Origin of the sequence: Azohydromonas caseinilytica (assembly GCF_012927045.1) — a bacterium.
GTDB classification, from domain to species: domain Bacteria; phylum Pseudomonadota; class Gammaproteobacteria; order Burkholderiales; family Burkholderiaceae_C; genus Azohydromonas; species Azohydromonas caseinilytica.
This window is the reverse complement of record NZ_JABBFW010000011.1, coordinates 1-57,351: the sequence shown is the minus strand read 5'-3', so window position 1 is coordinate 57,351 and position 57,351 is coordinate 1. Positions and strand designations below refer to the sequence as shown.

Sequence of the window (57,351 nt, the reverse complement as noted above, 5' to 3'; positions counted from 1 at the left end):
CGCTGCCCGGCGGCAGCGGCGCCGCGGCCTCGTCGCTGCCGATCTCGCGCACGTAGGCCGCCAGCCTGGTGATGTCGGCGTCCGTGGCGCTGACGTTGTTGTGGGCGCGGATGGCCGCCTCCAGCGTCGGCGCCGAGCCGTCGTGCAGGTAGGGCGCGGTGGCCCAGGCGTCGCGCAGCGTGGGCACGTCGATGCCGCCAAGCGTGCCGCCCAGGCGCTGGCCGCTCGACGGCTTTAGCGTGCCGATGTTGGCCAGCGTGTTGGCGCCGCTGTGGGTGAAGGCCGTGCCGCCGTGGCAGGCCGCGCAGTTGCGGTTGGCGAACAGCGTGCGCCCTTCCGCGGCGGTGGCCGACAGCGTGGCCGCGGCCGGGCGGTGCGGGCTGGGCGCGAAGGCGTTGAGCGAGGCCACGTAGGCCGCCAGCGTATCCAGGTCGGCCGAGACGCCGGCCTTGCGCTCGCCCAGCGGCTGGCTGCGCGTGCCGGTGTTGAAGGCGCTGTCGCTCATCAGCCCGGTGCCGCCGGCCAGGGCGCGGATCTGGCCCTCGAAGTCCTGCACCTCGTCGAAGTTGTTGCTCCAGTGCAGGAAGCCCTGCGCGCCGGCGCGTCCGCGCAGGCTGACGGTGTTGCGCAGGCCCTCGCCCAGGCCGGTGAGGTCCCAGACGCGGCCGTCCCCGCTGCCGTCGGCGTGGCAGACGGCGCAGCTCATGTAGCCGTCGCGGGCCAGCCGCGGGTCGCGCGCGTCGTAGAAGAACTGCTTGCCCCGCAGCACCTGCGCCGCGAGGCGCTCGGTGCCGACGGCCGCGACCTCGGCCAGCGTGGCCAGGCGCAGCTCGCCGAACTGGACCAGACGGGTAAGGTCCAGCACGCCCAGGCTGCGGTCCATGAAGTTGTTGACGAACAGCCGCCGGCCATCGGCCGACACCGCCAGCCCGTCAGGGGCGCGGCCCACGCCGAAGCGCAGGATCTCCCGGCGGCGTACCGGATCGACCAGCGCCACCTCGCGGCTGCTTTGCAGCGCCACGAACAGGTAGGCGCCGCTCGGGTGGAACACCGCGGCGCTGGACAGGCTGGAGTTGTCGTGGTCCACGCGTCCGGGGTAATCCTCGGACCAGCTGCCAAGGTCGATGCGCGAGCTGATGGCGCGCACCGTGTTCTGGAAGTCCAGGTTGGCGCCGCTGCGCAGCGTGCCGCGCTTGACGTTGTCCTGCTTGGACGGCACCCAGGCGCTGCGCCCGTCCGGGGCGATGACGGCCGCGCCCAGGTAGTTGGGCAGCCCGGCACCCTGCAGCGTGGTGTCGGCCTTGTCGCTGTGCCGCAGCACCACGGTGCGCTCGATGGCGGGCGCCGACGTCGCCACCACGACTTCGCCGCCGCGCGGGCTGCCGTCGGCGCCGGTGGTGCTCACCGTGGCCGTGCCTTCGCCGGGCAGCGGCGGCGAGACGAAGCGCGACACCAGCACCCGCGCGCCCGAGGCGGTGACCGAGAGGTGGCGCGGGTTCGGGCCCACGTCCAGCGCGCCCAGCGTGGCGCCGGTGGCGGGGTTGAGCTTGAGCAGCCGCCCAGAGGCCTCCAGCGTCAGCCAGGCGGCACTGCCGTCGGCGGCGAAGGCCAGGCCGAAGGGCGCGCTGCCGCGCGGCAGGCTCAGGGTCTGCACCACCGCCAGCGACGTGGGACTGATCACCGACAGCGTGGCGCTGCCCTTGTTCGCGACCCACACGCGCCCGTCCGGCGCGACGGCGAGGCTGCGCGGCATGCTGCCGACGGCGATCTCCGCCTGCCGCGCCAGCGTGACGGCGTCGAAGACGCTGACGCTGTCGTTGTCCTGGTTCACCAGCCAGACGCGGGCGTTGGCGCCGCTGCGGTTCTCCAGCACCACGTTGGAGGAGTGCGTGGGCCGCGCGCTGCCGGCGGGCGCCTCCACCACCGCCTGCACGAAGCTCAATGTCTTGACCGTGCCGCTCGGGCTGGTGCCCGTGAGCGTGACGGTGTAGAGCCCGGGCGCGGCGAAGACATGGCTGGCGCCGGTGGCCGTGGACGGCGCGGTCGCGGGCGTGCCGTCGCCGAAGTCCCAGGCGTAGCGCGTGCCGCTGCCGCCGTTGGAGCCGGCGCTGTAGCTGGCGCTGGTGCCGGCGGCGACGGGCGGCGCCGCCACCGGATCGAGCGCGAAGGCCGCGGCCGCCACGCTCCAGGTGAAGGACTGGCTGGCGCTGCCGCCGCGGCCGTCGCTGACCTGCACGTTGACGCCGTAGCTGCCCGCGCTGCCCGGCGTGCCGCTGATGGTGCCGGTGCCGGTGTCGAGGCTCAGCCCGGCGGGCAGCCCGGTGGCGGCGTAGCTCAGGCTGTCGCCGTCGGGGTCGGAGGCGCTGAGCCTGAGCGTGTCGGGCTGGCCGACGCTGCCGCTGCGGTCGGCCACCGGCGCCAGCGTGGGCGCGCGGTTGGCGCCGCCCACCGGGGCGAAGGTCACCGTCTTCTCGGCCTCCGGGGGGCCCAGGTCCTTGAAGTTGCCGCTGGCGATCATGGTCCAGTTGTTACCGTCGCTGCTGGTCCAGAAGCGCCAGCCGGCGATGGTGCCGTTGAGCGTGCCGTCGCTGCGCGGCAGCACCTTGAAGCCGCCGATGCTGCGCGCCGTGCCGAGGTTGACGCTGAGCAGGTGCGGGTGCGGCGGCGCGCCGCCGGCCCACTGCGTGTGCCACATCGACGCCGGGTCGCCGTCGATGGCGTTGACCGCCGCGCCGGTGTCCTTGAGCGTGTCGCCGACGCTGTCCGCGCTGTCGGCACTGGCCGTCCAGCCCGTGCGCGGGACCACGGCGCCGCCGGCGTCGAGCAGGTTGAACTCGGCCACCGCGGTCCAGGGGCCGCCGTTGACCTCGCTCAGCGCCTCCAGGCGCACGTGGCGCACGCCGCCGCCGCCGTCGCCCCCGCCGCTGCCGGTGGCGACCGTCCACACCAGCGTGGTGCTGGTGGAGGTGAGAGCGTTGCCGGCGCTGAGCGTGACGGCGTAGCGGCCGGCCTGCGTGGGCGTGCCGCTGATCGCGCCGGTGGCGGCATTGAGGCTCAGCCCCGGCGGCAGCCCGGAAGCGCTCCAGGACGTGGCGCCGGTGCCGCCCAGCGCCAGCGCGACCGGCGTGCCGGTGGCGGAGCTCTGGTCGCCGGGGTTGGTGATGCGCGGCGCGCCGCTGCCGTGCACGCGCAGCATCTTCGCCACCGAGGGCACGCCGTCGGCATTCAGGGCGAACAGCATCCAGTGGCCCGGCAGCAGGATGCCCGGATTGCTGGGCAGCGCCACGCTGTAGCCGTTGGCGCCGTTGCCGGTAAAGCTCAGCGCCACGCGGCGCTGGTCGTTGTTGACGGTGTGCGTGACCGAGGACAGCCGCACCAGCGAGAAGGCGGTGACGGGCACGTCGGTGCTCACGGCGATGCGCGTGCCGTGCACGGCCTCGGCGGGCGCGGACGTGATCACGGGCCGCGTCGCGGCGCTGCCGTCGGGGTTGAGCAGGTAGTGTGGGGTGTAGATCTGCAGGTCGGGATGGTTGGCGTCGCAACCTTGGCCGCACAGGCCGCCGCCGGCCGAGAGCACGCGCGCATCGGGCAGCAGCAGCGCCACGCTGTGGTAGGTGCGCCCCACCGCGATGGGCGGCAGCAGCGTGAAGCTCTCGGTGGCCGGGTCGAACAGTTCGGCGCGCAGCACCGCGGTGTTGTCGGAGAAGTTCTTGGCGAAGGTCATGCCGCCGACGATCAGCACCTGGCCGTTGGGCAGCACCACGCTGTTGTGGTAGGCCCGCGCATAGGCCATGGGCGTGATCTTCCTGAGCTGCACGCCGGCGTTGATGTCGATGACGTAGGAGTTGGCCGTGGCGTCCACGTCCTCGTAGGCCGGGGCGCCGCCGGTCTTGAGCAGCTTGCCGGCCTCGTACATCACCACGTTGCCGTTGACGCTGAACACGTCGTCGCCGCGCGGGCCCACCGGCGTGATGCTGCCGGCGCCCTGGGGGTTGATCCAGTGCATGCGCACGCCCGGGCCGGCATGGAAGACCTGGCCGTTGCCCGCGGGCACCAGCCAGAAGTGGCTGTCGCCGCCGAAGCTGCTGTTGGCGGGCGAGGGGTCCACGGAGAGGAAGGAATCGATGGGCACGCCGGGCAGGCGCTTCCAGCCGCCGGCCTCGGTCCAGAGCTCGCCGTGCTTGCCGCCGGTGCCGCCGGACCAGGAGCCGCCCAGCGTGAACACCGAGCCGTCCTCCAGCACGCAGTTGGCCTGGTAGCCGCGCGGGATGTTCATGCGCGGGCCCACGCTCCAGGTGTTGGTGGCGGCGTCGTAGAGGCTGGTCTTCTCGGAGTCGATGCCGCCGCTGACCAGCAGCCGCCCGTCGGCGAGGTTGCTGGTGCCGGGGCAGAACATGTTGTGGCTGGTGCTGGACACCAGCGTCTCCGTCGCGGTCTGCGTGGCCGGATCGAAAATCGTGGTGTAGGTGCGCCCGGTGGCGGAGAAGGAGAAGCGCGTCTCGGCGGACCACAGCAGCACCTTGCCGTTGGGCAGGTTCGCCGCGGCCGCGGGCACCAGCGACAGCGGGACCAGCGGCGACCAGCGCCCCTGCGCCGGCGCCGCGATGGCCTGCGCCGACTCCCGCAGCGCCGCCTGGCCGGTGGAGCGTGGCGCATCGCCGCCGCCACAGGCCGCCACGGCCAGCAGCGCCAGCAGCACCCACGCCCGCCGCGGCGCCGAGGGCCGCGCGGCGCCGCACGCCATGGCGTGCGACACGCAGGGTGGCAGGCTCGACCTCGTCCCGTGGCCTCGGCACATGGCGGTTCTCCCCAGCAGCGAACGAAATTTCTGGACTCGCGTACTTCCCCTGGGCGGCCGCGCATGCGGACGCGGGCCGTGCCATGGAAAGGAACGGCCTTGCTTCTCAACGGGTCCCGAACACCGCAAGCCTCGGGGCCGCAATGCCGGCTGCGCAGCGCCCGGGCTCGTGGCCGGGGCAGGGCGCAGGCATGCCACGCCAGGAGCTGGCGGTGTCGTGTTTCAGTCTAGGCCCGGGAAAATGCCGCATCGGGACTTGGAAGAGAGCGAAACGGTAACTGTCGCAACCGTCCTCACGCCGGTCCCGGACAAGGCACACTGCTGCCCATGCCGCTGCCGGTCCCATCCCTCTTGCGCAGCCAGCGCCCGCGTTCCAGGCTGCCGCGCGCAGCGGCCTGCGCGCTGCTGTTGTGGGCGCTCACCAACGGCATGCCGGCGCCCGATCGGGCCCGTGGGCAAAGGCTTTTTCAAGGTGAGGAGCCGCTGGCGGCGCGCATCGCGGGGCAGGACTTCGCGCTGCCGGCCGGCGCCAGCCGCTGCGGCAACTGCCATGGCGGCGCGGCGGCGCAGCGCATCGCGCCGCTGCTGACGACCGTGTCGTTGACGAGCGCAACCAGCCGGCGCGGCGGGCCGCCGTCGCGCTATGACGCGGCATCCTTCTGCCGGCTGCTGCGCAGCGGGGTCGATCCGGCCCATGTCATCGTGCCGCGCACCATGCCGCGCTACGAGCTGTCGGATGCCGACTGCGCGGACCTGTGGAGCCACCTGAGCCGCCGCGAGCCATGAACACCCTGCCCTCCTTACTGCAGCGGCGCCGGGCGCTGGGCTGGATCGCCGCCCTGTGCGCCGGCGGCGCGCGGGCGCAGGCCGTGCCCGCTCACGGCAGCATGGGCCCGGTCAACCCGCCGCAGCCCGCGCTGGAGCTGCCGCTGGTGGGCGAGGCAGGCGAGCGTTTCGAGCTGCGGCAGCGGCTGCGCGGGCGCGTCAGCGCGGTGCAGCTGATGTTCACCGGCTGCAGCGCCACCTGCCCGATCCAGGGCGCGCTGTTCGCGGCGGTGGCGCCGCTGCTGCCACCCGCAGGCGCACAGCTGCTGTCGCTGAGCATCGACCCGCTGGGCGACACGCCGGCGGCGCTGCAGGCTTGGCGCGCGCGCTTCGGCGCGCACCCGGCGTGGCAGGCCGCGCTGCCGCGGGTGCAGGACGTGGACCGGCTGCTGGACTTCCTGCGCGGGCGCGCGCGCGGCGCCGACCGCCACACGGCGCAGGTCTACCTGTTCGACGGCGAGGCGCGCCTGGCCTGGCGCACGGTGGAGATGCCGCCGGCGGCGCATGTGGCGGCGCTGCTGCGGCAGCTGGCGGGGCGCTGAAGCCGGGCCGTCCCTGCCGCCGCCGGGGGCGCGCCGGGCCAGCGGCGACAATCGGGCCGTGATCAAGCCTGAAATCTCCCCGTCCCAGCCCGCGGCCGTGCCCGTCGTGACCGAGCTCGACAACGGCGTGCGCGTCGTCACCGTGCCCATGCCGCACCTGCGCAGCGCCAGCGTCGCGGTGTTCGTGCGCACCGGCTCGCGCAACGAGAGCGCCCGGCTCAACGGCATCTCCCACTTCCTGGAGCACATGGCCTTCAAGGGCACGGCCACGCGCGACGTGCAGGCCATCAACCTCGACGCCGAGCGCATCGGCGCCGACATGAACGCCTACACCTCCAAGGACACCACCGTCTACTACCTCAACGGCCTGGGCCGCGACGCGCCGCGCATGCTGGAGATGCTGGCCGACGTGGTGCTGGAGAGCACCTTTCCCGAGGCCGAGATCGAGCGCGAGCGCGAGGTGCTGCTGCAGGAGCTGGTCGAGTACGAGGAGGACCCGCAGTCCGTGGTGTCGCAGCTGCTGGACGTGGCGGCCTACGGCAAGCAGCCGCTGGCGCGGCCCATCATCGGCACGCGGCGCCACATCGAGCGCATCACGCGCGAGGACCTGGTGGGCTACGTGAAGCGCCACTACGCCGGCGCCAACCTCGTCATCGCCGCCGGCGGCGACGTGCAGCCCGCGCGCATCGACGCGCTGGCGCGGCAGCTGTTCGGCCATGTGCCGCGCGGCGAGGGCTCCGCCGCCGAGGCGGTGGCGCATGTGGGCGGGCTGCAGTCGCGCCGCCGTGCGGGCATCTCGCAGGTCTACAGCTCCATCGGGCTGCCGCTGCCCAGCATGCGCCAGGGGCACCACGCCGGCCTGGTGGCGGCCACGCTGTTCGGCGGCGGCATGAGCGCGCCGCTGGTGGACGAGGTGCGCGAGCGCCGCGGCTTGGCCTACCACGTGGCTAGCGAGGCTGAGGTCAGCGACGTGCACGGGCTGCTGGTCATCGACGCCATCACCCAGCCGCAGAAGCTGCTGGAGTACGTGGCCACGGTGGGGCGGCTGCTCAAGGAGCAGGCCGAGGGCATCGACGCGCAGCACCTGGAACGCGCGCGCAACCAGCTGCTGGTGCAGGCCGTGCACAAGCAGGAGCGTCCTTTCAGCGCCATCGAGGCCGCGGCGGAGCAGCTGTTCGTGCACGGCCGGCTCATCGGCGCGGACGAGGCGGTGCGCCAGATCGAGGCCGTGACGGCCGAGCAGGTGCGCGCGGTGTTCGAGGCCATGCTGCAGGCCACGCCGGCCGTGGGCCTGGCCAGCCGCGGCGCGGTGGGCGAGGTGCTGCAGGCGCTGCAGGCGGCGATGGCCTGATACGCATCGCGCCAAGTCTTCGAACCCCAACCCGTTCGTACTGACCCTTCGGTACCTCAGGGCAGGGTGCGCCTTACGGCGCATCGAAGCACGAATCCGGCAGGCTGCGATGGCAGCACGATGGTGAGGGCCGTTCATCCTTCGATACCTCGGAACGAACGGAATACGGGTCCATGGATTCCTTGGGACTCGTATGAGGCCGCATTCCTCAGCTCGTTGGCCCTGCGACAACTGTCGCGTGGGCAACAGCCGCGGCAGCGACAGCTGTAGCACCACACGCGCCGCTGCGCAGGCGGCCGCGGCACCGCCTGCCCGGTGCTGAGGTTCCATGGCCCGCGTGGCATGGAAGCTGCGAAGTTCTTCACGGCGACCGCGGTCGCCCGCGATCCCTGAGACAACGACTTTCCAGGAGACATGTCCGTGAAGAACACGTTCGGCAGCATCAAGGGGTGGAGTTCGGTGGGCGCGCTGTGCGCCCTGGGCCTGCTGGCCGGCCCACCGGCCGGCGCAGCCGGCAGCGGCCCGGGTTTCGACGACCCGGACAACTGGCCGCAGTACCACCGCAGCCACAACGCCTGGCGCTTCAGCCCGCTCACGCAGATCGACAAGCGCAACGTCGGCCGGCTGCGCGTGGCCTGGGTCCACCAGCCCGGCGTGATCACGCACGGCCTGCAGGCCACGCCCATCGTGGTGGACGGGGTGCTCTACAGCATCGCTGCCGACAACAACGTCTTCGCGCTCGATGCCGCCACCGGCCGCATCCTGTGGCGCTACACGCCCAAGCTGGACCCGATTGTCAAGGAGGTGTTCTACGGCTCGGCCAGCCGCGGCGTGACCGTGGGCCGCGGCAAGGTGTTCATCGGCACGCTGGACGGGCGCTTCGTCGCGCTGGACCAGAAGACGGGCAAGCAGCTCTGGTCCACGCAGCTCAGCGACCTCAAGAACGAGTACGGCGCGCTGTTCTCCTCGCCGCCGCAGCTCGCCGGCGACATCCTCTTCGGCGGCACCACCGGCGGCGACCAGCCCACCATCGGCAAGATCTTCGCCGTCAGGGCCGACACCGGCGAGCGCGCCTGGACCTTCGAGGTGCCGCGCGACGACCCCAAGAGCTGGCCCGGCAACAGCCGCAAGAAGGGCGGCGGCTCGGCCTGGCTGCCCGGCACCTACGACCCGGGCAGCGACACCATCTACATCGGCACCAGCAACGCCGCGCCGGACTTCAACCGCGAAGACCGCCTGGGCGACAACCTCTACACCGCCACGCTGCTGGCGCTGGACCCCAGGACCGGCAAGGTGAAGTGGCACCGCCAGGAGGTGCCCAACGACACCTGGGACTTCGACGCCGCCTACGAGGCGCTGCTGGTGCCCGACGGCCGGGGCGGGACGTCGCTGGTGCACCTCAACAAGAACGGCTTCGTCTACGTGATGAACCCGGCCGACGGCGCGATCCGCAACGTCTGGCAGTACACCGAGAACATGAACTGGGCCAAGGGCGTGGACCCCAAGACCGGCCTGCCCATCGACCCGGTGCACCCCGAGACAGGCAAGCAGAAGCTGCACTGCCCGAACCTGCTGGGCGCGCGCAGCTGGAACCACGGCGCCTACAACCCGAACACCAAGCTCTGGTACTCGCACGGCATGGAGGTCTGCAACACCGTCACCAGCGCCAGGCAGGGCGAGGTGCCGGGCATCGGCATGCTGTCGCTGGGGCTGTCGGAGATCACGCTGGTCAACCCGCCGGGAAAAAAGGCCGACGGCTGGCTGGGTGCATTCGACCCGCTCACGGGCAAACAGGCCTGGAAGGTGCGCTTCGAGCTGCCGCCGCTGAGCTCGGCGCTGGCCACCGCCGGCGGGCTGGTGTTCACCGGCGACATGCGCGGCCAGCTCTACGCCTTCGACGCCGACAACGGCAAGGAGCTGTGGCGCTTCAACGCCGGGTCGGGCGTGCGCGGCGGCCCCATCAGTTACGCCGTCAACGGCAAGCAGTACATCGTCATCCCCACGGGGCTGGGCTCGCACGCGCCGGGCTTCCTCACCGGCGCCTTCCCGCAGATTCGCGATCTGCCCGGCGGTGCCGCGCTGATCGCCTTCACCGTCGATTGAGCCTTGCGCTTGCGCATGGCGGCGGCCGGGTGGCCGCCGCTTGGGGAGGGCGGCCGTGCCGCGGCCGTCCTCCGTTTTTTGCCGATCCCGTGAGAGCTTTACGATGAACAAGCCCGAATTCGCGTTGCGTTCCCTGCGTGCCGGCCTGGCCGGCATGGCCGCTGTTGTTGCCCTGGCCGCTCAAGCGGCCGATGAGGTCAAGCCGCCTTTCCCATTGACCGACCCGGCCCGCGTCGAGGCCGGCAAGGGCCGCTTCGGCGCCACCTGCGCCGCCTACTGCCACGGCAGCGGCGGCGTGGGCGGGCGCGCGCCCAGCTTCACCGGCCGCAGCGACTTCGTGCCGGCCGAGGCCTTCAAGGTCATCAGCGAGGGCCGCCGCGGCACGGACATCATGCCGCCCTGGGGCAAGACCTTTACCCAGGAACAGATCTGGGAGCTGGTGGCGTACCTGAACTGGCTGGCGGGGCAGCCGGCAGCGCAGTGAGCCGGGCACCGCGCCTTCAACAACGAAGCGGGCCGGGGATCACCCGGCCCGCTTTTGCATTGGGGGAAATGTCGGTGCCTCAGCACAAGGCCGCGCTGCCGTCCACCACCTGCGCCAGCCGCTGGGCAAAGCTCGCCGCCGTGAGGCCCGGGCGCGGCCCGTCCACCGGCACCCGGTCCAGCCCCGACACCAGGTTTGCCACCGCCTCCACCCGGTACTGCTTGTCACTGCCGAGCTGCGCCTCGAAGGCGTTGGCCCGCCCCACCAGCAAGGGCAGGTCCGCATCCACCAGCACGCAGGCATGCGCCAGCACCACATGCTCCTCGGCGTTCGCCCGCTTCCAGTACTGGGCCGTGCCCACCACCTTGCGCCCGTCCAGCGCGAGGTTGAAGCGGCCGTCGCAGAAGGAGCCTTCCACCGGCTGCGCCAGCGCCTCCAGGCCGAAAGCCTCGAAGGCCTCCTGCAGCAGCCCGCACAGCCCGCGGTAGACCGGCTCCATCGCCTCGGCCATGCGGCAGCGCGTGCGCCAGGCCAGGCTGAGGTTGACCATGCCCGGCCCCTGCGGCACCAGCCCGCCGCCGGAGCGGCGCACCGACACCGGCCAGCCCTGCAAGGCAGAACGCTCGCACAGCAGCTCGAAACGCTCGAAGCGCCGGTAGGTGGCGGGCACCACCAGCGCGGGCCGGCATTCCCAGATCGCGGCGAAGGCGCCGCCCCCGGCGGCGCGCTCCAGCAGCAGCTGCTCCAGCGCCAGCCCGTCCTGCGGCCGGTCACCCGCCGGCAGCAGGACGAAGCGCGGCGGCACCGGGGCCGCCGCGGCGGGGCGCTGCTCCTCAGCCGCCCACATGCCGGCGCAGCAGCCGGTTGACGTCACTGGCGCGCTCCATCTGCACCATGTGGCCCGCGCCCTCGAAGCGCTCCACCGTGGCGCCGGGCGGCGCGTTGGTGATGTGGGCCGCGGGCACCACGCGGTCCTCCGCGCCCCACACCACCAGCACCGGCTTGCCCGTGGAGGCGAGCTCCAGCCCCGGCCGCTCGGCCTGCCGGCCGTCGCCGAACAGCGCCTGGCCCAGCGACAGCAGCAGCGGCTCCACGCCGTCGAGCCGCTTGTACTTGAGCACGTCGTCCACCATCTGCCGGCTCACCAGCGCAGGGTCGTTGAACAGTTGCTCCAGCACCGGCTTGAGCTCGCGCCGCGACGCGGCCTTGGCAAAGCCCTCCGTGTAGCCGGCGTTGATGTCCTCGCCCAGGCCGGCCGGCGCGATCAGCGCCAGCGAGGCCACGCGCAGCGGGTGCGCCAGCGCCAGCTGCGAGGCGATGGCGCCGCCCATGGAGTGCCCCACCACATGCACCTGCTCCACGTCGAGCTGGTCCAGGAAGCGGGCCACGAAGTCCGCCAGCGCGCCCAGGCTGGTGCCGGGCAGCTGGACGGCGGACTGGCCGTGCCCCGGCAGGTCCAGCGCGATCACGGGCGCGGCCTCGGCCAGCGCGTCGATGTTGAACAGCCAGTTGTCCAGGTCGCCGCCGTAGCCGTGGATGAACAGCACCGGCGTGCCGCTGGCGGCGCCGCGGCGCGCGTAGCGCACGCGGAGGCCGTCCACCTCGGTCCAGAGGTAGGCCGGCGCGGCATCGGCATCCTCGCCCGCGTCGGCCGAGGGTGTCTCGTAGGCGGCGATGTAGGCGTCGACGTCGGCGTCGGACACCGACGCGTCCGCCATCACGCCCAGCAGCGCCTTGACCGGCAGCAGCTCGCCGACCTGCGCCACCTTGCGGCGCAGCACGCCGGGGTCGGCTGCCTCCACGGCGTTGGCGATCTTGTCGGTCTCGACCTCCAGGATCGGCATGCCCACCGTGATCTCCGTGCCTTCCTCCACCAGCCAGGACATGACGGTGCCTTCCTGCATCGACAGGCCCCACTTGGGCATGACGATGGGGGTGATGCCTTGAGCCATTACTGCTTTCCTCCTTTGACCGTGCGGCGCACCGCGTCGGCGATCTGCTGGGCGCTGGGGATGTAGAGATCTTCCAGCGTGGGTGAGAAGGGAACGGGCACGTGCGGCGGCGAGACGATCTCGATCTGCGCCTTGAGGGCCTTGAACGCGTGCATCGCCACCTGGGCCGAGATGTCGGTGGCGAGGTTGCAGCGCGGGCTGGCCTCGTCCACGCACACCAGGCGCCCGGTGCGCTCCACGCTGTCGAACACGGTGTCCATGTCCAGCGGCGAGAGCGTGCGCAGGTCGATGACCTCGGCCTCGATGCCTTCCTTGGCCAGCGCCGCGGCGGCTTCCAGCGAGCGGTGCACCATCAGCCCGTAGGTGACGATGGAGACATGCTCGCCCTCGCGCACCACGTTGGCCTCGCCGAAGGGAATGGCGTAGGAGCCCTCGGGCACCTCGCCTTCGAGCCCGTACAGGTTCTTGTGCTCGCAGAAGATGACCGGGTCGTTGTCGCGGATCGACTGGATCAGCAGGCCCTTGGTGTCATAGGGCGTGCTGGGGCACACCACCTTCAGGCCGGGAATGTGCGTGAACACCGGCGTGAGCATCTGCGAGTGCTGCGCCGCGGCGCGGAAGCCCGCGCCCACCATGGCGCGGATCACCACCGGCGTCTCGGCCTTGCCGCCGAACATGTACCGGAACTTGGCCGCCTGGTTGAAGATCTGGTCGAAGCACACGCCCATGAAGTCGATGAACATGAGCTCGGCGATGGGCCGCATGCCGCAGGCCGCCGCACCGATCGCGGCGCCCACATAGGCGCTTTCCGACAGCGGCGTGTCCAGCAAGCGGTCGCCGTACTTGGCATACAGGCCCTTGGTGACGCCCAGCACGCCGCCCCAGGCGTCCTTCTCGCCTTCGGCCCCGGTGCCGCCGACGATGTCCTCGCCCATCATGATCACGGAGGGGTCGCGCGCCATTTCCTGGTCGATGGCTTCGTTGACCGCCTGCTTGAATGAAATCTTTCTGGCCATGTCCTGTCTCCTGGCTGGATGGCTGAGTGAATGTGAATGCGTGGCGACGGGGTGCGTCAGTACTTGACGTACACGTCGGTGAGCAGGTCCGCGGCGCTGGGCAGCGGCGCGGCCTTGGCCTGCTTGACGGCGTCCTCGATCAGGCCCAGCACCTCGTGGTCAACGGCCTGCAGCTCCTCGCTGGTGACAAGCCCAGCGCCCGTGACCTGGGCCGCGAACTTCTTCAGGCAGTCCTGGTTGTTGCGGATGTCATCGAGCTCACCCGGGGCACGGTAGGTCTGGGCGTCGCCCTCGAAGTGGCCGTAGAAGCGCACCATGCGGCATTCCAGCAGCGCCGGGCCGCCGCCCTCGCGGGCGCGCTTGATGATCTCGCCGGCGGCCTCGTGCACGGCGAAGAAGTCGGTGCCGTCCACGGCGACGCCGGGCATGCCGAAGCCCGAGGCACGGTCCACGAAGCTGTTCACCGCGGTGGCGTAGTCGCGCGAGGTGGCCTCGGCGTAACCGTTGTTCTCGATGACGAAGAGCACCGGCAGGTTCCACACCGCCGCCAGGTTCAGGCTCTCCAGGAAGGTGCCCTGGTTGGAGGCACCGTCGCCCGCGAAGCACACGGCCACCTCGCCGCTCTTGCGGTACTTGGCCGCCAGCGCCGCGCCGCACACCAGCGGCGCGCCCGCGCCCAGGATGCCGTTGGCGCCCATCATGCCCTTGGAGAGGTCCGCGATGTGCATGGAGCCGCCCTTGCCGTTGCAGGAGCCGCCCTTGCGCCCGTAGATCTCCTTCATCATCGCCGCCACGTCCACACCCTTGGCAATGCAGTGGCCGTGGCCGCGGTGCGTGCTGGCGATGCGGTCGCCGTCGCCCAGGTGGCTCATGATGCCCACGGCGGTCGCCTCCTCGCCGGCGTAGAGGTGCACGAAGCCCGGGATGTCGCCGCGGGCGAAGTCCACGTGCAGCCGCTCCTCGAACTCGCGGATGGTGCGCATGGTCCGGTAGCACTGCAGCAGCGCCTGCCGCTCCAGAGGGAAGGGGTTTACGGTCATGGTTTGTCTCCGTTCAGTGGTTGCCAAGGGAACAATGGAACAGTCCCCGCTGCGCAGCGAGTTGCAGGCAGCGGGTGACGTCCACCGTGGGAAAGGCGTTCGGGCGCAGCGTCAGCTGCACGCGCTCGCCGGGTTCGAAGGGCAGCTCGCGCTCGCCGTCGAGCGCGACGATGCCGCCGGCATGCCGAACCTCGAAGGCCCGGCCCGGCGGCATGGGTTCCCAGCCCGCGACCGGCACCTCGGCCAGCAGCCCGGGCGCGATGGGCGCGCGCACGGCCAGCTTCCGCGCGGCCTCGTCCGGGGCCAGCGTCACGGCCAGGCCGTGCGGGTCGCGCCGGCCCACCGGCTGCAGCAGGGCGCCGATGGCCGACAGGCCGATGCAGCTCGGGTCGGCGAAGGTCAGGTAGGCGGCGCTGAGCTGCTGCGTCTTCCACAGCGCGCGCGCGCCGATGCAGCGCTCGGTGCTGATCACGGCGTCCACCAGCGCGATGTCGCGGCGGCGCTCGCCGATGCTCACGTCCAGCACCTTGTTCCAGGCCAGCGCCTCGTCCGCGGCGATGCGGCCGGTGGCGTGCAGCGCCACCGCCATGGCCACCAGCGTGGGCTCGCGCAGTTCCGGGAAGGCGTTGTTGGTGCCGGTGGACAGGCCGGCGATGGGCACATCGCTGCACTCGCGCACCACGGCGCGATGCGTGCCGTCGCCGCCCAGCACGATGAGCGCGCGCACGCCGGCGGCGCGCATGCGGCGCGCGGCCTCGAAGGTGTCCTCCACCGTGGACGTGACGTCCATGTCCAGGAACTCGACGGCGGGAAGGCCCCCGCTCTCGGGCTGGTCGCGGCGCAGATGCCGGTTGAGCAGGGCGCGGATGCCGGCCTTGTCGGGCATCACCAGCACGCGCGGCACGCCCAGCGCGCGCAGCGTGGTCAGCAGCCGCAGCACGATGCTCACGCGCTCGGCGATCTGCAGGCTGCCGGCGTTGACGACGACGCGGCGGATGTCGCGCGCGGACACCGGGTTGGCGATGATCCCCACGCACACATCCGCTTCCGTCGATCGCTGGCTCATTCGGTGGCTCCGCAACTTTGGCGAGAGGACCAACCGCAAGGGCTGTGCCAATGCGAGAAATGCACGCTGCGGCGGCCGGGACTGGCGCGTGGGGCTCCGGGCGAGCCGGGGTGCAGCGCCGTCAGCCGCGAAGCCGTGTCCTCGGCCTGCGCTGTCGCACGCCAAGCGGGTCGCGCCGGCCTTCGCCTGTCGCATTCACCCGCGACAGCTGCGACATCTGTCGCATCCACCTGTCGCACCGCGCGCCGGGCGCTTCGGGGTAATTGCTGTTCCGGGTTTGCCCGGGGAATTCCATGATGCGGGCCCGGCGCCAGCCCGAGCGCCGGCCTGACACACAACAACCGGCCCATGCACTTGCAGCACGGCCGCTTCCCGTCGCACCGGGTGGCGGCCGGCATGAGGAGACCCCCGATGCCCGATGCATTGACCCGTCATATCGACACCGTGATCGCCGTGGGCTCCGGCGCCCTGGCGGTGCGGGCGCCCGAGCCCGAATCGCTGTTTCACAAGTCCTGGGCGCGCTGCATGACCCAGCATGGCCTGGACCCGACGCGGCCCACGCCGGCGCGCATCCTGCCCTCGGCGGCGGTGCGCGAGCACCGCCAGCGCATGGAGGGCTTCCTGCGCGTGGCGCGCTCCGGGATGGAGGACATGTACCGGCGCGTGGCCGACCTGGGCTACATGCTGCTGCTCACCGACGCCGACGGCATCGCCGTGGACTACATCGGCAATCCCGCCATGGAGCCGCAGCTCAAGCGCGCCGGGCTCTACATCGGCGCCGACTGGAACGAGGCCCATGCCGGCACCTGCGGCGTGGGCACCTGCCTGATCGAGCGCACCACCATCACCTGCCACCGCGAGGAGCATTTCGACGCCACGCACATCTCGCTGACCTGCACCTCCTCGCCGCTGTACGCGCCCGACGGCGAGCTGCTGGGCGTGCTGGACGTGTCGGCGCTCAAATCGCCCGACGCGCGCGACAGCCAGCACCTGGTGTGGCACCTGACCACCATGTACGCGCAGATGATCGAGGACGCCAACTTCCTGCGCAGCTTCGGCCACTGCTGGATCTTGCGCCTGGGGCGCACGCGCGGGATGGTCGAGGTCTCGGGCGAGCTGATGCTGGCCTTCGACGAGGACGGCATCGTCGTCGGCGCCAACACCGGCGCGCGGCGCCAGTTCTGGCAGACGCTGCAGGGCGGGCGCGACGCGGCCGGGCTGATCGGCACGCCGCTCACCGAGCTGCTCGACATCAGCCCGAACGTGCTGTGGGGCCTGGCGCGCGGTCACAGCGCGCCGGAGGTAGCCACGCGCTTCCCGCACCACGGGCACCGCTTCTTCCCCAGCGTCATTGCGCCGCGCACCCGGGCCGGCTCGGTGCTGCGCATGCCGCCGCCGCATTCGGTCATGGTCGAGGAAGCCCGGCCCGTGCTGGGCGCGCTGGACCGGCTGGCCGAGGACGATCCGCTGATGCAGCAGCTCATCCACCAGGCCAAGCGCCTGGTGGACAGCGGCGTGGCGCTGCTGATCCAGGGCGAGACCGGCGCGGGCAAGGAGGTGCTGGCCAAGGCGCTGCACGAACACAGCCGCCGCGCGAGCAAGCCCTTCGTGGCGGTGAACTGCGCCTCCATCCCGGAGTCGCTGATCGAGAGCGAGCTGTTCGGCTACACGCCGGGCACCTTCACCGGCGGGCGCAGCAAGGGCATGAAGGGGCTGATCGCGCAGTCCGACGGCGGCACGCTGTTCCTGGACGAGATCGGCGACATGCCGCTGCACCTGCAGACGCGGCTGCTGCGCGTGCTGTCGGAGTCCGAGGTGCTGCCGCTGGGCGCGGACAAGCCGGTGCCGGTGACGCTCAACGTCATCGCCGCCACGCACCGCGACCTGCGCGAGGCCATCGAGCGCGGCGCGTTCCGCGAGGACCTGTACTACCGGCTGTGCGGGGCGGCGCTGCGGCTGCCGCCGCTGCGCGAGCGCCGCGACCTGGGCTACCTGGTGCGCACGCTGTTCCAAGAGGAAGCGCGACGCCTGGACCTGCAGGCCGCCGGCCTCACCAGCGAGGCCCTGGCGCTGCTGCAGGCGCACCGCTGGCCGGGCAACGTGCGTGAGCTGCGCAACGTGTTGCGCTACGCGCTGGCGCTCAGCGGCGGGCAGCCCGTCACGCCGGCGGAGCTGCCGGCGGAGATCGTCCACGCCGCCGCGGCGCCCAGGGCCGTGACGGTGGCGCCGGCCGCCGCGGCCACCGGGCCGGAAACCGCGTGCGACGACCAGGGGCAGCGGCTGCTGCAGGCGCTGCGCCGCCACAAATGGAGCATCACCGCGGCGGCGCAGGAGCTGGGGCTCTGCCGCGCCACCGTCTACCGGCAGATGAAGCGCTACGGCATCACGCCGCCGAACCAGCTTTGAAACAAGAGGTCGGTGGGATGCACCTTCCCCCCGATACAGGCTCGTTTGGGGGAAATGTCCATCCCCCTACCGGCTGAGAAGAGGCGAAAGTCACGTCGTCGCCGGTTTTTCATCCCCAATGAGGATGCGTCCCTTGGCCAGATGGCGGAAATATCGCGCCTGTAGACAATGAATCCAGCCTGTTGAGGTTTCTTGCGCAGGCGCTGATGCCTGCGGCTCGACCTCGAAACCCTGACAGCGGATTGCCTTTCCCGATTTTTCTGTAGGGGGAAGATATGCACTGCGCTACTGATCTGCATCCAGCCCGTCATGCGGCCGGTTATTCACCCTTGTCCCTGGAGCAAACCGAGGTGCCCACCCGGCGCGTGCTGCTGGTGGACGACCATGAATTGATCCGCTGCGGCGTGCGCTCGCTGTACGCGGATATCGACGGCGTGGCCATCGATTGGTTTGAGGCCGATTCGCTGGAGCAGGGCCTGGAGGTCTACGCGCGCAATGCGCCCATCGACGCGGTGCTGCTCGATTTGAACCTCAACGACTGCAAGGGCCTGCAGGGGCTGCGCCGCTTCGTGCAATGCCATCCGGACGCGCGGGTGGCGGTTTTCAGCGGCACGCAGGACGAATTCGTGGTGCGCCAGGCGCGCGCCCTGGGCGCCGTGGCTTACGTGCACAAGGGCGCGCTGATGGAGGACATGCGCCGCACCCTGGGCGCGTTCCTCAAATCCCAGCCCGGAAAACGCGAGCCGGGAGTGCCCGCGTCGGCGGCGTTGTTTCCCAAATTCGCGGCGTCCGGCGTGTATGACCGAATTTCCGAGCTGGGACCGCGCCACCTTGAAATTCTGGAGCTGGTGCTGTCGGGCTGCGCCAATCAGGAAATCAGCCAGTCCATGTCGCTGTCGCTGGGCACGGTCAAGAATTACGTGTCGGCGCTGCTGCTGGCGCTGGACGTCAAATCCCGTTCGCACCTGATCAGCCTGTTCCGTTAGCGGCGGCGAGGTTGCCATGGACGTTGCCGCCACCCTGCCGGCCCGGTCGGGGCGCCGTGTCCATGTCGCGGTGGGGGGGCAGGACGTCGCCATCGGCGCCGTGCCGCCGCCGTGGACCGAGCGCCGCGCGCGCCGGCGCCGGCTGCAGGACCTGGCGGTGGCCGAGGCGCGGCAGGCGGCGGCGGGCGCCACCTTGTGCGCGCTGTGCGCGCTGGGCGTGGCGCTGCTGCTGGTGCCGACCCGTGCCGCCGTGCTGCTGTGGGTGGCGGTCACCGCGGTCCTGTGGATCGCCTGGGCCGTGCGGCCGCCCCGGATGCTCGGCCCGGCGCAGCAGCCGTGCCGCGGCGCGGGTCATCGGGCCTTCGTGGTCCTCACGACGCTGTGCCTGCTGCTGCTGAGCGTGATGGCGTGGCTGCCGATGGCCGAGGCGCAGCGCCGGCTGCTGGGGCTGGTGCTGGCGCTGGTGGCCGTTTCGGTGGCCGGGGCGCTGGCCCCGCTGGGGGTGATGGCGCTGCTGGCGCTGCTGCTGCCGGTGTCGGCGGCGCTGGGGCAGGTGTGGCATGCGCAGGGCCATCCCGGGCGGATCGCGGGCGCGCTGACGCTGGCCGTGTTGTGGAGCGGCGCGCTGGGCTGGCTGGCCGCGCGCCGCCGCCGCCACTGGCGCGCCGAGGCCGCGGCGCGGCTGGAGCACGAGGACCGGCTGCGCACCCTGGCCGCTGAGCGCGACGAGGCGCTGCGCGCCGATGCCGACAAGACGCGCTTCCTGGCCAACGCCAGCCACGACCTGCGCCAGCCGGTGCATGCCATCGGGCTCTTTGCCGCCACGCTGGAGAAGCGCCTGCGCGGTACCGGCGACGAGCCCTACGTGCGCAACCTCATCCACTCCATCGACGCGCTGGAGCGCTCCTTCAGCGCCATGCTGGACCTGACGCGGCTGGACGCCGGCAGCATCGAGCCCAACGTCCAGCATTTCCCGCTGCGCGACCTGTTCCGGCGGCTGCACATGCAGTTCGCCGGGCAGGCCGAGCTCAGCGGCCTGAACCTGCGCTTCGCGCCCGGCGGCAAGTGGGTGTACAGCGACCCGCAGCTGCTGGAGCGGCTGCTGGCCAACCTGATCCAGAACGCGCTCAAGTACACCGAGCGCGGCGGCGTGGTGGTGGTGGCGCGCAGCACCGCCACGCGCATCAACATCGAGGTCTGGGACACCGGCGTGGGCATCGGCGCCGCCGAGCTGCCGCGCGTGTTCGACGAGTTCTACCAGGTGGGCCGCAACGACCGCACCCGGGCGCAGGGCCTGGGCATGGGGCTGGCGATCGTCAAGCGGCTGGCGCAGCTGCTGGGGCATGAGCTCAGCGTGGCCTCGCAGCCGGGGCGCGGCACGATGTTCCGCGTCGGCGTGGCGCGCGGTGCCCTGGACGCGGTGGCGCAGGCCACCCTGGCCGCCGACACGCTGCCCATGCCCGAGGCCGTCTCGCGCACGGTGCTGGTGATCGAGGACGAGGCGCCCATCCGCGAGGGCCTGCGCGAGCTGCTGCAGGCCTGGGGCCACACGGCGGTGGTGGCGGCCTCGGCGCGGGAGGCCGAGGTGGCGCAGGCGGCACTGCGCCAGCCGCCGGACCTGATCCTGTCCGACCTGCACCTGGGCGAGGGCCCCGACGGCATCGCCGCCATCGCGGCCGTGCGGCGCCACTGGCGCTGCGACGTGCCCGCGCTGCTGGTCACCGGCGACACCACCCACCAGGAGCTGCGCCGCGCCACCGACGGCGGCTTCCAGGTGCTGGTGAAGCCGGTGTCGGCGCGCAAGCTGATGGGGGTGCTGAGCGGGCTGGGCCCGTAGGCCGGCCGGGCAGTTGAAGCTGCCACGGCGTCATATGGTGGCGAAGACTTGTTGCGGTCCGGGGGAAGTAACCGGTCCTGAGGTAGTCCGAAGGCAGGGGCATCACGCCTTCTGCTTCGTCATTCCCGCGAAGGCGGGAACCCAGGCGGTCCCTACGCTGCCCGAGAGCGGTTTGGCTGGCGAAACAAGCGTCTGTGTCGCAGCGCCTGCATGGGCCCTTGCGCTCTGACGTGGGGCCGCCTGGGTCCCCGCCTGCGCGGGGATGACGAAGTGGTGTGCGGTGCGCGTCGGCTTCAAGCTGCGCCCCAACAGCTCTGGCCGGACAGAAATGACTTTCGCCACTGTGCCCCCGCCACCACCTCGCTGACAGTGGCTCCCAACGCCACCACCGCGCCGGGACCGTCGCATGGCCGACATCGATCTGGAAAGCCTCACGTCGCCGCTGGCCGGTGACGCGCCCTGCGGCGCCAACCTCGAATACGAGCCGGCTTTCCTGTCGCTGCTGACCGCCGCCGCGGGGCGCCCCGAGCAGCAGTACGGCGACACCGTCATCCCCGGGCGCGAGCCCGACTGGCCGGTGGTGCGCGAGCAGGCGCTGGCGCTGTGCCGTGCCACGCGCGACCTGCGGCTGGCCGTGTGGCTCACGCGCAGCGGCGCCCGGCTCGAAGGTTTTGCGGCCGCCGTGCGCGGGCTGGAGCTGGCGCGGCTGCTGCTGGAGCGGCATTGGGAGCATGTGCATCCGCAACTGGATGCCAGTGACGGCAACGACCCCACGGCGCGGCTCAATGCGCTGATGCCGCTGCTGCATCCGGGCGAGGGCCTGGCGGACCTGCGCGCCGCGCGCCTGGGCGGCGGACGCGCCGCGGTGACGGTGCGCGACATCGAGCTGGCGCTGGGCCGCGCCGAAGCGCTGCCCGGCGAGGCCGTGCCCACGGAAGAGGGCGTGCTGCAGGGCGTCGCGACGGCCCTGGCCGCCACGCCCGCGCTGCGCGAGCGCATGCAGGCTGGCGTGGAGGCGGTGCAGGGCATGGCCCGCGCCCTGGACGCGCAGCTGGGTGCGGGCCGCGGGCCGGACTTCACGCCGCTGCTGCGGCTGCTGCAGCGCGTGGCCGAGGCGGCGCGGCGCGTGCAGCCCGCCGCGGAGGCCGCCGCGCCCGACGCGAGCCAAGCCGCAGTGCCGCAGGCACCGGCACCGGCTGCCGCGGCGGTGGGTGGCGTCATCGCCTCGCGCGAGGACGCCATGCGCGCATTGCAGTGCGTGTGCGAGTGGATCGAAACCCACGAGCCCAGCAACCCGGCGCCCTTGCTCATCCGCCGCGCACAGGGGCTCATGAGCAAGAGCTTCATCGACATCATTCGCGACCTGGCGCCCGACGGCCTGGGTCAAGTGCAGAAGCTCGCCGGCATCGGCAAGGAATAGGAGAGCACCGCCATGGCCACCTCCAGCCAGAAGTTCATCGCCCGCAACCGCGCCCCGCGCGTGCAGATCGAGTACGACGTGGAGCTCTACGGAGCGGAGAAGAAGATCCAGCTGCCCTTCGTCATGGGCGTGCTCGCCGATCTTTCGGGCAAGCCCGCCGAGGCGCTGCCGCCGGTGTCGGACCGCAAGTTCGCCGACATCGACGTCGATTGCTTCGACGCCACCATGAAGTCCATGAAGCCGCGCGTGGCCTTCATGGTGCCCAACACCCTTACCGGCGAGGGCAACCTGGCGGTGGACCTGACCTTCGAGAGCATGGACGACTTCACGCCCGCAGCCGTGGCGCGCAAGGTCGAGGGCTTGAAGCAGCTGCTCGAAGCGCGCCAGCAGCTCGCCAGCCTCATGACCTACATGGACGGCAAGGCCGGCGCCGAGGCGCTGATGTCCAAGGTGATCAAGGACGAGGCGCTGCTGAAGTCGCTGGCCGCCGTCGCCAAGCCCGCCGATGAACAGGCGCAATGACCAGGAGCACCGACATGGCTGAAGAAAGCGTTGCCCAGGTTCCCTTGCTGCAGGGCGTCGAGTACGGCGGCGGCGAGTTCGCCGCGCTGCTCGACAAGGAGTTCAAGCCCAAGTCCGACGATGCGCGCTCGGCGGTGGAAAGCGCCGTGCTCACCCTGGCGCAGCAGGCGCTGGCGAACACCGCGCTCATCGGCTCGGACGTGATCATGTCGCTCGAGGCCATGATCGCCGAGCTCGACCGCAAGCTCTCGCAGCAGGTCAACGCCATCCTGCACCACTCCGACTTCCAGCAGCTGGAGAGCGCCTGGCGCGGGCTGCATTACCTGGTCAACAACACCGAGACCGACGAGATGCTGAAGATCCGCGTCTTCAACATCACCAAGCAGGAGCTGGGCAAGACGCTCAAGCGCTACAAGGGCACCGCCTGGGACCAGAGCCCGCTGTTCAAGCGCGTGTACGAGGAGGAGTATGGCCAGTTCGGCGGCGAGCCCTTCGGCTGCATGGTGGGCGACTACTACTTCGACCACAGCCCGCCCGACGTGGAGCTGCTGGGCGAGATGAGCAAGATCTCGGCGGCGGCGCACATGCCCTTCATCGCGGGGGCGAGTCCCTCGGTGATGCAGATGGGCTCCTGGCAGGAGCTGGCCGACCCGCGCGACCTCAGCAAGAAGTTCACCATGCCCGAGTACGCGCCGTGGCGCTCGCTGCGCGAGTCGGAGGACTCGCGCTACATCGGGCTGGCCATGCCGCGCTTCCTGTCGCGGCTGCCCTACGGGGCCAAGACCTGCCCGGTGGAGGAGTTCGACTTCGAGGAGGAAACCGCCGGCGGCAACCACGCGGCCTACACCTGGGCCAATTCGGCTTATGCCATGGCGGTGAACATCAACCGCTCCTTCAAGCTCTACGGCTGGTGCTCGCGCATCCGCGGCGTGGAGTCCGGCGGCGCGGTCGAGGGCCTGCCCACGCACACCTTCCCCACCGACGAGGGCGGCGTGGCGATGAAGTGCCCCACCGAGATCGCCATCAGCGACCGGCGCGAGGCCGAGCTGGCCAAGAACGGCTTCATGCCGCTGCTGCACCGCAAGAACTCCGACCTCGCGGCCTTCATCGGCGCGCAGTCGCTGCAAAAGCCCTTCGAGTACGACGACCCGGACGCCACCGCCAACGCCAACCTCGCGGCGCGGCTGCCCTACCTGTTCGCCTGCTGCCGCTTCGCGCACTACCTCAAGTGCATCGTGCGCGACAAGATCGGCTCGTTCAAGGAGCGCGACGACATGCAGCGCTGGCTGAACAAGTGGATCATGAACTACGTGGACGGCGACCCGGCCAACTCCTCCGAGGAGGTCAAGGCGCGCAAGCCGCTGGCCGCCGCGCAGGTCGTGGTCGAGGAGGTGGCGGGCAACCCGGGCTACTACACCTCCAAGTTCTTCCTGCGGCCGCACTACCAGCTCGAAGGGCTGACGGTGTCGCTGCGGCTCGTCTCCAAGCTGCCGTCGCAGAAGGCGGCTTGATCCGACGGGGGGAGGCTTCCCTGGTTCCGAACTGACCCGTTCGTACTGAGGTATCGAAGTACGAATCCGCCAGGCTGCGATGGCGGACCCATGATGAGCGCCGTTCATCCTTCGATACCTCAGGACGAACGGACCATCTTTCAGCTTTAGTTGAGCAGGCAAACGAAGCCGCGTTGCGTCGCGCGGGCTTCCTCCGACAGCCTCGGAGCCGGGGACGACGCGCAACCCACGACGGGAGACCGTGACCATGGCCAGTGTGGACTACTTCCTCAAGATCGAGGGCGTCGACGGCGAATCGACCGACGACAAGCACAAGGGCGAGATCGAGCTCGAATCCTGGAGCTTCGGCAGCACCAACGTCGGCTCCTTCAGCAGTGGTGGCGCCGGCGGGGGCGGCTCGGGCAAGGTGACGATGCAGGACTTCAACTTCGTCAAGCGCGTGGACAAGTCCTCGCCCAAGCTCTTCGCCGCCTGCTGCACCGGCGAGCACCTGAAGTCCGCGACGCTGGTGTGCCGCAGGGCCGGCGGCGACCAGCAGGAGTTCCTCACCATCGTGCTCAGCCCGGTGCTGGTGAGCTCGTTCCAGAGCGGCGGGGCGGCCGGCTCGGACGTGATCCCGATGGACCAGGTGGCGCTGGACTTCGGCAAGATCGAGGTCAAGTACAAGGAGCAGAAGCCCGACGGCTCGCTGGGCGGCGAGGTCATCGGCGGCTGGGACGTGACGACCAACAAGAAGGTCTGACATGGCCGCCGCGCCCGGCTCGCGCTCCGACATGTTCCTGCATGTGCAGGCCAAGCGTGCCGGCAAGATCAAGGGCGAGAGCACCACCGCGGGCCACGAGGGCGACATCGAGGTGCTGGCGTGGGACTGGGGCGTGAGCGCCAGTGCCGCGCTGGGCGCCCTGGGCACGGCCGAGCGCCGCGCCTACCGGCACCTGGTGCTGCGCAAGCACATCGATGCGTCCTCCACCGGGCTGCTCAGCGCCCTGGTGAGCAACGACGAGGTGCGCGAGGCGGTGCTGACCCTGCGCAAGGCCGGCGGCGAGGCGCTGGACTACTTCACCATGAAGCTGGGCAACGCACGCGTCGTGGCCGTGGACATCGAGGTCGATGCGCAGGGCCTGACGCTGGAGCGCGTGACGCTGGCCTTCACGCGCATCGACATCGAGTACCAGCCCCAGGCCGCCTCGGGCCAGGGCAGCGGCACTTGCGTGTTCAGCGACGAGATCCTGGGAGGCTGAGATGGCCCACATGAGCGCTACCGCGCAGGAGCTTTTGCAGGCCGGCGATCCGCGCTCCGCGCTCAAGGCGCTGGAGCAGGACGTGCGCCGGCAGGCCGGCGACCCGAAGCTGCGCGTGTTCCTGTTCCAGCTGCTGTGCGTGCTGTCGCAGTGGCCGCGCGCGCTGGCGCAGCTGGCGGTGTGCGGCGAGCTCGATGCCGCCACGCTGGCCATGGTCAACACCTACCGCGAGGCGGTGAAGTGCGAGCTGGTGCGCGAGGCGGTGTTCGCCGGCCGCACCACGCCGATGCTGCTGGCCCAGCCCCGGCCGTGGATGGCGCGGCTGGTGCAGGCCCTGCGCCTGGATGCCGAGGGCGACCCGGCCGGCGCCGCCCGGTTGCGCGCGCAAGCGCTGGACGAGGCCGAGCCCGCGGCCGGCAGCCTCGACGGCCAGCCCTTCGAGTGGATCGCCGATGCCGACTCGCGCCTGGGCCCGGTGCTGGAGGTCATCGTCAACGGGCGCTATGCCTGGGTGCCCTTCGCCGACCTGCGCCTGGTCCGGACCGAGGCGCCGGCCGACCTGCGCGACCTGGTGTGGCTGCCGGCGCACCTGGACTTTCCCAACGGCGGCGATGCGGTGGCGCTGATCCCGGCGCGCTATCCGGCCACGCCGGACCAGGCGCCCGCGGCGCTGCTGTCGCGCAGTACCGAGTGGCTGGAGCTGGGCGAGGGCCAGTACGCCGGGGTGGGCCAGCGCGTGCTGTGCACCGACGCCGGCGAGCACGACCTGCTGCAGTTGCGCCGCATCGAGATCGGGCCGGAGGCCGGCGCATGAACGCCAACCTGCGCGACCGGCTGCAGCCGGCCTTGCTGGACCGGCTGGTGGACGACGAGCGCGAGCACCGCAGCGAGCCCGAGGAGCGGCGCGTGATGAGCCGCGCCCAGCTGCGCCAGGCGGTGCTGCGCGACCTGGGCTGGCTGCTCAACGCGGTGCAGCCGCTGGGCCACGCGGCCGTGCAGTCGCATCCGGCGCTGACCGACAGCGTGCTCAACTTCGGGCTGCCGCCGTTGTCGGGGCAGCTGGCCTCGCGCATCGATGTCGCCTCGCTGGAGCGCGAGATCCGGCAGGCCATCCTGCGCTACGAGCCGCGCATCCTGGCCGACACGCTGCAGGTGCGCGCGCTGGAGGCCACCAGCGTGCTGGACACGCACAACGTCATCGAGTTCGAGATCCGCGGCCACCTGTGGTCGCAGCCCATGCCGCTGGAGATCCTGCTGCGCACGCAGATCGATTTGGAGGCGGGGCAGGTGGAGGTCAAGGAAATGATGGGTGGCGCGGCAGCGGCGCGCCGATGAATCCGCTGCGCATCGGTGCGCGGCCTGCATGGAGGAGACGACCATGAGCATCACCGCAGCCCAGCTTGAAAGCCATGTCGGCAAATCCATGGCCGACCTGTGCAGCAATGGCTTCACGTCCACATCGCAGAACCATTGCGCCCACTACGTCAGCCACGCGCTGGGGCTGAGGCTGGGGCTGCTGTGCGGCGACATGGCTTTCGCGACCCGGCGGACCGGGGCCTCCATACGCTGCGACGAGGTCTACAACCGGCTGGAGCAGCGCGGCCCCTGGGCGGAGCGGCCCAGGGCAGACGACGGGCTGCTGATCTTCGTGCTCTCCAGGCGCAACGTCGTTGATGGCGTCATGCAGAACGTGCCGCAGAAGCACGTCGGCATCCACTTCGGCGGCAAGGTGTTCAACTTCTCCAACGGGCAGCACAAGGTGGTGGCAGATCCGACCGTGGAGCAGTTCCACGCCAAGTTCCGGGGTCTTTACGCCGGCGGCGACATCGAGCTGTTCTACGGTGTCGCGCCATGAGGGCAGGCCGCCGCCGGGTCTTGTCGCTCCTGCTGCTGGGGGCGGGGCTCGGGGCAGCGCAGGCGCAGGACGCCGATCCCGAGCACACGCGTGAGGCGCTGGCTTGGTTGCTGGCCGCGTCCCGGGTGGCCATTCCCGGCACCTCGTCCTGCCATGGGGCCTATGGTGAGCGGGGCGTCGCCACGGTGGGGGGCCTGCTGAGCATGCAGCTCGCCTACCTTTATCGCGGCGACAACGTCCTGAGCGGGCAATGCCAGGGTGGGCCCGAACGCCACTGTGTCCTGAACATCACTCACGCGTTCGGCGAAGACCGCTCGTCGGCGCGGATCGAGTTCGCCGTTCGGAGCGGCCGGCTTTCGGCGGGCTCGTTGCGCTGCGTGATCACGCCCTGATTCCCACCTGCCGCACACCGGTGAACCGGCCATGGACCCCCGCCTCCTGCGCCTCTACAGCGACGAGCTCACGCATCTGCGCGAGCTGGGCGCGGAGTTCGCCCGCGAGTTCCCCAAGATCGCCGAGCGGCTGGCGCTGGACGGCGGGGTCCCGGTGCCCGACCCGTACGTGGAGCGGCTGCTCGAAGGCTTTGCCTTCCTGGCCGCGCGCGTGCAGCTCAAGTTGGAGAGCGAGCAGCCGCGCCTGATCGCGCAGCTGCTGGAGGCGCTGTATCCCAACTTCCTGGCACCTTTGCCTTCGATGATGGTGGCGCGGCTGCAGGTGGACCCGACCGACCCGAACCTGGTCCGGGGCTTCGGCGTGCCGCGCGGCAGCGCGCTGAGCTCGATGCACCGGCGCGGCCAGGACACGCGCTGCGAGTTCCGCACCGCGCAGGCCGTGACGCTGTGGCCCATCGAGCTGGTCGAGGCGCGCTACACCCGGCTGGCGCCGGAGCTGGCGGCCGCGCGGCTGCCCGCGGCGCAGGCCTGCCGGGGCGCGCTGCGGCTGCGGCTGCGCACCGGCGCGGGCCTGCCCTGGCGCGCGCTGGGGCTGGACCGGCTCACGCTCTACCTCAGCGCCCCGGACGACGTGGCGTTCAGGCTGCACGAGCTGCTGCTTGGCGCCGCGCTGGGCAGCTGGGTGCCGCCGGGCGAGGGCAGCGCGGTGCCGCCCGCCCTGCAGTGGCGCGACGCCGCCTCGCTGTGCCCGGTGGGCTTCGGTGCCGACGAGGCCCTGCTGCCCGAGACGCCGCGCCAGTTCTCGGGCCACCGCCTGCTGCAGGAGGTGGCCGCCATGCCGCAGCGCCTGCTGTTCGTGGAGCTGGCCGAGCTGGCGCCGCGCCTGGCGCGCGTGGCGGGGGACGAGGTCGAGATCCTGCTGCCCTTCGCGCGCGGCGACGACGCCCTGGAGGCGCTGGTCGATGCCGGCAGCGTGGCGCTGTTCTGCACGCCGGCCATCAACCTGTTCCGCAAGCGGCTGGACCGCATCCAGCTCGGCCCCGGCGCCTGGGAGTACCACGTGGTGCCCGATCGCACCCGGCCCATGGACTTCGAGGTGCATCACCTGGAGTCGGTGCTGGGCTTCGGCACCGGCGAGCTGGCGCAGCAGCGCTTCCTGCCCCTGTACGCCAGCCAGCACGCCGTGGCGGGCGAGGCGCAGGGCTACTACACCGTGCGCCGCGAGCCGCGGCTGCTGTCGCCACGCCAGCGCGAGCAGGGCACGCGCAGCAGCTACGTGGGCGAGGAGCTGTTCATCTCGCTGGTGGACCCGCGCCACGCGCCGTACCGGCAGGACATCCGCCAGCTCTCGGTGTCGGCCTGGGTCACCAACCGCGACCTGCCGCTGCTGCTGCCGCACGAGCCCGAGGGCTGGACGCTGGACGCGCCGGGGCCGGTGCGGGGCGTGACGGCGCTGCAGCGGCCCACGCGCCCGGTGTCGCGGCGTCCGGTGGGCGAGCTGGGCTGGAGCCTGGTGAGCCTGCTCAGCCTCAACCACCTGCCGCTGGTGGACGAGCCGCCGGAGCGTGCCGCCGCCACGCTGTGCCGGCTGCTGGCGCTGTTCGGCCCGCCCGAGGACGGCGCCTGGGCGCGGCAGGTGGCGGGGCTGCAGTCGCTGCAGGCGCGCAACGTGGTGCGGCGGCTGCCTTTCAAGGGGCCGCTGACCTTCGGCAGCGGCGTGGAGCTCACGCTGGAGCTGGACGAGCTGGCCTTCCAGGGCAGCAGCGCCTTCGTGCTGGGCAGCGTGCTGGAGCGCTTCCTGGCCCGGCACGCCGCCCTCAACACCTTCACCCAGCTCACCCTGCGCAGCGTCCAGCGCGGCGAGCTGATGCGCTGGCCGCCGCGGGTGGCGACACGGGCGGCGACATGAGTGAGCCCAGGCAGGTAGCGGCTGACCCGGGCCGCGCGGGCACGGATGAGCGCCATGCCGCTGTGCAGGCCCTGCACGCCCTGCTCGAACAGGTTCGCCGCCAGCCCGACGCCTTCGACTTCTTCGCCCTGCTGCGCCAGGTCGAAAACCTGGCCGGCGGGCCGCGGCTGGGGACGGCCCCGCGCCCGGCGCTGGAGCCGCTGCGCCTGGGCGAGCTGCCGGAGCTGGACTTCGCCCCCGCCGCATTGATGCAGCTGGACACCGCCGCCGCCGTGCCGCGCCTGGGCGTGCGCTTCTTCGGCCTGCTGGGGCCGCAGGGCCCCATGCCGCTGCATTTGACCGAGTTCGTGCGCGAGCGCCTGGTGCAGCGCAACGACCCGACGCTGCTGCGCTTCCTGGACCTGTTCCACCACCGCCTGCTGCTGCTCTTCTACCGCGCCTGGGCCCAGGCCCAGCCCGTGGTGCAGCACGACCGCCCGGACGACGACCGCTTTGCCGTCTGGCTGGGCGCACTGGCCGGCGTGGACGGCGCGGCGCGCGCCCAGGACGCCGTGCCGCAGCAGGCGCGCCTGTTCCAGGCCGGCTGGCTCAGCGAGCGCGCCGGCAGCGCCGAGGGGCTGGAAAAGCTGCTGGCGCAGTACCTGGGCGTGCCGGCGCGCATCGAGCAGTTCGTGCCGCATTGGCTGCGGCTGCCGCGCGAGGAGCGCACGCGGCTGGGTTACGCGCGCAATCGCGTCGAGCGCCTGCAGGCCACCGCCGTGCGCCTGGGCGAGAACGCCAGCGCCGGCAGCAAGGTGTGGGACCGGCAGTACCGCTTCCGCATCGTGCTGGGGCCGCTGACGCTGGCCCAGTACCGCGGCTTCCTGCCCGGCGGCGACGCCTGGGCGCCGCTGCGCGGCTGGGTGCGCGAGTACATCGGCCAGCACCTGCAATGGGAGCTGCGCCTGGTGCTGGCGCGGGAGGAAGTGCCGCCGGCGCGCCCCGGGAGCGGCGTGCAGCTGGGCTTCACCACCTGGCTGGGCCCGGCCCAGCCGCGCGACCGCGGCGAGCTTCGCCTGCGTGACCACGCCTTTTCCGTCCACCGTCCCACTGGAGCCGCACCATGACCGGCATCTCGCGCGCCGCGCTGTTCGGCAAGTTGAATCCGCTGGCCTACAAGGCCATCGAGGGCGCCACCGTGTTCTGCAAGCTGCGCGGCAACCCCTGCGTGGAGCTGCAGCACTGGCTGCAGCAGATCCTCAGCACCCCCGACTCCGACCTGCACCGCATCGCGCGCCACTACGAGCTCGATGCCTCGGCTCTGGCCACCGACCTCACCGCCGCGCTGGAGCGGCTGCCGCGCGGCGCCAGCACGGTGACGGACCTGTCGGCATGGGTGGAGAACGCGGTGGAGCGCGGCTGGGTCTATGGCTCGCTGATGTTCGGCGACACGCAGGTGCGCACCGCCTACTTGCTCATCGGGCTGCTCAAGACGCCGTCGCTGCGCCCGGCGCTGCTGTCGGTGTCGCGCCAGTTCGAGCGCGTGCGCGTGGACGACCTGGCCCGCAGTTTCAACGACATCCTGGCCGGCTCGCCCGAAGCCGGCCTGCGCGCCAGCGACGGCGCCCCCGGCAGCGAGGCCGACGCCGCCGCGCCGGGCGAGGCCAGCGGCGCGCTCGCGCCCGCCGCGCTGGGCAAGCAGGAGGCGCTGCAGCGCTACGCCGTGGACCTGACCGAGAAGGCGCGCAAGGGCGAGCTGGACCCGGTGACGGGGCGCGATACCGAGATCCGGCAGGTCATCGACATCCTGCTGCGCCGGCGCCAGAACAACCCCATCGTCACGGGCGAGGCCGGCGTGGGCAAGACGGCGGTGGTCGAGGGCTTCGCGCAGCGCGTGGCCGCGGGCGACGTGCCGCCCGCGCTCAAGGACGTGTCGGTGCGGGTGCTCGACGTGGGCCTGCTGCAGGCCGGCGCCAGCATGAAAGGCGAGTTCGAGCACCGGCTGCGCGGCGTCATCGACGAGGTGCAGGCCTCGCCCAAGCCGGTGATCCTGTTCATCGACGAGGCCCACACCCTCATCGGCGCCGGCGGCGCGCAGGGCACGGGCGACGCAGCCAATCTGCTCAAACCCGCGCTGGCGCGCGGCACGCTGCGCACCATCGCCGCCACCACCTGGGCCGAGTACAAGAAGTACATCGAGAAGGACCCGGCGCTGACGCGGCGCTTCCAGGTGGTGCAGGTGGGCGAGCCCGACGAGCCGCAGGCCGTGGGCATGCTGCGCGGCGTGGCCGGCCTGCTGGAGAAGCACCACGGCGTGGCGCTGCTGGACGAGGCGGTGGAAGCGGCGGTGCGGCTGTCGCACCGCTACATCCCCGCGCGGCAGCTGCCCGACAAGGCCGTGAGCCTGCTCGACACCGCCTGCGCGCGCGTGGCCGTGAGCCAGCACGCCACGCCGCCGGCGCTGGAAGCGGCGCAGCGCCGGCTGGAGGCGCTGCAGACCGAGCGCGATGCGCTGGCGCGCGAGCAGGCCATCGGGCTGGACCAGTCCGAGCGCCGCCGGGCGGTGGAGGCCGACATCGACGCCGAGCACGCCGCGCTGGCCACGCTGCAAGAGCGTTACGAGCAGGAGAAGGCGCAGGTGGCGCGGCTGCTGGCGTTGCGGGCGCAGCTGCGCGACGCGCAGGACGAGGCGGCGCGCACGCCGCTGATGGCCGAGCTGGAGCCGCTGCAGCTGGAATTGCGAACGCTGCAAGGTGAAACGCCGCTGATCCTGCCCACCGTGGACGCGCAGGCCGTGGCCGGCGTGGTGCAGGACTGGACCGGCATCCCCGTGGGCCGCATGGTGCGCAACGAGCTGCAGGCGGTGCTGGGGCTGGCCGACACGCTGCAGCGCCGGGTGGTGGGGCAGCCGCATGCGCTGGAGGCGATCGCGCGCCGCATCCAGACCTCGCGCGCGCGGCTGGACAACCCCGACAAGCCCATCGGCACCTTCCTGCTGTGCGGTCCCTCGGGCGTGGGCAAGACCGAGACGGCGCTGGCGCTGGCCGAGGCGCTGTACGGTGGCGAGCACAACCTCATCACCATCAACATGAGCGAGTTCCAGGAGGCGCACACCGTCTCCACGCTCAAGGGCGCGCCGCCGGGCTACGTGGGCTATGGCGAAGGCGGCGTGCTCACCGAGGCGGTGCGGCGGCGCCCGTACAGCGTGGTGCTGCTCGACGAGGTGGAAAAAGCGCACCCGGACGTGCACGAGCTGTTCTTCCAGGTCTTCGACAAGGGCTGGATGGACGACGGCGAGGGGCGGCGCATCAACTTCCGCAACACCGTGATCCTGCTCACCAGCAACGTGGGCAGCGAGCTGATCCTCAAGCTCTGCGCCGACCCGGACCTGATGCCCGACGCCGAAACCATCGCTCGTGCGCTGCGCGAGCCGCTGTTGAAGGTATTCCCGGCGGCGCTGCTGGGGCGGCTGGTGGCCATTCCGTACCTGCCGCTGGACGACGCGCGCCTGGGCGCGATCGTGCGGCTGCAACTGGAGCGCATCGCGCGACGCGTGCGCGAGGCGCATGGCGTGCCTTTAGCCTACGACGACGCGGTGGTCCAGTTGGTGGTGAGCCGCTGCCATGAGGTGGAGAGCGGCGGGCGCGTGGTGGACGCGCTGCTCACCAACACCGTGCTGCCGCGCATCAGCCTGGAGGTGCTGGAGCGGGGCGCGGAAGGGCGGGCCTTGACGGGCGTGCGGATTTCGGTGGGGGAGGGGGAGTTTCGGTACGAATTTGAGTGAGGGGAGGAACGGCCCGCGCAGCAGAAAATGCTTTACTCCCTGCTTTGCGCAACGTTGGCGCGCGCCGCTTGCAGCACCTCCAATTCACGCCGTGTATTCTCCAACTCCTGGGCCAGCAGTTTTTCGTCAGGCAGGACGGTCTGGTATTGGGCAGCCAGTATCTTGTTGGGCAGGCCGTCGAGGGCATAGCGGGCTTCGGCGGCGCCTTTCTCGGCGCAGAGAATCAGGCCTACGGGCGGATTTTCGCCAAGCTTCGTCCAGTGCTCGCGGGCGTCATTCAGGTACAGGTGCATTTGCCCCGCGTCGGCATAGCTGAATCTGCCGACCTTGAGGTCGATGATGAGCAGATTAATAGCCCCGCAGCGATGCCGATGCTATTTGCCGAAGCGAGTTCCGACCCGCCTGCCGACGCTGCCCAAGAGCCGCATCGGCGAATTGCTGCCGCATCACTGGATACCGGTCAACTGAGTTGAGGCATCAAGAGTGTGTTCGGCGGGCGCTTACGGTCCGCTGGTTTGTTATTTCTTCTTCTCCTTCTTCGCTTTATCGTAATGCCACTTGATGGCGAAGAACATGCCCGTGCCGAACACGAGAATCTTAAAAGTAAAGAAGACTATAGGGACCCATTCCATAATTTTGAGTATCTCCAGGTTATTGCTTGACGCAATCTGTCGTGAGGAGTGTTGCCTCAAAACGCTGCTTCAGTAGTTTCACTTTTGTTCAACCCATCGCCGAATCCAATTTCAATTATAACATGCTCGGAAAGACCACACACGACTCAAGATGGGTTTGCCGGGTGCTTGCCATCAGGTGGCAACATTAATGCGAATATTCAGAAAGCCAATTGTCTGAGTATTTTGCTGATTGACATCGGTTGTCATTTTCGGGCAAGGGGCAAGTCCATGGCAAATAAGGTCACAACCAAATGTCATTATGTGATGAGAAATATCAACGAATAAATCTCCATATAATCGTTGTCGATGAATATAAGTACCAGAGCCGAGATTTTCGAATAATTGCCGTCTTTTGATTGTGGCTGCCGGCATGTACGGTGAGTTCATCAAACATGCTGTGAGAGCCTTGCCGAAAGATGCGGTTGTTGATAGCTAACTGCCTTAACTACCATGTCAGCTTTGGGCGCCGAGCGATCGTTCAAACAACATCCCCGCCGGTGCGGAGATGACGCAGCAGCGAGCGAGGCAGCCCAACTCACGGCTGGCGATTTTGATGCTTTTCCCGGGCGGCGGTATTTCGCGCCATCATGTCCCGCGCCACTGCGCCGGCCGCCCGAGTCGAATTCATTCGGCTTCTTGCTCGAAGCTGAAATATTTACTCGTCATGCCCGCGCAGGCGGGCATCCACGCTGGCCGGGAAGCCGCCCGGTATTCGTGGACACCCGCCTTCGCAGGTGTGACGAGGTTATTTCAGTGAGAATGGCGAATTGGAATCAGATCGGATAAATGATCGAATTCGGGATCATCTCGCTGTCATAAACCACCAGCCGCGAGGCGAATTTCAGCCCGGCGGGCGTGCGCACCACGGTGTCGATATAGCGCCCGACGTTGAAGACGGTGGAAATCTCGGACAGCTTGGTGCGGAACACCGCGTAATTGGCCTCGCATTCGAAGCGGTCGGCCTCGGCCTGGCGGACCAGCGGCGCGCCCACCACGTGGCGCTGGTAGTACGGGTCGTGGAACAGCGTTTCCTTGATGCCGTAGACCCGGTCCTTGAGCATGCCCTTGCCGCTGAAGGACAGCGTCGCCAGCGGAAAGCCCCGCTCGTGGTTCTCGCGCGGCTGCAGCCGGTAGCTGCCCGCGTCGGTGAAGAACTCGGGCCACAAGTCCCAATTGCCCGAGTCCACCGCCGCGGCGTAATCGGCGTAGAGCTGCGTCAGCGCGTGGTAGGTCTGGAAGTCCATGGCGTTCGTCTCCTGGGGTCGGTCAGGCCGCGCCGTGGCCGCAGCCGTTGGCGGGCACGCGCGCGGCGGCCGGCGCTTCGGATGCCTCGGGGGCTTCCATCACCTCGCGCCAGTAGCGGTACATGCCGCGGATCAGCGTCTCCGTGACCATGTGCGGCGTGTGCTCGTCCACGCCGCGCCCGCCCAGCTCGGCCAGCGCGTGGCCCGAGGGCTTGCTCTCGAAAGCCTGCTGCGAGAACTCGACGACTTCACCGTCGTCGGCCGAGACGAAGCCGGCCGGGCCGAACAGGTTCGCTTGGCGCAGGCGGCGCTGCGTCATCTCCTCGGTGTCGTCCTCGAAGCCGAAGTGCGTCCACACGAAGTCGAAGCTGCCCGAGCCGGTGGGCTGGATGTGGCGCGTGGAGACGCTGTTGACCTGCTGCTGCAGGATGACGCTGGGAAAGATGGTGGTCATCACCGCCGTCGGGCCGCCCCACCAGGGCTCCGGCACGATGTCCAGGAAGCTCGGGTCGTGCAGCTGCATGCTCTGCTTGAAGCTGGACACGCTGGTGACCTGCCCGGCTTCGCCGCCCGAGCCGCGCGTGGAGATCATGGCGGCGTGGCGGTGCTTGGCATCCATCACCAGCTCGGACTTGTTGTCCGCGCGCCAGAGCCCGAAGGTGACGAACCAGGTGTGCAGCAGGCCCGGGTGGTACGGGTCCTTGATGTTCTCCTGCATCAGCTTCCAGTTGCCCGGGATGCGCTGGCGGTTGTAGCCCAGCAGCGTGAGCTTGCGGCCGTTGAAGAGGCGGTCGAAGTAGCGGGTGATGACCGGGCCCAGGTAGTCCTCCAGCGGCTCCACGTCATGGTCGAAGGAGGCGAACACCACGCCGCCGCGCACCGCCACCTTCAGTTTGGTAAGCCCGTGCTCGGCCGGCTTGAAGTCCGCCGGCATGCCGCCCTGGAAGCTGCCGTCGGCCTGCTTGACGCCGCGCCGGAAGGGCACGCCCAGCAGCTCGCCCTTGAGCGTGTAGCTCCACTGGTGATAGGGGCAGGTGAAGCCTTTTCTGTTGCCGTGGCGCTCGCGGCAGAAGCGCATGCCGCGGTGCGCGCACACGTTCTCCAGCACGTGGATCTGGCCGTCGGCGTCGCGGGTCATGAGCACCGAGCGCTCGCCCACCACCGTGCGCTTGAAGTCGCCGGCCCTGGGCACCTCGGCCTCCAGGCCCACGTAGCACCAGTGGCCCCGGTAGAAGAAGCGCTCCAGCTCGCGCCTGTAAAGCTCCTCGCTGGTGTAGGCCAGGAAGGGGATGCGGCCCGTGCCTTCCGGCTCCCAGGCCGGCTCCACGGGGAAAAGGGGCGAGGCTTGCGCGCTCATGCTGGTCTCCTTGGTATGTGTTGCGCTTCGCGTCCATGGCGTCGCGGCGGTCGCGCGGCGTGGCCAAGCGACGGGCCGCATCGTCGCCGCTCTGTAACATTCAGCCAATAAAGAGGGCTGAATACGGTTCATCACTGAAATCCATGGACGGTGCGGCGTGGAGCTGGAAGAGATCGATCTGAACCTGCTGGTGGTCTTCAGGCAACTGCTGGCCGAAAGGCGGGTGTCGAAGGTGGCGGAGAACCTGGGGCTGAGCCAGCCCGCGGTCAGCAACGCCCTGGCGCGGCTGCGCAGGCTGCTGGGCGATGAGCTGTTCACGCGCACACCGCAGGGCATGGCGCCCACGCCCTATGCCGAGCAGCTGGCCCAGCCTCTCACGCAGGCGCTGGGCCTGATCCACGGCGCGCTCAACCAGAAAAGCGGCTTCGACCCCGCCACGGCGCGGCGCGCCTTCACCGTGGGCATGAGCGACATCGGCGAGATCTGGTTCCTGCCCCGGCTGGTCGATGCGCTGGTGCGCGCAGCGCCGGGGGTATCGGTCAGCACCGTGCGCAATGCCTCGGTCAACCTCAAGGACGAGATGGAGGCGGCCAAGGTGGACCTGGCCATCGGGCTGCTGCCGCAGCTGCGGGCCGGCTTCTTCCAGCGCCGCGTGCTGCTCACGCGCTACGTGTGCCTGATGCGCCGGGGCCACCCGCTGGACAAGCCGGGCCTCACGCTGCAGGAGTTCTGTGCCGCCGAGCACGTGGTGGTGGTGGCGCAGGGCACCGGGCATGGCCGGGTGGACGAGGCGCTGCAGCGCGGCGGTGTGCAGCGCCGGGTGCGGCTGACGGTGCCGCACTTCACGGCGGTGGGGCACATCCTCCAGACCACGGCGCTGCTGGCCACCGTGCCGGAGCCGCTGGCGCAGCGCATCGCCGGGCCTTTCGGGCTGGCGTACGTGCCGCCTCCGGTCGAGCTGCCGGCGGTGTCGATCAACCTGTTCTGGCACGCCCGTGTGCACCAGGACCCGGCCAACGTCTGGCTGCGCCAGCTCATCCTGGCGCTGTTCGCAGGCTGATCCCGGGCGGCTGCGGCGTGCCGCGGCAGTGACCTTGGTCGCTTTGCCGCAGACCGGGCGGCTCCTACCGTGTCCGCATGAACCAGGCACGGAAGCTCATTTCTCCGGGCCGGCTGGGTTGGGACCAGGGTGCGCAGTTCGAGTAGCCGCAGCCGCGCGCTGCGGGTCCTGGGCAGCAGCCTGATGCTGGCGGCCTGCTCGACGGCGCCGCTCAGCGACAGCCCGGGTTGCGAGGCCGCCTCGGGGGAGGCGGCCGCCTGGCGCGCCGCCGTGACGCAGGGCCCGCTCTATGCCGTCGCGCTGCGCGGCGCACCGGTGGCGGCCTGCAGCCTGCGGCAGGAGGCGCAGGCCATCGAGCTGGAATTCCGCTTCGCCGACGGCAGCCGGCTGCAGGCCCGGCGCGACGGGGCCATCGAGCTCAGCGAGCAGTCGCTGCGCTGGGCCGGCGCGCGGGGCGGCTTCGATGCGCGCGCGCTGCTGCGCCGGGCCGAGCAGGCGGCCTTCAGCGGCGGTTGCGGCATCGACTGGGCGCAGCCCGAGACGGCGCCCGCGGCTGGGGAGCCCGGTGCCGTGGACAGCGTGTACCGCGGCGAGACCTGCAACTGCCAGGCGCGGGTGCGCCATGACGCCAGCGGCCGTGTGCTGATGCTGGCCTTGCGCAGCGCCTGCTGACTGCGCCGCAACGCCGCGCCGCGGCAGTGACTTTGGTCGCTACCCGCCGCCGCGGCCGCTCCGTACCGTCGCGCCATGACCTCCGCCTTGCCCGCCTCGGTCCTGAGCCCGTGCCGGCTGCACACGCCGCTGGAGCCGGACCTGCTGCTGCTGGGCGGCTGCATCGCGCGCGAGGGCCTGAGCACGCTGGGCGAGGCCGAGCTGACGCTGCGCAGCGAGAAGAAGGACATCGCCCCCGACGCGCTGCTGGGCAAGCCCGTGGGATTGACCATCGACTTCGGCGGCGAGGAGCAGCCGCGGCAGCTGCACGGCATCGCCACCCGCTTCACGCACGGCGGCTTCGAGGGCCGGCACTTCGTCTACCGCATGACGCTGCGGCCCTGGCTGTGGCTGCTCACGCGCACCGTGGACTGCCGCGTGTTCCAGTCGCTCAGCGTCCCCGATATCGTCAAGGCCGTGTTCCAGGACCACCCGGTGGCCAACTTCGAGCTGCGGCTGTTCCGCAGCTACCGGCCCTGGACCTACTGCGTGCAGTACCGGGAGAGCGATTTCAATTTCGTGGCGCGGCTGCTGGAGCACGAGGGCATCTACTGGTGGTTCGAGCATGAGGAAACGGCTCACAAGCTCGTGCTGTGCGATGCCGCCAGCGCGCACGACGCCGCGCCGGGCTGCGAGTCGCTGCCCTTCTACCCCAACGGCGCGCAGGTGCCGCCCGGACTGGAGTACGTGCGCGAGTGGAGCGCCTCGCGCGGCGTGAAGCCGGGCAAGGTGGTCATCACCGACTACGACTTCGAGCGCCCATCGGCCTCGCTGCTCACCGACCAGACGCGCCAGCGCAGCTACGACCTGTCGGACGCCGAGGTCTTCGACTATCCCGGCGGCTACCTCCAGGGCGCCGACGGCGCGCAGTACGCCGAGGACCGGCTCGACGAGATCCAGAGCCGCTTTGAAACCTTCAGCGCCGCCAGCAACGCGCAGGGCCTGCGCGCGGGCCGGCTGCTCACGCTCACGCGCCATCCGCGCGAGGACCAGAACGCCGACTACCTCGTCACCGCCACCACGCTGCGGCTGGAGCTGCCGGCGCACGAGGCCGGCGGCGGCGAGGCGCGGCTGGATTGCCGCTTCGAGGCCATCCCCGCCGCGCAGCAGTTCCGCCCGCCGCGGCGCACGGTAAAACCTTGCGTGCCGGGGCCGCAGACGGCGGTGGTCACCGGGCCCGCGGGCGAGGAGATCTTCACGGACAAGTACGGGCGGGTGAAGGTGCACTTCCCGTGGGACCGGCACGGGCAGCGCAACGAAACGAGCTCCTGCTGGGTCAGCGTCTCGCACCCCTGGGCCGGCGCCAACTTCGGCGGCGTGGCCATTCCGCGCATCGGCCAGGAGGTGATCGTCGGCTTCCTGGAGGGCGACCCAGACCGTCCCATCATCATCGGCCGCGCCTACAACGGCGAGAACATGCCGCCCTGGGAGCTGCCGGCCAATGCCACGCAGAGCGGCATCCTGACCCGCTCCAGCAAGGGCGCAGGCTACGCCAACGCCAACGCCATCCGCTTCGAGGACAAGAAGGGCGCCGAGCAGCTGTGGCTGCACGCCGAGAAGAACCAGGACATCGAGGTCGAGCACGACGAGACGCACTGGGTGGGCAACGACCGGCGCAAGAACATCGACCACGACGAGGTCACCCACGTCAAGCATGACCGCACCGAGACGGTGGACCACAACGAGACCATCACCATCGGCGTGGACCGCAAGGAGAAGGTCGGCAGCAACGAGACCATCAGCATCGGCGCCAACCGCACGGAGGATGTGGGCGCCGACGAGAAGATCCACATCGGCGCGAACCGCACCGAGAGCGTCGTCGCCAACGAAACCATCACCATCGGCGGCAACCGCAGCATCACCGTCAGCGGCAGCGAGACGGCCACGGTGGCGCTGCAGCGCACGCACGCGGTGGGCATCAACGAGACCATCGCCGTCGGCGCGGCGCAGGAGATCGCCGTGGGCGCGGCCCAGGTGGTGGCGGTGGGCGCGATGCAGAGCATCACCGTGGGCGCCAACCAGTCCACCAACGTGGGCGCGAACCAGAGCACGGACGTGGCCGCCAACCAGAGCACCAGCGTCGGCGCCAACCGCAGCGTCAACGTGACGGGGGCGCAGAGCACCAGCGTCGGCAAGGGCCGCGACACCTCGGTGGGCGAGAGCGACGCGCTCAAGGTGGGCAAGAACCTCGTCATCAACGCCGGCGACTCGGTGTCCATCACCACCGGCAGCGCCAGCCTGACCATGAAGAAGGACGGCACCATCGTGCTCAAGGGCAAGGACATCACCATCGAAGGCTCCGGAAAGATCAACGTCAAGGCCGACGGCAATGTCGTGATCAAGGGCGCCAAGATCCTGGAGAACTGAGGAGCGGACCATGGGCAGCAGGGAGCGCTTCGAGGCCTGGGCGCCGGCGGTGCAGCTGGGCGAGCTGGTGGCGCTGGCCGACGACGGGGCCACGGCGCTGGTGATCGACCCGCAGCAGCTCGACGCGCCGGCGCGGCGCGCGCGCAGCGTGGTGGACCTGCACGCCGCGCACATCGGGCGCAGCGTGGTGCTGGCCTTCGAGGGCGGCGATCCGGCACGGCCCATCGTCATGGGCGTGCTGCGCGGCGGCCCGGAACGGCCCGCCGCCATGGCCGTGGAGGCTGACGGCGAACGCATGATCGTCAGCGCCGAGCACCAGCTCGTGCTGCGCTGCGGCAAGGCCAGCATCACGCTGACGCGCGCCGGCAAGGTGCTGATCGAGGGCTCTTACCTGCTGAGCCGCTCCACCGGGGTCAATCGCATCCAGGGTGGCTCGGTGCAGCTCAACTGAGGAGGCGACCATGGCCAGCGCGCAGCAAGCCAACGAGTTTCGCAAGGGCGTGATCAAGCCCACGCTGCTGAAGATCGGCCTGTGGAGCCCCGCGGCCGAGGAGCTGCTGCTGGGCACCGCCCTCAAGGAAAGCCGCCTCAAGTTCCGCCGCCAGATCGGCGGCGGGCCGGCGCGCGGCCTGTTCCAGATGGAGCCGGCCACGCACGACGACATCTGGAAGAACTTCCTGAAGTTCCGCGCCAAGCTGGCCGACCAGGTCATGGGCCTGCGCTCCTCGCCCGGCGCCGACCCCATCCAGGAGCTCACCGACAACGACGCTTACGCCGCCGCCATGGCGCGCGTGCACTACCTGCGCGCGCCCGCGGCGCTGCCGCCGGCCGGCGACGTGCAGGCCATGGCCGCGTACTGGAAGAAGCACTACAACACCGTGTTCGGCGCCGGCACCGCCAAGAGCTACGTCGATGCCTGGAACGAGGTGTTCGGGGCATGAGCCGTGGCGGGACGTGGGCTGCCCTGGCGGGGCTGCTGCTGCCGCTGTGCGCCGCCGCCAGCGCTGATGCCGGGCCGGCCGGCGCGGCGGCCGGGCCCGTGGCGACGCTGACGGCACCGGCCATCGTGAGCGTGGAGCCGGGCGCGGGCCTCACGCGCGAGGCTTTTGCCGAGCGCTGGGGGCAGTTCGAGGTGCGGCTGCGCAAGGACGCCTTTCCGCTGCCGGCGCCGCATTGCCGGCGCCACGTCATCCTGCGCGTGCCGGCCGTGGCGCCCGACGCGCCGGGCCATGAGCAGGCGCTGGAGCGGCGCTGGGCGCTGTACCAGCAGGTGCTCGACGTGCAGGCGCGCCGCGAGGCTTCGGTCACCGTGCCGCTGGACCTCTCGCTCTACACCGAGCGCAGCGCCCGGGGCGTGGCGCTGAGGTACTGCAACGCCTACGTCAGCCTGCGCTGACGCTGCGATTCGCCGCCGCCATGGAACTGCTCAACGCCACCCGCATGGTTGCGGGCTACACCATGGGGCTGGAGCCCAGCGGGCGCGAGCTGCTGGTCGTCGTCGTCAAGGGCACCTTCGTGCTGCCCAAGCCGGGCGAGGCGGTGCGCCTGCACGACACGCAGCTGCCGCTGGTGATGGCCGACACTTTCAGCGGCGAGCCCGGCTTCAGCGCGCCGGTGCAGGAGGTGGACTTCGCTCCGCGCAAGCCCGCCTGCGACGTGCTGCTGAACGGCAGCGCCTACGCGCCCGGCGGGCGGCCGGTGGCGCGCGTGCCGGTGGGGCTGCGCGTGGGCACGATGCACAAGCACTTCGAGGTGGTGGGCGACCGGGTGTGGGAGGCGCGCCTGGCCGAGGTTCGGCCCTCGGCGCCGAAGCCCTTCGTGCGCCAGCCCATTTCCTACGACGTGGCTTTCGGCGGCGCGGACCGCGAGTCGGAGGACCCGGCCGAGCACGACGCCTACCTGCCCAACCCCGTGGGCCGCGGCTGGCGCAAGCACCTGAAGAACGCCTGGGTGGACGGCCGGCCGCTGCCCAGCACCGAGGCCCCCGGCGAGCCCGTGACCTGGCCCGCGGGCCGCTACCGGCCCATGGCCTTCGGCCCGCTGGGCCGCGGCTGGCCGGCGCGCGCCCGTTACGCCGGCACCTACGACGACCACTGGCTGGCCGAGGTGTTCCCGTTCCTGCCGGCCGACTTCGACGAGCGCTATTACCAAGCCGCGCCGGCGGACCAGCAGCTGCCCGTCCCGAAGGCGCCGCTGGACGTGACGCTGGTGAACCTCACACCCGACGGCCTGCGCAGCTTCGTGCTGCCGCATTTCGAGGCGCCGGTGCACGTGTTCCCGCGGCGCGGCGCGCGCGAGGATCTGACGGCCACGCTGGACACCCTCGTGTTCGAGCCGGATCAGGAGCGCTTCACCATGAGCTGGCGCGTGGCCCGGCCGCTGAGGAAGAACATGTTCGAGCTGGCGCAGGTGATGGTGGGCAAGAAGGGGCGGGAGTGGTGGCAACGCCATGACGAGCATCAGATCATGTTGCCTCTTGGGAGTCGGACGTGACCTGGCAGCGCTGCGTTTGCGTTGAAGCGACCGGGCTCGTAACCAGTGTGGGATTGAGCGCCGCATCCACATGTGCCGCGATCCGGGCCAAGCTTTCCAACGCGGCGCAAACTCGCCTCGTGCCCGCCGACGAAGGATGGCTCGTGGCTCACCAGGTGGCGCTGGAACAGCCATGGCGCGGGCTGGACAAGCTGGCCAGCATGGCTGCCATGGCCATCGACGAGTGCCTGGAAGCGGTGTCGTCGTGTGAAAGGCCGGTCATTCCGCTGCTGCTGTGCGTGGCCGAGCCGCAGCGTGCGGGCCGTATCGATGATCTGGATCGACGCCTGTTCGATCGGGTCGGGCAATGGACCGGCCTGGGCAAGAGCGATGGTTCAGGGGTGATTGCCCAGGGGCGCCCAGGACTGATCACGGCGCTGCATCGGGCCCGTGCCCTGCTGCGCTCGGGCCGGGCTTCGCGCGTGTTGTTGGCCGGCACCGACAGTCTCCTGACTTGGCCCGTGTACCGGGCTTACCTGGATCAGCAGCGGCTGCTGACCCCGCTTAACTCCGATGGCCTGATGCTGGGCGAGGCGGCTGGAGCGCTGCTGCTGACCGCCGGGTCCGGGCCGTCGCTGCGGCTGTGCGGTATTGGCACCGGCATCGAGCCTGCCAAGGTGGACAGCGGCATGCCGCTGCGGGCCCAGGGGCTCAAGTCGGCCATCGAGGCAGCCCTGGCGGAGGCCGGTGTCGCCCTGCATCAGATGGACTGGCGTGTCACCGATCTGTCCGGTGAGCACTACTACTTCAAGGAGGCCGCGCTCGCGGTCGGGCGGCTCCTACGGGCGCACAAGGAGTCGTTCGAGCTGTGGCATCCGGCGCAGTCCGTCGGTGAAACCGGCGCGGCGGCAGGCTTTGTCGGCGTGGCCGTGGCGGATGCGGCTTACCGCAAGGCCTACGCTCCCGGGCCGTGGGTACTGGTGCACCTCGGAAACGACGAGGGCCAGCGTGCTGCGGCCGTGTTCGGGTACGGGAGCGTCCGGTGAGTGACCAGGTCTTCGCCAATGGCATGGAGATTTCCTGCAAAGCCGCTTCACAGGGCAAATCCATTTGCGCCTTTCCCGATGTCTGCTTTACCCCGCCGCAGACGCCGGCCACGCCAACCGGTGTGCCCGTGCCCTATCCCAACACCGGCATGGCCTCCGATTGCACGGACGGGTCCACGTCAGTCCAGATTTCCGGCCAGGAGGTGATGCTCAAAGACAAGTCGTACTTCAAGAAGAGCACGGGTGACGAGGCCGGCTCGGCGCCCAAGAAGGGGCTCATCACCGGCACCATTCAGGGCAAGGTCTACTTCGTGTCATGGTCGATGGACGTGCTGGTCGAGCAGGAAAACGTCGTGCGTCACCTTGACTCCACCACGCACAACCACGCCTGCCCGAACGCGAATGAGCAGATCCTGTGGCCCCACATCGTCAGCCAGGCGACCGCGGGCATGCAGACCAAGCCGCTCGACAAGTGTCCCGCTGAGTGCAAGACCAAGAAGACACACAAGACCCGCTACAAGAATCTGCGCAAGGGAACGCCGTCGGACAAGGCTCAGGCGTCGGTGAACCGACGCAGGCCGAAGATCTGTGATGCTTGCAAGCAGCCCGCCGCGACGTTGGCGGCCGACCATGTGGTGCCGCTGAAGAAGATCTGCGAAATGCCGGGCTTCGCCTGCCTGCCCAACGAGAAGCAGGAAGAGATCGCCGACGCGGCCTACAACTACGATGGGCTGTGCGGTTCATGCAATTCATCAAAGTGCGATCGGCTCTGGCACAACTGGAAGCGCGTGAAGGTCAGGAACCTGACGCTGCATCCGTCGACTCGCGCGGCCAAGATCAAAAAGACCGAGGAAGTGGCCAAGCGGATCACCAAGGAAATCCGGGAAACGCCGTGCAAGGAATAGCGCCTGCCGAAGGCATAAGCAGGCAAGGAGCTCACCATGGACTACGACAGCGAAGCCATCGCAGACTTCTTGGAAGAAGTCGAGCACGAAGGCCATCCCAAGGTGTACGTGAGCATGAAGAACGGGCTTGCTGCCATCGGCACTCTGCCCGACTCGTGGCAGGCGCTGCGTGAGCATGAGGATGTGGTCGATGCCGTTCGGCAGCTCTGGCAACCCGTCGCTCACCGGCTGCCCATGACGCTGGCAGCACTGCAACGCAAGCTCGCCGGCCTGGCCTTCCTGGTAACGGACTCGGCCCGTCCGTCCCTGCTCTACCTGTTCGACGAAGGCCGCGACTTGATGGCTCGCCGGGGCTTCTGGCCGTTGGATAAGCTGCCGGCGCCAGGTGACGAACTCGACACCGACTTGAGCAGGCTCTACAGGATTCACGACGGCTGGGTGAACATTTTCGGTGCCATAGGAGGTCCGTTGCCGGCGCAACAATGGACCGTGATCGGCAAGGCCCCAGGCATCAAAGGCTTTTTGCAAGTGTATTCCAACGGCAGCCAGTCTCTGGGCTTCGACCTCGACGAGACGCCGGCCAAGGCTTTCGCCATGGACACCGAGGATGACACGGTGGAGCCCGTGGACGAGTTCTGGGCGGAGCTCGACGACCGGCTCGCCAGGGCGCTCAAGGCTTACCCGGACGCCCGCTGAGCCCGCTCGCCATATTTCCGATTCGGTTCAGGCCCGCTCCCTACCCCCCACACCCCTGCACCTTGAACTCCACCCGCCGATCCAGCGCATCGCTGGCGTCGTCGGTCCCCGTCCCGATCAGGTTTTGCCGAAACCCCACCCCGCCGGCTTTCAGCCGCGGCGCCAGGTCCGACACCTCGGTCACGAGCTTTTGCCGGATCGCCAGCGCGCGCTGCTCGGAGAGCCGGTCGTTGTAGGCCTCGCTGCCGGTGTGGCTGGTGTGGCCCACCACGTTCAGGCAGACCTTGGACGCCGCCACGTGCCGCGCGATCTGGCGCAGCCAGAACGGGTAGGGCCCGCTGATCTTGGGCTCGGGCCAGAAGTCGGTGCTGCCCGGGTTGAACAGGAATTTCACGCCCAGGTTGTTGTTGGCCAGCGCCGTCTCCACCACCTTGCCGAAGGCCGCCTCGGCCTCGGCGTCGCGGCCCAGCTTCCAGTTGGAGAGGTAGATGCCGTTGCGCGTGCGCATCTGCTCGCCCGCGGGCGTGGCCAGCGCCGCACGGTACAGCTCCAGCGCCTGCGGGTACTGCTCGGCGTTGTAGGCCTGCGTGGCGGCCTGGATGGTGGTGCCCACGCTCACGCGCTGGAAGTAGTCGGCATCGGCCGGCGTGCCGGGCCGAGCCTGCGCGGTGCGGATGTAGCCGTCCACCACCTTGTCCTTCACCAGCACCGGGCTGTCGCGGTAGTAGGGCGTAGGCGTGGCGTCGAGGCGGTTGTCCACGGCGCGGGTCGAGGCCTGCGCCACCACGTTGCCGCTCTTGAGCTCCACCAGCGAGAGGTCGATGCGCAGCGGCGGACGCCCGGCCGGGCGGTCCTTCACCTCCTGCAGGTGGTCCAGCGTGCCCACGAGCAGGTAGCGCGCCTTGGAAAGGCTCTCGCCCTGGAACGGCAGCAGCTCGAACTCGCCGGCGCGCAGCCGCTGGGCCACCTTGTCCTCCAGCGCGCGCGTGAGCGCCGACTGCTGGCCGGTGCCGCTTTCGAGCATCGGGTCCACCACCACGCTGCGTGAGCTGAACTGCGCCATCACCCCCATCGACTGCCGCGCCTGCGTGAGCAGGCTGTCGGTGGCGCTGGCCACGGCCTGGTCGAAGCTCACCGCCTCGGTGCTGGCGGTGGGGCCGGTGGGCGTGGCGCAGCCGGCCAGCGCGGCCAGCACCAGGGCCGGGACCAAGGCAGCGAGGGACGGTCCGGCGCCGCGGCGGCCCGCGGGAGATTCCTTCGAAAACGTGTTCATTGCTTGCACTCCTTCTTGAGGACATCGCGCTCTTCGGGCGTCAGGGGCTCGCCCAGCATCACGCGCTGGATGACGTCGGCGCAGCGGGCCGACAGGCCGCGCCGCGCCGGCGGGTTTTCATCGGCCACCGGCGGAGGGGCCGGAACGGCTCGCGCCGGCGGCAGCGCCTGCGGTTTCACGGTCGCCGGGGCCGCGGGGGACGGCAACGCCCGCAGCGGCGGTGGGGCCGGCATCGGCACCGGCGCGCGTGCAGGCGCGGGCGCAGGAGCAGGAGCAGGAGTCGGAACAGGTGCAGGTGCGGGTGCGGGCGCAGGAGCAGGAGTCGGAACAGGTGCAGGTGCAGGTGCAGGTGCGGGTGCGGGTGCAGGCGCGGGCGCGGGCGCGGGCGCGGGCGCAGGAGTCGGAACAGGTGCGGGTGCAGGCGCGGGTGCAGGAGCAGGAGTCGGAACAGGTGCAGGTGCGGGTGCGGGTGCGGGTGCGGGTGCGGGTGCGGGTGCGGGTGCGGCGGAGCGTGGCGGCGCGGCCGGTGTGCGCGTCTCGACGGACGATGGAGTTCCATGCGGGCCGGTGGGTGCCCGCTCGCGTTGCACGAGCAACCAGTAGGCGGCCGCAGCGCCCAGCGCCAGGGCCGTGCCCGCGGCGACGAGGGCGGCGGTGGGGACGCGCTGCCGTGGCGCCGCGCCCCGTGCCGTTGCGGGCGCCGCCGGCGCGGCCTCCAGCAGGGCGCGCAGCTCGGCCGCGCTCTGCGGCCGGTCCTTGGGCAGCACTGCCAGGGACCGGTCCAGCGCCTGCAGGAAGGCGGCGCTGTAGCGCCCGGCGGCCACGCGCGCCAGCGGCTCGTACTTGTCGGCCAGCAGCCGCTGCACGGCGGGCGGCGGCGTCTTGCCGGTGATGGCGAAATGCGCCACCGAGGCCAGCGCGTACAGGTCGGTCCACGGCCCCTGCTGCAGCCCGGCCGTGTCGCCGTACTGCTCCACGGGCGCGTAGCCGGCCTTGAAGATGACGGTCAGCGAGCGCTTGAGGTCGCCGATCACGCGCCGCGCCGCGCCGAAGTCCAGCAGCAGCGGGCGGCCGTCGGGCAGGATCAGGATGTTGTCCGGCGCGATGTCGCGGTGGTAGCAGCGCGCTGCGTGCAGCACCTCCAGCGCCTGCAGCAGCTGCCGCAGCAGCTCGCGCAGCCAGGCCTCCTCGGGCGGGTGGCCCAGCTCCTTGAGATAGCGCGCCAGCGTGGTGCCGGCCACGTAGGGCATGGCCATGTAGGCCGTGCCGTTGGCCTCCCAGAAGCGGTAGACCTTGAGCAGCGAGGGATGGTCGAAGCCCGCCAGCAGCCGCGCCTCGTTGATGAAGCTGCGCAGCCCGGCCTCGAAGGTCTCGGCGTCGCGCTCGGAGCGGATCGACACCGTCAGCGCCTGCGTGCGCTCGGCCAGCGACGCGGGCATGTATTCCTTGATCGCGACCTCGCGCTGCAGCGAATGGTCGCGCGCGAGGTAGACGATGCCGAAGCCGCCCGCGCCCACCACCGACAGCAGCTCGAACTCGCCCAGCCGCGTGCCGGGGGGCAGGGCGTTGGCATGCGGCTGCGCCGGCTCCGCAGCACGGGCCAGCGGCCCGGTGCGCAGCACCGTGCGGTCGTCGTCAGGGGTTCCCATGGCTGGCTGGCTTCGGCGGCCAAGGTAGCCCAGCCGCTGCGCGGCGTGATGTGACCTTGGTCGCTCGTGCAACCGCCGCTTCGTCGCCAGCATGGGCGCCACGCATGGACATGCTGATCAAGCTCTACGCGCTCGGAGAGCTTTTCCCCGTCGCGCCGCCGGGGGTGCTGCTGCGCAAGCCGCTGGGACCGGAGCACGCCTTCGTCACGCAGTGGGTGGCGCAGCGCTTTGGCGCGCTGTGGAGCAGCGAGGCCGGCGTGGCGCTGGCCAACCGCCCGGTGAGCCTGTTCATGGCCCAGCGCCAGGGGCAGCTGCTGGGCTTTGCCTGCTGGGACGCCACCGCGCGCGGCTTCGTCGGACCGCTGGGCGTGGCCCAAATCGCGCGCGGCCAGGGCCTGGGCGCGGCGCTGCTGCGGGCCTGCCTGCACGACATGCGCGCCGCGGGCTACGGTTACGCCGTCGCCGGCCATGTCGCTGCGCCGCGCTTCTTCGAGCGCGCGGCCGGCGCGCTGGAAATCCCCGATTCCTCGCCAGGGCTGTACGCCGGGCTGCTGCGCTGAGGCAGCCCTCATAGCCGGTTCTCCGCGAATTTCAATCCGGGGAAATTGAATGTTTTGCCGGCGGTCGAATTCAAGGCTATTTTTTTTGATGCAAATCAAGTCGTGCCCGGCTCGCGCGTGAATCTCGATTCATGCCAGCCGGCCAGGGGATATTGAAGTCTTCAATCCAATATCCACCGCTGACAGAAAAAATCATCCCGCGCAGTCTTGAATATTCGTCTGCGGTTGAAGGCTTTCAAGGGCAAAGCCATGACGCAGAGGAATCGTCGCAATTTCATGGTCATGGCGCCGGCCGTGGCGCCGGTGGCCGAGCACCATCCGCGCGATCCCTGTTACCGGCTGCCGTGCCAGGGCAGATGCCTGGTGTGGACATGGCGCAGCTGGTTTGCATTACATATCGAGTGTTCTATCGAGTTTTTGTGGCAATTGTGCCGGATATTAATGAGAAGCAATGGCGGCCTCTGCGCCGTTGAAAAAAGCAATCGCATCCAAGACCAAATGAACGATGATGGCGTACCCGTTTGGGTATATGAACGCAACAATCTTGCGCCTTGACACTGGGTGTGCAGTAATGCCCTGCGACGTGTCAGCCTATGGAGGAAATATGAATACTCAATCCCTCCGTGCATTTCCCGTCATCTTGGACGCCAGAAACCGTCCTACCCTCTGTGAGCCGTTCTAGGCACCAAGAAAGTTGGCTATGGCCGGTCTGTGAGGCTCCAGACGGAGAGGCCTGAGGCGTCTTGGCAGCAGCGTTCCCGTACGGCGCCCTGACGTCATGTTCGGCTTGATTCGCCATGCGGCGCAGCTTCGGCGCGCCTGTACACGAGCGTCCATCAACCGTGTTCTGGGGCTCTAAACCAGATCCTTTGGTACCGCGTGGCTGTTGCCCACCAGACCCCCTCTCAGTGGACACGCTGTGCAATTTTTGGGCCCACCAACAGCTGACGGGGCTTGCGTTCGAGGTACCAAGCACTCGCACCGAAAGTGTGAGGAATTGATTGCAATTCAAGGAGAGCAATCATGGCAAATGGTGAAGGCAACATCATCGCCGGCCCGTCGGACCGGCCTTCCATCCTGATGCCGGCGTCGGCGCTGATGCCGCCGCGTCGCCGCTTCCTGCGCTCGGCCGCCGGCTCCGGCTTGGCACTGCTGGGCGGCGGGGTGTTCACCGCCTGCGGTGGCGGGAACAACGGCGGTGCCACCGAAACGGCCCAGGCGCTGGCCGTAGCCGAGCCCACCGGCCACTTGCACAGCGCGCAAGCGAGCTGGGGTGGCTGGGAGTCCTTGGGCGGCGTGTTGACCTCGGGTCCCGCCGTGTGCTCGTGGTCATCGGGACGGCTCGACGTCTTCGTGCGCGGCACCGACAACGCGCTGTGGCACAAGTGGTACAGCGACGGCGGCTGGAGTGGATGGGAATCCTTGGGCGGCGTGCTCACCTCCGATCCTGCGGCCGTCTCATGGGGACCCGATCGCATCGACGTCTTCGTGCGCGGGACCGACAACGCGCTGTGGCACAAGTGGTACAGCGGCAGTTGGAGCGGCTGGGAATCCTTGGGCGGCGTGTTGACCTCGGGTCCCGCCGTGTGCTCGTGGGCGTCGGGACGGCTCGACGTCTTCGTGCGCGGCACCGACAACGCGCTGTGGCACAAGTGGTACAGCGGCGGCTGGAGCGGCTGGGAATCCCTGGGCGGCGTGCTCACCTCCGATCCTGCGGCCGTCTCATGGGGACCTGACCGCATCGACGTCTTCGTGCGCGGCACCGACAACGCGCTGTGGCACAAGTGGTACAGCGGCGGCTGGAGCGGCTGGGAATCCCTGGGCGGCGTGTTGAGATCAGGTCCCGACGTGTCCTCATGGGCGTCGGGACGGCTCGACGTCTTCGTGCGCGGCACCGACAACGCGCTGTGGCACAAGTGGTACAGCGGCGGCTGGAGCGGGTGGGAATCCCTGGGCGGCGTGCTCACCTCCGATCCTGCGGCTGTCTCATGGGGACCCGATCGCATCGATGTCTTCGTGCGCGGCACCGACAACGCGCTGTGGCACAAGCGGTACGGCGGCTGGAGCGGCTGGGAATCCTTGGGCGGCGTGTTGAGATCAGGTCCCGGCGTGTCCTCATGGTCAGCGGAACGGCTCGACGTCTTCGTGCGCGGCACCGACAACGCGCTGTGGCACAAGTGGTACAGCGGCGGCGGCTGGAGTGGCTGGGAATCCTTGGGCGGCGTGCTCACCTCCGATCCTGCGGCCGTCTCATGGGGGCCCGACCGCATCGACGTCTTCGTGCGCGGCACCGACAACGCGCTGTGGCACAAGTGGTACAGCGGCGGCTGGAGCGGCTGGGAATCCTTGGGCGGCGTGTTGACCTCGGGTCCCGCCGTGTGCTCATGGGCGTCGGGACGGCTCGACGTCTTCGTGCGCGGCACCGACAAGGCGCTGTGGCACAAGTGGTACAGCGGCGGCTGGAGCGGGTGGGAATCCCTGGGCGGCGTCCTCACCTCCGATCCTGACGCCGTCTCATGGGGGCCCGATCGCATCGATGTCTTCGTGCGCGGCACCAACGGCGGGCTGTGGCACAAGTGGTACAGCGGCGGTTGGAGCGGCTGGGAGTCCTTGGGCGGCTTCCTGAGATCAGGTCCCGGCGTGTCCTCATGGGCATCGGGACGGCTCGACGTCTTCGTGCGCGGCATCAACAACGCGCTGTGGCACAAGTGGTACAGCGGCGGTTGGAGTGGGTGGGAATCGCTGGGCGGCGTCATTACCTCCGATCCTGCGGCCGTCTCATGGGGACCTGAGCGCATCGACGTCTTCGCGCGCGGCCGCAGCAACGCGCTGTGGCACAAGTGGTGGTCGTAAACAGCACCGTCCTCCATTGAAGACAGTCGAGCTCGGCGGCGTGCATTTGCCGGCCGCAACCCCCGCTGTTCTTCCTGCCGCGCCCGGCAATGCTTGAGCAGTACCTTGTGGCAGTACGAGGCGCCTTACCGCTATCGCTGAGCGGCAGCCGCGGCCGGCCTTCGGGCCGGCCGCATGACTTTGGTCCGTTGCCGGGCTGAGGCGGGCAGCCGAGCATGCGCCAGACGCGCGAGGCGCGACAGGCGAGGCTTGCTGCCATGGCTCAACAGGACGGACCGACCGCACCGACGCCCCCACCGGGCGCCAATGCCCTGGCGGCGACGAGGCCGCCGCAGCCCGCGGCCGACGACGATGCCACGCGCATCGCGCCGGCCGCCGCGCTGGAGCCCACCGGTGCCGGTGCCACGCTGACGCCCGCGCCTGGTCCGCTGCACGACGTGGGCGCCACGCTGCCCGGCAGGGCGCCCGCGGGCGATCCGGAGGTGCGCCAGGTCGGGCGCTACGAGATCCTGGAGCGCCTGGGCCGCGGTGGCATGGCGACCGTGTTCCGCGCCCACGACCCCGGCATCGGGCGTGACGTGGCCGTGAAGTTCCTGCACGCCTCGCTGTCGGAAAACGCCGAGGTGCGCGCGCGCTTCCTGCGCGAGGCCCGCGCCGCGGGGCGGCTGTCGCACCCCAACATCGTCATCGTCTACGACGTGGGCGAGATCGAGGGCCGGCCCTACATGGCCATGGAGCTGCTGGCCGGCCAGCCGCTCAACGAGCTCATGGACAAGGGCGAGCCGCTGCCCGTGCGCGAGGCGCTGGTGATGGGCATCCAGCTCGCGCTGGCGCTGGACTACGCGCATGCCCACGGCATCGTGCACCGCGACATCAAGCCCAGCAACATCGTGCGGCTGGGCGGCACGCAGACCATCAAGGTCACCGACTTCGGCATCGCGCACATGGATTCGGCCCTGGACGAGCAGCGCACGCGCGTGGGCGACATCCTGGGCACGCCGCAGTACATGTCGCCCGAGCAGACGCAGGGCGAGAAGCTCGACGGCCGCTCCGACCTGTTCTCCGCCGGCATCGTGCTCTACCAGATGCTCGCGGGACAGCGCCCCTTCACCGGCGACAGCCTGGTGTCGCTGGCGCTGCAGATCGCCAAGGACGACCCGGTGCCGCTGGAGCGGCTGCGCCCGGACCTGCCGCCGGGCCTGTCGCGCGTGGTGCAGCGCTGCCTGGCCAAGGCGCCGGAGGCGCGCTACCAGAGCGGGCGCGAGCTGGCCGAGGCGCTGGGGCGGGTGCTGTCGGCGCTGGACGAGGCCGAGCGCCGCCGCGAGCAGCCGCGCATCGTGCCGCTGCGCGTGCGCTGGGCGGCGCTGATGGCGCTGGTGGTGGCGGTGGTGATGGGCCTCACCGCCGCCGTGGTCACGCAGCGCCAGGTCGCGGCCATGCGCAGCCAGGCCATCGACGTGGGCGCGGCGCTGGCGCGCTTCATCGCCGTGCAGAACGCCGCGCCGGCGCTGGCCGAGGAGTGGGCCACGGTCGATGTCGCGCTGCAGGAGGTGATGAAGACGCGCGACTTCCACGGCGTCAGCGTGGTGGACCGCAGCGGCGTCGTGCGCGCCTCCAGCCAGCCCGCGCTGGTGGACAAGCCCTACGTGCCGCCCGCGGGCGAGGCGCTGGGGCGGCGCGGCGAGGCGGTGCTGGTCACGCGCCACGAGGCCGGTGGCGAGGCGCTGCTGGGCTTCGAGGCGCCCATCACCTTCCAGGGCAAGCCCGTGGGCCGCGTGGCACTGGCGCTGCCCGAGGCGCCGCTGCTGGGCGTGGCGCGGCTGTCGCTGCTGTGGATGGCGCTGCTGGTGGTGGTGACGGTGGCGGCGGCCGGCGGCGCCATGTATTTGCTGGCCGAACGCCTGGCGCGGCCGATCCAGCGCGTCACCGCCGCGCTGGACGACATCGCCGCCGGCCATTTCGAGCAGCGCATCGGCGAGGAGCGCAAGGACGAATTCGGCCTGCTCTATGCCGCCTTCGACCGCATGGCGCAGGCGCTGCAGGCGCGGCTGGGGCGGGAGACGCCGCCATGAGGCCGGCTTGCGCGGCCAGCGCGGCCCGGGCCGCCGCGCTGGCCGCGGTGCTGGCCGGCTGCGGCACGCTGCCGCCGGGCACAGCGCCAACCCCGTTGCCGGGCGACGTGCCGGCGTCCGCGCCCGCCGTGGCCGGCCGTGGCGAGGTGCTGGCGCGCAGCGAGCGTTTCATCATCTATGTGCCCGCGCCGGGCGAAACGCTGCGCGGCATCGCCGCGCGCTTCCTGGGCAGCGAGGAGGCGTACTGGCGCATCGGCGACTTCAACGCCGTGGCGCGCGCCGAGGCCGGGCAGGCGCTGGTGGTGCCGCTGCAGCCCTTGAACCCGCTGGGCGTGCAGGCCGACGCCTACCAGACCGTGCCCATCCTCTGCTACCACCGCTTCGGGCCGGGCGGCGGCAAGATGGTCGTCTCCGCCGCCAGCTTCGCCGCGCAGCTGGACTGGCTCACGCGCAACGACTACCACGTCATCCGCCTGGAGCAGCTGCTGGACTACCTGGAGGGCCGGCAGGCGCTGCCGCGGCGCTCGGTGGTGCTCACCATCGACGACGGCTACGCCTCGGTGTACCGGCATGCGTTTCCGCTGCTCAAGAAGCACGGGCTGCCGGCCACGCTCTTCGTCTACACCGACTTCATCGGCAGCGGCGGTGAGGCGCTGAGCTGGGCGCAGTTGTCGGAGATGGCGGCCTCGGGGCTGATCGACGTGCAGGCCCATTCCAAGTCGCACCGCAACCTCATCGACCGCATGCCGGGCGAGTCCGAGGAGCGCTACCGCCAGGGGCTGGACGCCGAGGCGCGAGTGCCGCGCGAGCTGCTGGAGAAGCGGCTGCCGGTGCAGGTGCGCCACTACGCCTTGCCCTATGGCGACGCCAACGAGGCGGTGCTCGAGGTGCTCTCGCGCCAGCGCTACCGGCTGGCCGTGACGGTCAATCCCGGCGGCAACGCCTTCTTCGCGCAGCCGATGCTGCTGCGGCGGACCATGATCTTCGGCGACCACGACCTGGAGGACTTCAAGGCCAAGCTGCAGATCAGCCGGCCGCTGGCCGTCTCGGCCGGAGGCGCGCCTTGAGCGCGCGGCACGTCCGCTTCCGGGCCGCGCAGGGCACCGGCGGCGCTGCGCTGAGCGCCTGGCGCCGGATCGCGCTGGCCGCCTGCTGCGCGGCGCTGGCCGGTTGCGCTGGCATCGGGCCGCTGGGCGGAGGGGCGGTGGCGCCGGCGCGCGTGGACACCGCGGCGCGGCCGGACTCGCCCCCGGCGCAGGCCTTCGAGCGGCGCCAGCGCGAAGCGGCACGGCAGGCCGAGCGCCAGGGCCGCCTGGCCGATGCGGCGCTGGCCTGGGAGCTGCTGGCGCTGCTGCGCCCGGAGGAGGCGGAGTACCGCGAGCAGTTGCAGGCCACGCGTCGGCGCATCGACACCACGGCGGCCGAGCGGCTGCAGCGCGCGGCGCAGGCGCGCCAGCGCGGTGAGCTGGACGCCGCCGCCACGCAGTACCTGGCCGCGCTGGCGCTGAAGCCCGACGACGTGCAGGCGGCCGAGGTGCTGCGCGGCATCGAGCGCGAGCGCAACAGGCGGCTGGTGCTGGGGCGGTACTCGCGGCTGACCATCACGCGCCGCGCCGCGCAGGAGGCGGAGATGGCGGGCGCGCGCACCGGCGCCGAGCGCCTGGCCGCGCAGCGGGCGAGCGTCCCGGAGGGCGAGCGTGCGGCCCGCGCCGAGCGGCCGCCGCGCGCGGAGCGGGTGGCGCGCCTGGATCGCGGCGCGCGCAGCGTGGCCGCGGCGGACGTGGCCGACCCCAACGGCATCGAGCATGCGTCGATGCTGATGTCGCAGGGCCAGATCGCCGACGCCATGGCACTGCTGGAAGCACGCCTGGCGGCCGACCCGCGCGACGTGCCCAGCCGGCTGCTGCTGGCCGAGGTGTACTACCAGCAAGGCGAGCGGCTGGCCGCCAGCGACCGTGCCGCAGCCATCGCGGCGCTGGAGAAGAGCGTGAAGGCCGATGCCACGCACCCGCGGGCGCAGGCGCGGCTGCGCGAGCTCAGGGCAGCGCCGGTGATGGCCGGTGCGGCGGAGGACCCGCGGTAGGCGGGCGGGCCGGGCCAAGGCAGCGCCTGGCGTCGGGACCGGATACAGGCCTGCTCGCCCTCAGGCCTGCGTGTACGAGGTCTTCACCGTGGTGAAGAACTCCGCCGCGTAGCGGCCCTGCTCGCGCGGGCCGTGGCTGGAGCCCTTGCGGCCGCCGAAGGGCACGTGGTAGTCCACGCCCGCGGTGGGCAGGTTCACCATGGTCATGCCGGCCTGCGCGTGGCGCTTGAAGTGCGTGGCGTGCTTGAGGCTGGTGGTGCACAGCCCCGAGGCCAGGCCGAAGGGCGTGTCGTTGGCCAGGGCCAGCGCCGCGTCGTAGTCCTTGGCGCGGATGACGCTCACCACCGGGCCGAAGATCTCCTCGGTGTTGATGCGCATCTGCGGCGCCGTGTCGGTGAACAGCGCGGGCGTCATGTAGAAGCCCGGGGCGCCGTCGGCGTTGCGGCCCAGGGCCTCGCCGCCGGCGGCCAGCCGCGCGCCCTCGGCCTTGCCGATGGCCACGTACTCCAGATCCTGCGCCAGCTGCTTCTCATCGACCACGGGGCCGATGTCGGTGCCGGGCTTGCGCGCGTCGCCGACCTTGATGCCCTTCATCTTCTCGGCCATGGCGGCCACGAAGCGGTCGTGAATGCCCTCGGTGACGATGACGCGGCTCGACGCCGTGCAGCGCTGGCCGGTGGAGAAGAAGCCGCTGTTGATGGCGCAACTCACCGCCACGTCCAGGTCGGCGTCGTCCAGCACGATGAACGGGTTCTTGCCGCCCATCTCCAGCTGGAATTTCGCCATGCGCGCCACGCAAGCGGCCGCCACCTGCTTGCCCGTGCCCACGGAGCCGGTGAAGCTGATGGCGTTGACGCGCGCGTCGTCCAGCAGCGCCTGGCCCACCACGGAGCCGCGGCCCATCACCAGGTTGAACGCGCCCGCCGGCAGCCCGGCGCGGTGCAGGATGTCGGCCAGTGCCCAGGCCGAGCCCGGAACCAGCTCCGCCGGCTTGAGCACCACGCTGTTGCCGAAGGCCAGCGCCGGGGCGATCTTCCAGGCGGGAATCGCGATCGGGAAGTTCCAGGGCGTGATCAGGCCCACCACGCCGACGGGCTCGCGCGTCACCTCGACGCCCACACCGGGGCGCACCGAGGCCACCACGTCGCCCGAGGCCCGCAGTGCCTCGCCCGCGAAGAACTTGACTAGCCCTAACTTTATGCGGGCACGGTAGATGCTGGCATGCCGAGTGAGACCGTCTACTGGGCGAGGTTTCACCATGGCAAGACCGTTGATCGACGACGAGCTCTGGGCTGTGATCGAGCCATTGC

At 70.5% G+C, this 57,351-nt stretch carries 47 protein-coding genes and 1 pseudogene (1 of these 48 only partly in view); 36 read left to right on the top strand and 12 right to left on the bottom strand.

Annotation, left to right across the window (positions count from 1 at the left end; genetic code table 11):
- Positions 1–4,798: the 5' portion of a DUF4082 domain-containing protein gene (locus tag HHL10_RS16420; protein WP_169161477.1), read on the bottom strand. It extends 494 nt beyond the left edge of the window; 4,798 of the gene's 5,292 nt are visible here — the first part of the coding sequence; it begins with the start codon at positions 4,796–4,798; its stop codon lies off the left edge, out of view.
- A gap of 327 nt (positions 4,799–5,125) precedes the next feature.
- Between HHL10_RS16420 and HHL10_RS16415 the strand changes: the two genes are divergently transcribed.
- From HHL10_RS16415 to HHL10_RS16395, 5 genes are all read left to right on the top strand, one after another.
- Positions 5,126–5,584, top strand: coding sequence for a c-type cytochrome (locus HHL10_RS16415; protein WP_169161476.1), 459 nt, complete (start codon positions 5,126–5,128; stop codon positions 5,582–5,584).
- Positions 5,581–6,165 (top strand): SCO family protein, encoded by a 585-nt coding sequence (locus HHL10_RS16410; RefSeq protein WP_169161475.1) that lies wholly within the window; start codon positions 5,581–5,583, stop codon positions 6,163–6,165. Before HHL10_RS16415 ends, HHL10_RS16410 begins: the two co-directional genes overlap by 4 nt.
- A gap of 58 nt (positions 6,166–6,223) precedes the next feature.
- Positions 6,224–7,516, top strand: coding sequence for a M16 family metallopeptidase (locus HHL10_RS16405; protein WP_310734611.1), 1,293 nt, complete (start codon positions 6,224–6,226; stop codon positions 7,514–7,516).
- A gap of 420 nt (positions 7,517–7,936) precedes the next feature.
- On the top strand, positions 7,937–9,619 hold the full coding sequence (locus tag HHL10_RS16400) for a pyrroloquinoline quinone-dependent dehydrogenase (protein WP_310734610.1): 1,683 nt from the start codon (positions 7,937–7,939) through the stop codon (positions 9,617–9,619).
- A gap of 103 nt (positions 9,620–9,722) precedes the next feature.
- Entirely contained in the window at positions 9,723–10,103 is a 381-nt protein-coding gene (locus tag HHL10_RS16395) for a c-type cytochrome (RefSeq protein WP_169161472.1), read from the top strand.
- 79 nt (positions 10,104–10,182) lie between these two features.
- On the opposite strand, the gene HHL10_RS16390 is transcribed toward HHL10_RS16395, so the two are convergent.
- The 5 genes from HHL10_RS16390 to HHL10_RS16370 are packed head-to-tail and all read right to left on the bottom strand — an operon-like array spanning position 10,183 to position 15,177.
- Positions 10,183–10,950, bottom strand: coding sequence for a lipoyl protein ligase domain-containing protein (locus tag HHL10_RS16390; protein ID WP_169161471.1), 768 nt, complete (start codon positions 10,948–10,950; stop codon positions 10,183–10,185).
- A complete protein-coding gene (locus tag HHL10_RS16385) occupies positions 10,937–12,055 on the bottom strand; it encodes an acetoin dehydrogenase dihydrolipoyllysine-residue acetyltransferase subunit (protein WP_169161470.1) in 1,119 nt (372 codons plus the stop codon). Before HHL10_RS16385 ends, HHL10_RS16390 begins: the two co-directional genes overlap by 14 nt.
- Entirely contained in the window at positions 12,055–13,071 is a 1,017-nt protein-coding gene (locus HHL10_RS16380) for an alpha-ketoacid dehydrogenase subunit beta (protein ID WP_169161469.1), read from the bottom strand. Before HHL10_RS16380 ends, HHL10_RS16385 begins: the two co-directional genes overlap by 1 nt.
- Positions 13,072–13,127: 56 nt before the next feature.
- Entirely contained in the window at positions 13,128–14,111 is a 984-nt protein-coding gene (locus HHL10_RS16375) for a thiamine pyrophosphate-dependent dehydrogenase E1 component subunit alpha (RefSeq protein WP_169161468.1), read from the bottom strand.
- A gap of 13 nt (positions 14,112–14,124) precedes the next feature.
- The gene (locus HHL10_RS16370) at positions 14,125–15,177 is read right to left on the bottom strand and encodes an ATP-NAD kinase family protein (RefSeq protein WP_169161467.1); all 1,053 of its coding nucleotides are present in this window, start codon (positions 15,175–15,177) and stop codon (positions 14,125–14,127) included.
- 411 nt (positions 15,178–15,588) lie between these two features.
- On the opposite strand from HHL10_RS16370, the gene HHL10_RS16365 reads away from it, so the two are divergent.
- The 15 genes from HHL10_RS16365 (at position 15,589) to tssH (ending at position 33,019) form a co-directional block, all read left to right on the top strand.
- Positions 15,589–17,583 (top strand): sigma-54-dependent Fis family transcriptional regulator, encoded by a 1,995-nt coding sequence (locus HHL10_RS16365; protein ID WP_169161466.1) that lies wholly within the window; start codon positions 15,589–15,591, stop codon positions 17,581–17,583.
- Positions 17,584–17,912: 329 nt separating this feature from the next.
- Entirely contained in the window at positions 17,913–18,569 is a 657-nt protein-coding gene (locus HHL10_RS16360; protein WP_169161465.1) for a response regulator, read from the top strand.
- A 16-nt stretch (positions 18,570–18,585) separates the two neighbouring features.
- The gene (locus tag HHL10_RS16355) at positions 18,586–20,406 is read left to right on the top strand and encodes a hybrid sensor histidine kinase/response regulator (protein WP_169161464.1); all 1,821 of its coding nucleotides are present in this window, start codon (positions 18,586–18,588) and stop codon (positions 20,404–20,406) included.
- 406 nt (positions 20,407–20,812) lie between these two features.
- Complete coding sequence (gene tssA / locus HHL10_RS16350; RefSeq protein WP_169161463.1) at positions 20,813–21,826, top strand: type VI secretion system protein TssA; 1,014 nt, start codon at positions 20,813–20,815, stop codon at positions 21,824–21,826.
- Positions 21,827–21,838: 12 nt separating this feature from the next.
- Positions 21,839–22,348, top strand: coding sequence for a type VI secretion system contractile sheath small subunit (tssB, locus tag HHL10_RS16345; protein ID WP_169161462.1), 510 nt, complete (start codon positions 21,839–21,841; stop codon positions 22,346–22,348).
- Between the two features lie 14 nt (positions 22,349–22,362).
- Complete coding sequence (tssC, locus tag HHL10_RS16340; protein ID WP_169161461.1) at positions 22,363–23,859, top strand: type VI secretion system contractile sheath large subunit; 1,497 nt, start codon at positions 22,363–22,365, stop codon at positions 23,857–23,859.
- 247 nt (positions 23,860–24,106) lie between these two features.
- On the top strand, positions 24,107–24,601 hold the full coding sequence (locus HHL10_RS16335; RefSeq protein WP_169161460.1) for an Hcp family type VI secretion system effector: 495 nt from the start codon (positions 24,107–24,109) through the stop codon (positions 24,599–24,601).
- Between the two features lies 1 nt (position 24,602).
- The gene (locus HHL10_RS16330; RefSeq protein ID WP_169161459.1) at positions 24,603–25,100 is read left to right on the top strand and encodes an Hcp family type VI secretion system effector; all 498 of its coding nucleotides are present in this window, start codon (positions 24,603–24,605) and stop codon (positions 25,098–25,100) included.
- A gap of 10 nt (positions 25,101–25,110) precedes the next feature.
- Positions 25,111–25,914 (top strand): type VI secretion system accessory protein TagJ, encoded by an 804-nt coding sequence (locus HHL10_RS16325; RefSeq protein ID WP_169161458.1) that lies wholly within the window; start codon positions 25,111–25,113, stop codon positions 25,912–25,914.
- Complete coding sequence (gene tssE / locus HHL10_RS16320) at positions 25,911–26,435, top strand: type VI secretion system baseplate subunit TssE (RefSeq protein WP_169161457.1); 525 nt, start codon at positions 25,911–25,913, stop codon at positions 26,433–26,435. Before HHL10_RS16325 ends, tssE begins: the two co-directional genes overlap by 4 nt.
- A gap of 43 nt (positions 26,436–26,478) precedes the next feature.
- Positions 26,479–26,955, top strand: a complete 477-nt coding sequence (locus HHL10_RS16315) for a hypothetical protein (RefSeq protein WP_169161456.1) — start codon at positions 26,479–26,481, stop codon at positions 26,953–26,955.
- Positions 26,956–26,975: 20 nt separating this feature from the next.
- The gene (locus tag HHL10_RS16310) at positions 26,976–27,347 is read left to right on the top strand and encodes a hypothetical protein (RefSeq protein WP_169161455.1); all 372 of its coding nucleotides are present in this window, start codon (positions 26,976–26,978) and stop codon (positions 27,345–27,347) included.
- Between the two features lie 31 nt (positions 27,348–27,378).
- Positions 27,379–29,256, top strand: coding sequence for a type VI secretion system baseplate subunit TssF (tssF, locus tag HHL10_RS16305; RefSeq protein WP_169161454.1), 1,878 nt, complete (start codon positions 27,379–27,381; stop codon positions 29,254–29,256).
- Positions 29,253–30,362 (top strand): type VI secretion system baseplate subunit TssG, encoded by a 1,110-nt coding sequence (gene tssG / locus HHL10_RS16300; RefSeq protein WP_169161453.1) that lies wholly within the window; start codon positions 29,253–29,255, stop codon positions 30,360–30,362. Before tssF ends, tssG begins: the two co-directional genes overlap by 4 nt.
- Positions 30,359–33,019, top strand: a complete 2,661-nt coding sequence (gene tssH / locus HHL10_RS16295; RefSeq protein ID WP_169161452.1) for a type VI secretion system ATPase TssH — start codon at positions 30,359–30,361, stop codon at positions 33,017–33,019. Before tssG ends, tssH begins: the two co-directional genes overlap by 4 nt.
- Positions 33,020–33,051: 32 nt before the next feature.
- On the opposite strand, the pseudogene HHL10_RS16290 reads toward tssH, so the two are convergent.
- The 3 genes and pseudogenes from HHL10_RS16290 to HHL10_RS16280 form a co-directional block, all read right to left on the bottom strand.
- A pseudogene (locus HHL10_RS16290) lies at positions 33,052–33,366 on the bottom strand (PDDEXK nuclease domain-containing protein); the annotation flags it as partial.
- Between the two features lie 1,100 nt (positions 33,367–34,466).
- The gene (locus tag HHL10_RS16285; protein ID WP_169161451.1) at positions 34,467–34,937 is read right to left on the bottom strand and encodes an aromatic-ring-hydroxylating dioxygenase subunit beta; all 471 of its coding nucleotides are present in this window, start codon (positions 34,935–34,937) and stop codon (positions 34,467–34,469) included.
- Positions 34,938–34,959: 22 nt separating this feature from the next.
- A complete protein-coding gene (locus HHL10_RS16280; protein ID WP_169161450.1) occupies positions 34,960–36,294 on the bottom strand; it encodes an aromatic ring-hydroxylating dioxygenase subunit alpha in 1,335 nt (444 codons plus the stop codon).
- A 157-nt stretch (positions 36,295–36,451) separates the two neighbouring features.
- Here HHL10_RS16280 and HHL10_RS16275 point away from each other — a divergent pair, with 157 nt between their 5' ends.
- From HHL10_RS16275 to HHL10_RS16230, 10 genes are all read left to right on the top strand, one after another.
- Positions 36,452–37,354: a LysR family transcriptional regulator gene (locus HHL10_RS16275; protein ID WP_169161449.1), complete on the top strand. Its 903-nt coding sequence runs from the start codon at positions 36,452–36,454 to the stop codon at positions 37,352–37,354.
- A gap of 129 nt (positions 37,355–37,483) precedes the next feature.
- Positions 37,484–38,026, top strand: a complete 543-nt coding sequence (locus tag HHL10_RS16270; protein WP_169161448.1) for a hypothetical protein — start codon at positions 37,484–37,486, stop codon at positions 38,024–38,026.
- A gap of 75 nt (positions 38,027–38,101) precedes the next feature.
- Complete coding sequence (locus HHL10_RS16265) at positions 38,102–40,432, top strand: type VI secretion system Vgr family protein (protein ID WP_169161447.1); 2,331 nt, start codon at positions 38,102–38,104, stop codon at positions 40,430–40,432.
- 10 nt (positions 40,433–40,442) lie between these two features.
- Complete coding sequence (locus tag HHL10_RS16260) at positions 40,443–40,883, top strand: DUF6484 domain-containing protein (protein WP_169161446.1); 441 nt, start codon at positions 40,443–40,445, stop codon at positions 40,881–40,883.
- Positions 40,884–40,893: 10 nt separating this feature from the next.
- On the top strand, positions 40,894–41,373 hold the full coding sequence (locus tag HHL10_RS16255; RefSeq protein ID WP_169161445.1) for a hypothetical protein: 480 nt from the start codon (positions 40,894–40,896) through the stop codon (positions 41,371–41,373).
- Positions 41,370–41,828 (top strand): hypothetical protein, encoded by a 459-nt coding sequence (locus tag HHL10_RS16250; RefSeq protein WP_169161444.1) that lies wholly within the window; start codon positions 41,370–41,372, stop codon positions 41,826–41,828. The genes HHL10_RS16255 and HHL10_RS16250 overlap by 4 nt, the downstream gene beginning before the upstream one ends.
- Positions 41,829–41,848: 20 nt before the next feature.
- Positions 41,849–42,925: a DUF2169 family type VI secretion system accessory protein gene (locus HHL10_RS16245; RefSeq protein ID WP_169161443.1), complete on the top strand. Its 1,077-nt coding sequence runs from the start codon at positions 41,849–41,851 to the stop codon at positions 42,923–42,925.
- Positions 42,922–43,950: a hypothetical protein gene (locus HHL10_RS16240; protein WP_169161442.1), complete on the top strand. Its 1,029-nt coding sequence runs from the start codon at positions 42,922–42,924 to the stop codon at positions 43,948–43,950. Before HHL10_RS16245 ends, HHL10_RS16240 begins: the two co-directional genes overlap by 4 nt.
- Positions 43,947–44,855: a DUF4150 domain-containing protein gene (locus tag HHL10_RS31195; RefSeq protein ID WP_169161441.1), complete on the top strand. Its 909-nt coding sequence runs from the start codon at positions 43,947–43,949 to the stop codon at positions 44,853–44,855. Before HHL10_RS16240 ends, HHL10_RS31195 begins: the two co-directional genes overlap by 4 nt.
- Positions 44,856–44,891: 36 nt before the next feature.
- Complete coding sequence (locus HHL10_RS16230; RefSeq protein WP_169161440.1) at positions 44,892–45,551, top strand: hypothetical protein; 660 nt, start codon at positions 44,892–44,894, stop codon at positions 45,549–45,551.
- A 40-nt stretch (positions 45,552–45,591) separates the two neighbouring features.
- Here HHL10_RS16230 and HHL10_RS16225 read toward each other — a convergent pair whose 3' ends face one another.
- Positions 45,592–46,824, bottom strand: a complete 1,233-nt coding sequence (locus tag HHL10_RS16225) for an OmpA family protein (protein WP_169161439.1) — start codon at positions 46,822–46,824, stop codon at positions 45,592–45,594.
- Positions 46,821–48,473, bottom strand: coding sequence for a serine/threonine-protein kinase (locus HHL10_RS30580; protein ID WP_169161438.1), 1,653 nt, complete (start codon positions 48,471–48,473; stop codon positions 46,821–46,823). Before HHL10_RS30580 ends, HHL10_RS16225 begins: the two co-directional genes overlap by 4 nt.
- Positions 48,474–48,577: 104 nt before the next feature.
- On the opposite strand from HHL10_RS30580, the gene HHL10_RS16215 reads away from it, so the two are divergent.
- The 6 genes from HHL10_RS16215 to HHL10_RS16190 all read left to right on the top strand — a co-directional run bounded on the left by HHL10_RS16215 (position 48,578) and on the right by HHL10_RS16190 (position 56,041).
- On the top strand, positions 48,578–49,033 hold the full coding sequence (locus tag HHL10_RS16215) for a GNAT family N-acetyltransferase (protein WP_169161437.1): 456 nt from the start codon (positions 48,578–48,580) through the stop codon (positions 49,031–49,033).
- A 131-nt stretch (positions 49,034–49,164) separates the two neighbouring features.
- Positions 49,165–49,506, top strand: coding sequence for a hypothetical protein (locus HHL10_RS16210; protein WP_169161436.1), 342 nt, complete (start codon positions 49,165–49,167; stop codon positions 49,504–49,506).
- A 550-nt stretch (positions 49,507–50,056) separates the two neighbouring features.
- Positions 50,057–51,886 (top strand): PLL family lectin, encoded by a 1,830-nt coding sequence (locus HHL10_RS30230; RefSeq protein ID WP_205833072.1) that lies wholly within the window; start codon positions 50,057–50,059, stop codon positions 51,884–51,886.
- 257 nt (positions 51,887–52,143) lie between these two features.
- A complete protein-coding gene (locus HHL10_RS16200; RefSeq protein ID WP_169161435.1) occupies positions 52,144–53,958 on the top strand; it encodes a protein kinase domain-containing protein in 1,815 nt (604 codons plus the stop codon).
- On the top strand, positions 53,955–55,025 hold the full coding sequence (locus tag HHL10_RS16195) for a polysaccharide deacetylase family protein (protein ID WP_169161434.1): 1,071 nt from the start codon (positions 53,955–53,957) through the stop codon (positions 55,023–55,025). Before HHL10_RS16200 ends, HHL10_RS16195 begins: the two co-directional genes overlap by 4 nt.
- Complete coding sequence (locus HHL10_RS16190) at positions 55,022–56,041, top strand: tetratricopeptide repeat protein (RefSeq protein WP_169161433.1); 1,020 nt, start codon at positions 55,022–55,024, stop codon at positions 56,039–56,041. Before HHL10_RS16195 ends, HHL10_RS16190 begins: the two co-directional genes overlap by 4 nt.
- 60 nt (positions 56,042–56,101) lie before the next feature.
- Here HHL10_RS16190 and HHL10_RS16185 read toward each other — a convergent pair.
- A partial coding sequence (locus HHL10_RS16185) for an aldehyde dehydrogenase family protein (RefSeq protein ID WP_169161432.1) occupies positions 56,102–57,351 on the bottom strand: 1,250 nt, incomplete at its 5' end.

What these genes read in the sequence shown, in the direction of transcription:
- HHL10_RS16415 (WP_169161476.1), top strand. Translation starts at nt 5,126, where the DNA reads ATGCCGCTGCCGGTCCCATCCCTCTTGCGCAGCCAGCGCCCGCGTTCC.
- HHL10_RS16410 (WP_169161475.1), top strand. Translation starts at nt 5,581, where the DNA reads ATGAACACCCTGCCCTCCTTACTGCAGCGGCGCCGGGCGCTGGGCTGG.
- HHL10_RS16395 (WP_169161472.1), top strand. Translation starts at nt 9,723, where the DNA reads ATGAACAAGCCCGAATTCGCGTTGCGTTCCCTGCGTGCCGGCCTGGCC.
- HHL10_RS16390 (WP_169161471.1), bottom strand. Translation starts at nt 10,950, where the DNA reads ATGTGGGCGGCTGAGGAGCAGCGCCCCGCCGCGGCGGCCCCGGTGCCG.
- HHL10_RS16385 (WP_169161470.1), bottom strand. Translation starts at nt 12,055, where the DNA reads ATGGCTCAAGGCATCACCCCCATCGTCATGCCCAAGTGGGGCCTGTCG.
- HHL10_RS16380 (WP_169161469.1), bottom strand. Translation starts at nt 13,071, where the DNA reads ATGGCCAGAAAGATTTCATTCAAGCAGGCGGTCAACGAAGCCATCGAC.
- HHL10_RS16375 (WP_169161468.1), bottom strand. Translation starts at nt 14,111, where the DNA reads ATGACCGTAAACCCCTTCCCTCTGGAGCGGCAGGCGCTGCTGCAGTGC.
- HHL10_RS16370 (WP_169161467.1), bottom strand. Translation starts at nt 15,177, where the DNA reads ATGAGCCAGCGATCGACGGAAGCGGATGTGTGCGTGGGGATCATCGCC.
- HHL10_RS16365 (WP_169161466.1), top strand. Translation starts at nt 15,589, where the DNA reads ATGCCCGATGCATTGACCCGTCATATCGACACCGTGATCGCCGTGGGC.
- HHL10_RS16355 (WP_169161464.1), top strand. Translation starts at nt 18,586, where the DNA reads ATGGACGTTGCCGCCACCCTGCCGGCCCGGTCGGGGCGCCGTGTCCAT.
- tssA (WP_169161463.1), top strand. Translation starts at nt 20,813, where the DNA reads ATGGCCGACATCGATCTGGAAAGCCTCACGTCGCCGCTGGCCGGTGAC.
- tssB (WP_169161462.1), top strand. Translation starts at nt 21,839, where the DNA reads ATGGCCACCTCCAGCCAGAAGTTCATCGCCCGCAACCGCGCCCCGCGC.
- tssC (WP_169161461.1), top strand. Translation starts at nt 22,363, where the DNA reads ATGGCTGAAGAAAGCGTTGCCCAGGTTCCCTTGCTGCAGGGCGTCGAG.
- HHL10_RS16335 (WP_169161460.1), top strand. Translation starts at nt 24,107, where the DNA reads ATGGCCAGTGTGGACTACTTCCTCAAGATCGAGGGCGTCGACGGCGAA.
- HHL10_RS16330 (WP_169161459.1), top strand. Translation starts at nt 24,603, where the DNA reads ATGGCCGCCGCGCCCGGCTCGCGCTCCGACATGTTCCTGCATGTGCAG.
- HHL10_RS16325 (WP_169161458.1), top strand. Translation starts at nt 25,111, where the DNA reads ATGAGCGCTACCGCGCAGGAGCTTTTGCAGGCCGGCGATCCGCGCTCC.
- tssE (WP_169161457.1), top strand. Translation starts at nt 25,911, where the DNA reads ATGAACGCCAACCTGCGCGACCGGCTGCAGCCGGCCTTGCTGGACCGG.
- HHL10_RS16315 (WP_169161456.1), top strand. Translation starts at nt 26,479, where the DNA reads ATGAGCATCACCGCAGCCCAGCTTGAAAGCCATGTCGGCAAATCCATG.
- tssF (WP_169161454.1), top strand. Translation starts at nt 27,379, where the DNA reads ATGGACCCCCGCCTCCTGCGCCTCTACAGCGACGAGCTCACGCATCTG.
- tssG (WP_169161453.1), top strand. Translation starts at nt 29,253, where the DNA reads ATGAGTGAGCCCAGGCAGGTAGCGGCTGACCCGGGCCGCGCGGGCACG.
- tssH (WP_169161452.1), top strand. Translation starts at nt 30,359, where the DNA reads ATGACCGGCATCTCGCGCGCCGCGCTGTTCGGCAAGTTGAATCCGCTG.
- HHL10_RS16285 (WP_169161451.1), bottom strand. Translation starts at nt 34,937, where the DNA reads ATGGACTTCCAGACCTACCACGCGCTGACGCAGCTCTACGCCGATTAC.
- HHL10_RS16280 (WP_169161450.1), bottom strand. Translation starts at nt 36,294, where the DNA reads ATGAGCGCGCAAGCCTCGCCCCTTTTCCCCGTGGAGCCGGCCTGGGAG.
- HHL10_RS16265 (WP_169161447.1), top strand. Translation starts at nt 38,102, where the DNA reads ATGACCTCCGCCTTGCCCGCCTCGGTCCTGAGCCCGTGCCGGCTGCAC.
- HHL10_RS16260 (WP_169161446.1), top strand. Translation starts at nt 40,443, where the DNA reads ATGGGCAGCAGGGAGCGCTTCGAGGCCTGGGCGCCGGCGGTGCAGCTG.
- HHL10_RS16255 (WP_169161445.1), top strand. Translation starts at nt 40,894, where the DNA reads ATGGCCAGCGCGCAGCAAGCCAACGAGTTTCGCAAGGGCGTGATCAAG.
- HHL10_RS16250 (WP_169161444.1), top strand. Translation starts at nt 41,370, where the DNA reads ATGAGCCGTGGCGGGACGTGGGCTGCCCTGGCGGGGCTGCTGCTGCCG.
- HHL10_RS16245 (WP_169161443.1), top strand. Translation starts at nt 41,849, where the DNA reads ATGGAACTGCTCAACGCCACCCGCATGGTTGCGGGCTACACCATGGGG.
- HHL10_RS16230 (WP_169161440.1), top strand. Translation starts at nt 44,892, where the DNA reads ATGGACTACGACAGCGAAGCCATCGCAGACTTCTTGGAAGAAGTCGAG.
- HHL10_RS16225 (WP_169161439.1), bottom strand. Translation starts at nt 46,824, where the DNA reads ATGAACACGTTTTCGAAGGAATCTCCCGCGGGCCGCCGCGGCGCCGGA.
- HHL10_RS30580 (WP_169161438.1), bottom strand. Translation starts at nt 48,473, where the DNA reads ATGGGAACCCCTGACGACGACCGCACGGTGCTGCGCACCGGGCCGCTG.
- HHL10_RS16215 (WP_169161437.1), top strand. Translation starts at nt 48,578, where the DNA reads ATGGACATGCTGATCAAGCTCTACGCGCTCGGAGAGCTTTTCCCCGTC.
- HHL10_RS16210 (WP_169161436.1), top strand. Translation starts at nt 49,165, where the DNA reads ATGCCAGCCGGCCAGGGGATATTGAAGTCTTCAATCCAATATCCACCG.
- HHL10_RS30230 (WP_205833072.1), top strand. Translation starts at nt 50,057, where the DNA reads ATGGCAAATGGTGAAGGCAACATCATCGCCGGCCCGTCGGACCGGCCT.
- HHL10_RS16200 (WP_169161435.1), top strand. Translation starts at nt 52,144, where the DNA reads ATGGCTCAACAGGACGGACCGACCGCACCGACGCCCCCACCGGGCGCC.
- HHL10_RS16195 (WP_169161434.1), top strand. Translation starts at nt 53,955, where the DNA reads ATGAGGCCGGCTTGCGCGGCCAGCGCGGCCCGGGCCGCCGCGCTGGCC.